This window comes from Arthrobacter sp. Hb9-2, assembly GCF_059091165.1.
The window spans coordinates 1-49058 of the sequence record NZ_JBNHGJ010000035.1 but is presented as its reverse complement, the minus strand read 5'-3'; the positions used below and the strand labels follow the sequence as shown (position 1 = coordinate 49058).

Here is a 49058-nt window from a genome sequence, read left to right as displayed (position 1 = left end):
GGCAGCGGGACCGGCCGCGGAAGGCGACGGCGCGGCTGAACCGGGCACGGCACGGGTAGCCGCCACGGACGGGTTCGGGGAAGCGGAAGGCAGGGAGCCGGCGTCGGGCGTTCCGGTGCTGCCGGCACCGCAGCCACCCAAGGCCAAGGCGAGCAGAAGCCCGGCCGCCGAGGAGGCAAAAAGACCCCCGCGGCGGCCGGAATTCATATTAATCACAGTGGTGATCAGCAGTCGGTGCTTAGGCTGCTGCTGCGGTGCTGCGGCGGCGTACAACGTAGGCGCCGCCAGCGAGGGCGACCAGGGCCAGGCCGCTGCCGATGGCGAGGGCTCCGGTGTCGGTGCCGGTTTCCTGCGCAATGCCGGTGTCAGCGCCGCCCGCTGGCATCTTCATTTGCCCGGCTGTCAAAGTTCCGCACAGGGCGGGGGAGGTGGCAGCCAGCGGAAGGGTCGGTGCGAGGTCGCTCTTTGCGGCTTGGCCGGCTGCGCTGAGGGTGGCGGGGTCAAGACCGTGAACCACTACCACTGCGGTGCCTGCTGCCAGGGCCGCCTTGGTCTCGGCGTTCAGCTCGAAGGTGCGGTCAACGGTGTATGCGGCACCCTGGCCGCCCACTTTAAGATCAAGGCCTGCTGCGGGGCTGGTGTCGCCGCTGGTGGAGAGGGTAGTGACGATGCCGCCGTAGGACGGGGCGCCTTCAGTGGTGGAAATAACCTGGTCGCCGTCCTTATCGGCGGAAGGGGCCGGGCAGACGCCCTGTGCCCCGCCATGGATGTGCTGGACGTGCGGGTACGGGGCGTCCATGAAGGTGGCCGGCATTCCCGAAACGTTCAGGACAACATGGGCCTGGTTGCCAGTGACATCAACAGTGATGGTGCCCGAACCGGCGCTGCCGTTGAGCTGGTTCAGGGTGGACTGGTAGTGGTCAGCCCCATCATGGGCCATGGCGGGGGCACCGGAGAGGGCAAGGGCGCCCAAAGCGAGGGTGGGAACAGCCATAAAGCGGAGTGTCTTGTTCATCGGAAAGCAGTCTCCTCATACAAGTAACGTTGTCGCCCCAGGTGAGGGACAAGAGTGCTTCGAAGCTGTTCCTGTTTCGGATGGGAAAGGAGTGAATTGGACCACATCATGCCCACGGAGCGTCGGCCTGTAGGATGGTCTGAAGGTGCGCCGGGAAGTCTGGTCGGCATAATTTTGTCGACCCGAATTTGAGGACGCTTCATGAGTAAAACGCCCCCACCCAACCCCATCCGGTCCACGATCTTCGGACGGGGCAGCTATGCCGAATCCCTGCGAATCGGTGAGATCCTGCGCAAGGAAACGGTGGGCGGGGCGCTGCTGGTGGCCGCTGCGCTCGTCGCACTGGTCTGGGCGAATTCGCCCGCATCGGACAGCTACTTCGCCCTCCGGGACTACAAGGTGGGCTACGAACCCTGGCACCTTGACCTGAGCCTCGGAGCCTGGGCGGCGGACGGGCTGCTGGCGATCTTCTTCTTCCTGGTGGGCCTCGAGCTCAAGCGGGAGTTCGTGGCGGGGGATCTCCGGCAAATCAGCAAATCGATCGTCCCGGTGGCCGCTGCAGCGGGCGGCGTGGTGGTCCCGGCGCTGATCTACGCCGCCATCAACCTCACCAGCCCGGAGACGCTGCGCGGCTGGGCCATCCCCACAGCCACGGACATCGCCTTCGCAGTGGCGGTCCTGGCCATCATCGGCTCGCACCTGCCCAGCGCGCTGCGGATCTTCCTGCTGACCCTGGCCGTCGTCGATGACCTCATCGCCATCAGCATCATCGCGTTCTTCTACACCAGCGACCTGCACGTCATGCCATTGCTCCTGGCCCTCATCCCGCTGGCTATGTACACGTTCCTGGCGCAGAAGTACCGCTTCTTCTTTGGCCGGAAAGCATCGGCGGCCTGGGTCATCCTGCTGCCGCTCGGCGTCGTCACGTGGGCCCTTGTCCATTCCTCCGGCATTCACGCCACAGTAGCCGGCGTGCTGCTGGGCTTCGCCGTTCCCGTGCTCCGTTCCCGGGCAGCCGGCGGCCCGGAAGCAGGACCAGGCCTGGCCGAGATCTTCGAGCACCGGTTCCGGCCCATCTCGGCAGGTGTGGCTGTTCCCATCTTCGCCTTCTTCTCCGCCGGTGTGGCTGTTGGCGGCTGGGAAGGGCTGGGTTCAGCGCTCGCGGATCCGGTGGCGCTGGGCATTATCGTGGCGCTGGTGCTGGGGAAGCCCATCGGCATCATGGGCACCACCTGGCTCCTGACGAAAACCAGCAGGGCAGAGCTGGATACATCGTTCAAATGGATCGACGTCTTCGGGGTTGCACTCCTGGCCGGTATCGGTTTCACGGTGTCCCTGCTGGTGGCCGAGCTTAGCTTCGGGCAGGGGAGCCTGCATGATGACCACGCCAAGGTAGGCATTCTCGCCGCTTCCCTGCTGGCAGCCCTGCTTGCAACGGCCGTATTGAAGACCAGGAACCGCCAGTACCGTGCAGCTGAAGCTGCCGAAAAAGTGGACGCCGACCACGACGGCATCCCGGACGTGTACCAGGAAAGGCCTTAGGGCCGGCCGGCCACCCGGTGGAGTTTTTGTCCACGTATGCGGACTTTAGGGCTCCTGAAGCCTGCGTACGTGGACAAAAACTCCGAATTCTGGCGGGTGCGCTTTAGCGGCGCACGGACCTGCGGCGGCCCACAACGGCTTCGGCCGTGCCCACCAGGAGTACGGAGGCAATGACGGCCACGATGAAGCCCAGGAAGTTCAGCTCGAAGATGTCCCCGGTGCCCAGAAGGGAAGCGACCACTCCGCCGATCACCGAGCCCACCAGGCCCAGCAGGAGGGTTGCCAGCAGGCCCAGGTTTTGCTTGCCCGGCTTGATGAGGCGGGCCAATGCTCCGATAATCAACCCTGCAACGATGAATCCGATCATGAAGTGCTCCTTCGTGGTGGTAGCGGGCAGGTGGCGCCCCGACTGCCGCGGTGGTGCCGCATTGGCTTCATTCTATGCATGGTTGGCATGCCGGCTTTTCCTGCGCCAGTCCGCAGTTCTCAGCGGACATTCCCTGCCCGTTCAGGCGCTGGCCAGAGGCTTGGCCTGTTGCTCCACGTGCCGGATCTCCAGCGCCTCCGGATCCAGCAGCTTCCGCGCCCCGGTCCTCGCGTCCAGGATCCAGAACAGTTCCAGGGCGGGTACGACGTCGGTCACCCGCCCCCGGTGGAAGAGCTTGCCGTTGTGCCACGCTTCGATCTGGTCGCCGATGCGAAGCTGGGCCGTCATTACTTTTGGTGCCTCCATGATGCGGTGCCTCCTGCTGTTGTATCCCCGTAGGAACAGCTTGCCGTGGCGAGGTTGCTGAATTGTTTCAACAGGGTGTTTTTTCTGTATCAGCAGCAGGGACCGCGACGCCGCGTGTCTTGTTAGGGGCACTACGACGGCGGGCTGACGCACGCCGGAATCAGGCAGCCGCCTCGCGCCGGGCTGCTTCCACTGCCTCTTCGATGCCGCCTGTCCAGGGTTCACCGTGGCCGGGCAGGACCAGCGAAGCGCCGGTCCGCGCCAGCTGCGTAAGGGTGTCCAGGTTCTGCCGGCTGTCCATGGTCGCGGCTCCCGCCACGATACGCGGACCCGTCCTTCCCGAATAGGGATCAAGCGTCACCAGGGCGTCGCCGCTGAACAGCACATCCCGGTCCCGCAGGTAAAGGCCGCAGTGCCCGGCGGTGTGGCCGGGCGAGAACACCACCTCAGGCGACCCCGGCACCGGCAGTGTGCCGGACCCGGCAGGGAACAGGGCTAATTCGTCAACGCCCTTCACCCGCAAGGCGCCCGCCCTGGTCATGCTGGCCAGGACGGGCAGGCCGCCGGGATGCGCCAGCGCAAAGACGAAACGGGACTTCTCGTGCTGGTACCGGTAGGGGTGGCGGGCGATGAAGGAATCGCCGCCGTGCACCCACACCGGCACCTTGAACTCCGAGTGCAGCCGGTGCGCCAGGCCCAGGTGGTCGAAGTGCGCGTGGGTGAGCACCACCGCCTTGATGTCGCCCACGGCATGCCCAAGTCCCCGCGCCGATTCCTCCAGCGTCTTCCACATGGCCGGCAGCCCGGAGTCCACCAGGGTCAGCCCGTCAGGGCTCTCCACCAGGTAGAAATTGACGAAGGCCTCGGAGACGCGGTGGATGCCGTCCGCCACGGTGGTGAAGGACGCCTTGCCCGAGGTAGCTTGCGTCATTTCCGCCCCGCCGCCCGCCGCAGCGCCCGCACCGCGGCAACGCCACCCAGGCCGGCAAGCACCCACGGCCCGCCCACCAAAATCGGATCGATCCACTGGTGATTTACGTCCGCCCGCTGCTTCCCGAGCCGGGAGCTCAGGCCGTGCCGGGAAAACTCGCTGAGGACTCCCGTCTCGGTAACAGGGTTGTCCGGGCGCGCGGTGGCCAGCGAGGCGAGGTGGTGCTCCCACGCGTCCACCCGGTCAGCGGCGATCAGCAGCAGCCAGTGCGCGGCCCTGCCCTCGCTGAACCTGGCGTAGGCGTATTTCCGGATGGCTCCCGAGACTCCGGCAGGAGGGGTCGAAGTTCCAAAAACCGGGGTCACGAAGGCGTGTTCTATGGACCGTTCCCGAGGCCATTTCTCGGGCTGGCGTTCGGGGAAGTCCCAGTGCGCACCGGTTTCGATTCCGGGCTGTTCACGGGGGAATGAGGGCCGGTCGGCCGGGTCGAGGTCCACACCCCATCCCGGGATGCGGGCCCGAAGGTCCTCCGCGGACTCCTTCAGGCCAGGTTTGCCGGCGGTGTAAGGCGTTGGTATCTCAGCCACGGTGCTCTTCCTTTCAGGCCGGGGTGGAAACGATGAGGGGCTTGATGCAGTCATCGAGCTTCGCGGAGAAGATGTGGTACCCCTCGGCAATATGCTCCAGCGGGACCCGGTGGGTGACGATGTCGCTCGGCTTCAAGTACCCGTTCCGGATGTGCTCGAACAGCCTCGGCCACTGCCGTTTGACCGGGCACTGGTTCATCCGCAGCGTCAGGCCCTTGTTCACGGCGTCGCCGAACTTCACCGCGCTGAAAATCGGACCGTACGCGCCCACCACTGACACCGTTCCGCCCTTGCGGACAGCGTCGATTGCCCAGTTGAGCGCCACGGGCGAGCCGCCCTGCAGTTTCAGCTTGGCGGCGGTCACGTGCTGGAGGAAGTTGCCGTCCGCCTCGGCCCCCACCGCGTCAATCACGACGTCGGCGCCCAGGTAGTCAGTCGCTTTCTTCAGGTGCACCACAATGTCGTCGTACTCCACAAAGTTGTACGTTTCGGCGTGCGCGAAGGTGCGCGCCTTCTCCAGCCGGTACTCCAGGTGGTCGATCACGATCACCCTCCCGGCGCCCATCAGCCAGGCGGACTTGGCGGCGAACAGGCCCACCGGGCCGGCACCGAACACCACCACGGTGTCGCCTTCCACGATGTCACCGAGTTGGGCCCCGAAGTAGCCGGTGGGAAGGGCGTCAGTGAGCAGGACGGCGTCCTCCTCGTCCATCCAGTCAGGTATCTTTGCGGGTCCCACGTCGGCGAACGGCACTCGCACAAACTCCGCCTGGCCGCCGTCGTAACCTCCGCAGGTGTGCGAGTAGCCGTAGATGCCGCCCACCGCCGTCGCGTTCGGGTTCACGTTGTGGCAGTTCGAGAACAGGCCGCGGGAGCAGAAGTAGCAGGACCCGCAGTACACGTTGAAGGGAACCATCACGCGGTCCCCGACGGCCAGGTTCTGCACCGAGGGGCCAACCTCGTGCACCACTCCTACGAACTCGTGCCCGAACGTCATTCCCACCCGGGTATCGGGCATCATGCCGTGGTAGAGGTGCAGGTCGGAGCCGCAGATGGCCCCGGTGGTCACCCGCACAATTGCATCGTTGGGGTGCTCGATCTTCGGAATGTCTTTTTCTTCGACCCGGATTTTGTACGGGCCCCGGTAAACCATTGCTCGCATGTGTGCCGCCTCGGTTGTGGGCTGGCAGTGCGGTTCCGTCTCGTCCAGGAACCACCCCGCTGCTTGAGGCGCACCGCGTGCCCTACGTTTCCACTTAGGGCGGGAGCTGGTCAAGGGTCGCTTCGCCGGGCGCCCGGCGCAGCGACACTGCAGGATGCTTAGGCCGTCCGACGGCGGGTAGGGGACAGGGTGAAAGGTGCACCGGCGAAAGGGGGAGCGGAAAAGTGTCACGGGAAACCCGAACGCCGCCGGCGAACGCGGCCGGAGTGCCGGCGAGAGCGCCTGCCTTCCTCTTCGGCATGGGGATCGGCGGCTTCGTGGACGGCATCGTCCTGCACCAGTTGCTGCAATGGCACCATATGCTCAGCCACACCGAAAGCGGCGATACCAAGACCGTTGCGGGCTTGGAATTGAATACCTTGGCGGACGGCTTGTTCCACAGCGCCATGTGGGTGCTGGTGGTGGCCGCGGCGGCCCTAACCATCCGCGCCCGCCGGCAGGGGCGGCTGTCCGGCCGCTGGAGTTTCCACACCGGCCTGGTCCTGTGCGGGTGGGGAATCTTCAATATCGTCGAGGGCCTGGTCAATCACCAGCTCCTGCAGATCCACCATGTCCGTGACGACCTGGGCGGCCCGCTGGCGTGGGACCTGGGTTTCCTGGCGGTCAGCGTGGTCCTGGCCGTGACGGGCTGGCTTCTGTTTCGGGGTAGCCCAACGTCTGGTCAAAGCGCCGCAGTTAACGCAGGATAGTAAGCATGCTGATTAACTCGGCTGCCGCAGCGTATCGGCGTGACAGCATCCGGCGCAGCCCCATGGCCCGGAAGTAACCGGGCCGGCCGGGCCGGACGGCAACAGCACACACCACGAGGAGAGAACTACATATGTACCTGCATACTGAACTTCTTATCAACGAAATTGCTGCCGATGAGCCTGATCCGGCGGCAGCGAACGCCCTGCAGGAGGGCCTGGGCGGCCAGTTCGGTGAAATGCGCACCATGATGCAGTACCTGTTCCAAAGCATCAACTTCCGGGGAGACCCGGCTTCCAAGCCTTACAAGGACCTGCTTCAGGGCGTTGGCACCGAGGAGATCAGCCACGTCGAGCTCATTGGAACCACCATCTCCCAGCTCCTGGACGGCTCCCCGCGGTACCAAGGCAAGAAAACAGACCCCGTTGACGAGCCCGGCGCCAAAGGTGCCACGCCACTCAAGATTGCCTTGGACACCAGCAATATCCACCATTACCTGGTAGGGGCCCAAGGTGCGCTGCCCGTGGACGCCGCCGGCAACCCGTGGAGCGGATCCTATGTCTACAACAGCGGGAACCTCGTCCTTGACCTGCTCTATAACCTGATGCTCGAGTCCACCGGCCGCCTGCAAAAATGCCGCATCTACGAAATGACGGAAAACAAGACGGCCCGCTCCACGATTGCCTACCTGATTGTTCGGGACCAGGCGCACGAGAACGCTTTTGCCAAGGCGCTCGAGAGTCTCGGCGTGAACTGGGGCAAGGTTCTGCCCATCCCCAAAACCAACGCTGAGCAGTTCCCTGAAGTGAAGAAGCTGCTCGACCTTGGACTGCAGAGCATCCAATACACCTTCAGTGCCGACAACCTCAGCGAGGCAGGGAAGCTGTATCGGGGCGCATCGCCGTCGAACGATGGCACCGAACTCAGCACCGAAGTCATGCCCACCGGCGTCCCCAAGACGATGTCCCCGGAGCGCAAGGAAGAGTTCGCGCCGGGCCTGGACCCGGAGCTGCTCGCACTCATCCAGGCCACGGCAGAAATAGAACTGAAGGACGCAGACAACCCCACAGAGGCAAGGGCCTAGCCGGAGCCAGCAAGAAGCCCCTGCCGGCAGGTCCATGATGTGACCGGGCGGCAGGGGCTTCCTTGTGCCTACTTGTTGGGGTCCGGGTCCTTGACGTCGCGCGGGCCGATATCGGCAGCGCCGAGGATGTCGGCGGCGGGGCTGTCGGCAGGCGCGTGCTCCCTGACGCTCAGCTCCGGGTGGTGCAGGTCCAGGGCGGGACGTTCCGAACGGATCCGGGGCAGGGAGGTGAAGTTGTGCCGCGGCGGCGGGCAGGACGTGGCCCACTCCAGCGAGGCACCAAAGCCCCAGGGATCGTCCACGGTCACCTTCTTGCCGGTCCGCCAGGTGATGTAGACGTTCCAGAGGAACGGGATCATCGAGGCGGCCAGCAGGTAGGAGCCGATGGTGGAGAACTGGTTCATCCAGGTGAATTCATCTTCCGGCATATAGTCGGCGTAGCGGCGGGGCATGCCCTCCACACCAAGCCAGTGCTGGATGAGGAAGGTGCCGTGGAAGCCCAGGAAGAGCATCCAGAAGTGGATCTTGCCCAGGCGTTCGTTGAGCATGGTTCCGGTGAACTTGGGCCACCAGAAGTAGAAGCCGGCGAACATCGCGAACACCACCGTGCCGAACACCACGTAGTGGAAATGCGCCACCACGAAGTAGGTGTCGGAGACGTGGAAGTCCAGCGGCGGGGACGCCAGGATGATGCCGGTGAGGCCGCCGAAGAGGAACGTAATCAGGAAGCCCAGGCTCCACAGCATGGGCGTCTCAAAGGTTAGCGAGCCGCCCCACAGAGTACCGATCCAGTTGAAGAACTTCACGCCTGTGGGAACCGCGATGAGCATGGTCATAAACGCGAAGAACGGCAGCAGCACCGCACCGGTGACGTACATGTGGTGGGCCCACACCGTCACGGACAGGGCAGCAATCGCAATGGTGGCGTACACGATGCCCTTGTACCCGAACAGGGGTTTCCGGCTGAAGACCGGGAAGATCTCCGAGACGATGCCGAAGAACGGCAGCGCGATGATGTACACCTCGGGGTGGCCAAAGAACCAGAACAGGTGCTGCCAGAGGATGGCGCCGCCATTGGCCGGATCGTAGATATGGGCGCCGAACTTCCGGTCCGCCCCCAAGGCGAACAGCGCCGCGGCAAGCGGCGGGAAGGCCATCAGCACCAGGATGGAGGTGACCAGGGCGTTCCACGTGAAGATTGGCATGCGCCACATAGTGAGGCCGGGGGCACGCATGCAGATGATGGTGGTGATGAAGTTGACGGCACCCAGGATGGTGCCGAAGCCGGACAGCGCCAGGCCGAACACCCAGAGGTCGCCGCCGAGGCCGGGCGTGAAGGTGGTGTTGGACAGCGGGGTGTAGGCGAACCAGCCGAAGGACGCTGCGCCTTGCGGCGTGATGAAGCCGGACACTGCGATGGTGGAGCCGAAGAGGAAGAACCAGAAGGCCAACGCGTTCAGCCGCGGGAACGCGACGTCGGGAGCGCCGATCTGCAGCGGCATGATCACATTAGTGAAGCCGGCGAAGAGCGGGGTGGCGAACATCAGCAGCATCATGGTGCCGTGCATCGTGAACAGCTGGTTGTACTGCTCCTTGGTTTGCAGGATCTGCATGCCTGGTTCGTACAGTTCGGCGCGGATGAGAATTGCCATCACGCCGGCAAGCAAGAAGAAAACAAACGAGGAAATCAGGTACAGGTACCCGATGGTTTTGTGGTCCGTGGACGTGATCCAGCTGACCACGATGCTGCCCTTGGGGCGTTTGGCCACCGAAGGTGCGGCGGTCGCCGACGTGACGCCCATGTTCTGGCCGGTGGTGGTCATTACGGTTCCGTCCTTTGTTGTGCCTGTTCCAGGGCTGGGCGTTCCGGATTCCGGTCGTACTCATCGCCGCGGATGCCGGTATTGCCCCTGGCGCGGAGGTCGGCAATGTGGCTGTTGTACTCCTGCTCGGTCACGACACGGACCTTGAAGAGCATCTCGGAATGGTATTCACCGCAGAGCTCAGCGCATTTGCCGGTGAACTCTCCGGTGCGGTTGGGAATGATGTCGATGAACCTGTTGTACTGGTTTTCACCGGGGTACATATCGCGTTTCTGCATGAACTCCACCACCCAGAAGGAATGCTGGACATCGCGGGAGTTCAGCTGCAGTTCCACCTTTTTACCCACCGGCAGGTACAGGGTGGGCAGCCGGTCGGGCGTGCCCCAGTTGCCGTCCAGGTGGGCCTGAACGCCCGGATCTTCGTGGACGTCCTCCTTGACGTAGTTGAAGTCCCACGCCCACTGCTTGCCGCGGACATCGATCACCACGTCCGGGTCCTCGAACCGGTCGTCCATGGCGCGCTGCTCGCGGTCGGTAAAGACGAACAGGACCCCGACGATCATGAGCGGTACAGAGAGGTAAAAGACCTCAAGGGGGAGGTTGTAGCTCATCTGCCGCGGGAACCCGACCGTATCCTTCTTGCGGCGGTAGGCGATGATGCACCACAGGATGAGCCCCCAGGTGATCACTCCGACAACCATTGCGGCGATCCACGAATTCACCCACAGGTCAGTGACCAGGGGGGTGTGGTCGGTAGTGTCCCGTTCGCCGGGCAACCAGCCTCGCTGAACCTCCGCAGAACAGGAGGTCAACGCCAGCAGGGCCGGAATCGTCAGTAAAGCGGCAGCCCGCCGCCATCTAAAAGTGTTTCTTCCAGTGCTGCCCACAGCGCGGTTCCCTCCGGAAAATACCCAGAGGCCCAGCTGCATGAGCCCAATTGCCCATGGCACATGGCCAGCGGGTTTGTGCCCACCCTAGCGCGGGAAAGTAGCGGATGGAAGAGGTCCGAACCGTGCGGATTTTTCCCCGGCGGCCGCCGGAACCAGGGCAAGCCGTAGGAGGCCGACGGCGGCAGGGGAGTACCGCCGTCGGGCGCCACATCAGGCCGCGTCGCTGATGATTTCCCTGGCCGCCATGGCCAGCAGGTCACGCTGGAGGGCGGGCAGCGAGATCAGTCCCTCCACGTAGGCCTGGACCTCGTATTCGCCGGCAGTGCCGCTCATGCCGAAGTACCGCAGCCAGAGCTCGGCAACGGTGATGTCGGCGTCCTTCAGCATGCGGTTGAGCTGGCTGCGTTCCTCCGGCTCGTGCGGCTCGAATCCCATGACTGTCCCCTTGGCGTCGTTGGGGGCGGCGCTTCCGGCCGCGCGTCAGGCGACGTCCGGGTAGCTGGCGAGGATGTAGTCTGCGGCGGCGGGACCGGTCATGTACAACCGGCAGTCGTTCACGTCAACACCGCAACGCCGCATGCCGGCGCGGAAGGCCTGGTCCGATTTGGCCCGGAAGCCGTGCAGCGATGCCCAGCTGACGTAGAGGCCGTACAGGCAGTCAGGTCCCAAGGGGTGTTCGGCTGAAGGATCGGTGACGGTGGCTTCATCAAGGAACTGCTGAAAATGTGAGGACGGCATGGTGGCCCCAATCCGGTTCTGCAACCTGTGCCGCCGGGCGGCTCCAGCAGCGACTTCCGGCGGCCCTGCAGTAAGGACCGGGAAGGACGGGAGTAACGCCCGTCATACTTCAGAATCTACCCGCGGCAGCAGGGGAAGTATAGCCCGCCCGCCGCCATCTCGAGCCGAATCAGCAGGCTCGGGGAAGCGCCAGCACGCCGCCGTAACAAAAGACAAGTCTTCCCAACAATTCATAAGGGTGCTTATTATGTTCTTCTTTCGACGGCATGCAGCGACCGTCAGCGAACCTTCCCGAATGGGCTGCGGCCGGCGGGAGACAGCTGAAAGGCTCCCATGCACCTGACCCGGTCCGAGTACTCAAACCCCAACCATGTGCTGGTCCACGTGAGCGACCCTCACTATGTGGAAGAGGGGTTGCTGTACGGCGAGCTGGATCCGCAAACGGGGCTGGTGGAAGTCCTTGATGCCATCGAAGCCAGCGGGCTCAAACCGGAAGCCATCATCTTCTCCGGCGACCTGGCGGACAAGGGCAGCCTGGAAGCCTACCGGCGGCTGCGGACCACCTGCCAGGCGTACGCCGAACGCTTGGGCGCGCAACTCATCTGGGCCATGGGCAACCACGACGAACGCATGAACTTCCAAAAAATGCTTCTCGACGAGGAGCCGCGGACCCTGCCGGTGGACCGCAGCTACTACCTGGGCAACCTCCGGGTGCTGGTCCTGGACTCCTCCACGCCTGGCTACCACCACGGCGAGATCAGCGAGGAGCAGCTTCGCTGGCTGGCCGGGGAACTGGAGACGCGGGCCGACGACGGGACCCTCCTGGTGATCCACCACCCGCCTGTGCCGCCGGTCCAGGAACTCGCGGTGCTTTCGGAGCTGCGGAACCAGGAGAGCCTGGCCCGGGTGCTGGAAGGCAGCGACGTCATCGGAATCCTCTCCGGCCACACCCATCACAGCGTCTTTTCAACCTTCGCCAGCATCCCGGTATCGGTGGCCTCGTCCACCAGCTACAACCAGGACCTGGCACTGCCCGCAGGCGCCATGCAGGGCATGAACGGCGCCCGGTCGTTCAACCTGGTCCGCATCCACAACCGGACCTTCGTCTCGGCGGTGGTCCCCGTGGGCGAGTACCCCCGGATGAAGTCCTACGTCACCGCCGAGGAAACCCGGCAGCGGCTGCAGGCCGCCAAAATCAACATCCCGTCCGCCACCGAAAACGCGGGAGGCACCCCCTGCGGCCGTCACTAGGCCGCGACTTCGAATGAAAGGACCAGCCATGGACCAGAAACCACCCTCTCCACCCGGCACCCGCCGCCGCAACGTGGCGGTCATCCTGGCCGGAGGAGTCGGCGCCCGCATGGGCCTGGACATCCCCAAACAGTTTGTCCCGATCGCCGGCCGCACCAGCCTCGAGCACACGGTGGAGCTGTTCCAGCACTGCGGGCTGGTGGACGAGATGATCGTCATGATGGCTCCGGGTTACATCCCCCGCGCCGAGGAACTTCTCCTGGGCAGCAACAAGGGCAGCAAACCGGGCGCCAAAGCTGACGCGAAGGCAGCCAGCAAGTTCGGCAAACTCGCCGGCATCCTTCCGGGCGGGGCGGACCGGAGCGAAACGTCCCGCCTGGCGCTGGCGGCCATCGCGGACAAGGACGCCAATGTCATCTTCCACGACGCCGTCCGCCCGCTGCTCGACGGCGACATCATCATTGCCTGCATCCGCGCGCTCGACGTCTACGCCGCCGTCGACACCGCCATCCCCTCAGCGGACACCATCATCGAAGTGGATGATGAGAACTTCATCCGCGCAGTGCCACCGCGGGCCAAACTGCGAAGGGGCCAGACGCCCCAGGCGTTCAGGATGCCCGTGATAGCCGAGGCGTACGAACGGGCCGGCCAGGACCCCGGCTTCTCCGCCACGGACGACTGCTCTGTGGTCCTCAAGTACTGCCCCGACGTCCCCATCTTCGTGGTGGACGGGGACGAGGCGAACATCAAAATCACCCAGCCCATCGACATCCACCTTGCGGACAAACTCTTCCAGCTCAAGCACAAAACCATGCTGCCCGGCGGGAACACGGACGGGCTCCGTGGCTCCACCGTGCTGGTGTTCGGTGCAAGTTCCGGGATCGGCCTGGAGCTTGTTCAGCAGCTCGAGGCTGAAGGCGCCCTGGTGGTGGGGCAGAGCCGCACCGGCAACGGAACCTACGTGGAGGACCGCCGGTGCGTGGCCCAGGCGCTGGCCTCCGCCGCCGCCACCCACGGCCACCTCGACCACGTCATTCTTACAGCGGGCGTCCTCAGTGTGGGGCCGCTCGCCCAGCTCACCGATGAGCAGTTGCACCACGACGTGGACGTGAACCTCACGGCAGCCTTCATCGTGGCCCAGGAGTCGCAAAAGTACCTGGCCGAGAGCAAGGGATCGCTGACGCTTTTCGCCTCCAGTTCCTACACCCGCGGCCGGGCCAACTACACGGTCTACTCAGCCACGAAGGCTGCGATCGTGAACCTCACCCAGGCGCTCGCGGACGAGTGGAGCTCGGACGGCATCCGGGTGAACTGCATCAGTCCCAGCCGTACCGCAACCCCCATGCGGTCCAGGGCGTTCGGGGCGGAGGAGGAAGGGTCCCTGCTGCCCGCGGCGGCTGTGGCCGGGGCCAGCATCCAAGTTCTGGCGTCGGCCATGACCGGGCAGGTTGTGGACGTCCGGCTCCCTTACCTGGACCAGTCCAAGGACTCCGACCTGGTGGCGCAGCCATGAGCCAGGACGTCGAGGTACGCAGCATTACCAGCAATAGCTACAGCCACACCCTTCGTGCGGACAGGGTATCGCTGACCCTCGCCGGCCCGCCCATTCCGGCCGGCGCCACCTTGTCCATCCTGCTGGGGGACAGGCCCATCTGGAGCGTCCCCTCCGGCGAGGGCGCCAGGTGCGTCCCCGGCAGCTGCATCATCGACTGGCCGCCCGCCCTCGCCGGCCGGCTGTCCGGGTGGGCGCGGCTCAGCGTGCTGCAGGACGGAACGCCGTTATGCCCGACGGCGAGAGTCGCCTTTGATGATTCACCCCACCAGTTCTCGCTCGAGGAGCCCGGCACGGGGATGCCGCAGATCATCAACAAGTGGGGGCGGATCGCCCGGAACTTCGAAGGCCGGCGCGCCTACCTGATCGACGAGGCGCTGGATGAGGCCTGCAGGCTGGTGGAGTGGATGCGGGGCCGCGGCCAGGAGCTGTTCGTCACCGGTGGCACCCTCCTTGGGCCCGTACGCGACGGCCGGATGATGCCCGGCGATGACGATGTTGACCTTGCCTACCTGAGCCGGCACGAAAATCCCTCCGACATCGCGCTGGAGGGCTTCGAGCTGGAACGGGCCCTTCGTGCGCAAGGCTACGAAACGGTCAGGCACTCAGCGGGGCACCTGCAGCTGCTGTTCCCCGGCGCGGACGGCACGGACCGGTTCTACCTGGACATCTTCACCTACTTCAATGTGGGCGGCTGGTTCCACGGTACGTTCCATGCCCGCGAACGCACGGAGGCCGTGACCATCTTTCCGCTGCGGAACCTCAGCATCAACGGACGGGAGCTGCCCGCACCGGCCGAGCCGGAGCAGATGCTCGCCGCGATTTACGGGCCCGGCTGGCACACCCCTGATCCTGCGTTCCGTTTCATCACGCCACCGCCGGCCCGCCGCCGTTATGACACGTGGCTGGGCGGCCTGGACTGGGACCGCGAGAACTGGGAGGACCACCACCGGGCGGTGCTGCGGGGTGAGGGCGGGCAGGGTGCCGGCCAGGCGCCGTCGGCCTGGGCGGAGGAGCTGGCCCGCGGGCTGCCGCCGGCCTCACGCATCCTGGAACTGGGCTGCGGCCTCGGCGGCGACGCTCGGCACTTCTCGGAGCAGGGGCACCATGTGGTGGCCGTTGACTACAGCCGGCCGGCAATCGAGTACCTGCGCGGGCAACAGGCTGGCCCCGGGTCCCTGGAGTTCCGCCGGGTCAACCTCAACTCGCTCCGGGAGACCGCCCCGCTGGCCACGCTCCTGAAGGAGGGCCCAGGCCCCCTGCATGTGTACGCGCGGCTGCTGCTCAATTCGCTCGACTGGCAAGGCCGGGAGAACACGCTGGGGCTGGTCCGGCAGCTTTTGCGGAACCAGGGCCCGGCTGCCGCGGCCTTCCTGGAAGTCCAGGTGGGAGAGTCCGGACCGGCCTTCCCGGAGTGCCGCTTCTATGCACCCGTGAATGTTGCCGATCTGAAAGCCAGCCTCGCGGAGCTGGGGCTGGAAACAGAAGACGTCCCACCACAACCAGGGCGCCAGGACGACGGCGCAATACGCACGCAACGAGTGAAAGTGAGGGCCCTGCCATGAATGACCCACTGATTGACGCCATCCACGAGCACGAGCCCCTAAGCGACCCGCTGGAAGAGGTCAACCGGCGGCTGGCCAAAGCCGCAACGGATATCGCCGAACTGCGCGCCGAGGTTATCCGGCTGGACCGGGACCTGGACGAGTCCCGGCGGCTGAACCGGAGGGCTGCCGAGCTGCTGGACCTCGTCTACGAGCACCTGGCCGGCAACCCGGGCCGCCTGCCCGCGGACGCCCCTGCCCTCCAGGGGGAGGGAGCGGGCAGATGAGCGGAATCGAAATTATCGGCGCCTTCGAGAGCACGTATCTTCCCCGGCACGACAGGGACATCTTCGAATCCACTGCCCACGATGTCCAGTGGAAGCAGGACCTGCAACTGCTGACCGAATGCGGGGTGAGCCGGCTGCGGTACCCCGTCCGCTGGCACCGGGTGGAAGCCGAGGAAGGGGTCTTCAACTGGCAGGACACGGACAAGGTGCTGCATTACCTCCGGGACAACGGCTTCCGGCCCATCGTGGACCTGGTGCACCACACCAGCTATCCCCACTGGATGGAGGGCGGCTTCGCGGACCCCCGCTTCCGCACCGCCTACCTTCGGTACACCGAGAAGTTTGCCCGGCGGTACCCGTGGGTGCAGGAGTACACGCTCTTCAACGAGCCTTTCTCCACCCTGTTCCTCACCGGACACGAGGCCATTTGGCCGCCCTACCACGAGGGCCTGGACAACTTCGTACGCCAGATCCTCAACGTGCTGCCGGCAGTGGCGGAGGCGAGCCGTGCCTACGCAGACCTGCTGCCCGGTGCCAAGCACGTATGGGTGGACACCTGTGAGCACCACACCGGGGAAGGGGCCGCCGGCAGCGCTTACGCCACCATGGCCAACGAGCGCCGGTTCCTGGTGCTGGACAGCTTCCTCGGCAAGTACGACGGCAAGGGCTACGACCCGAACGGCCCCATGGCGGAACTGCTTCGCGGCGCCGGGGGAGAGAAGCTGCAGGAACTGGAGCCGGGACGGATCGACGTGCTGGGCCTGGACTATTACGCCCACTGCCAGTGGCACTTCGATGACAAGGGCGGGTCCACCCACACCCCGCATCCCCTGCCCCTGGCGCAGCAGATCTACCTGTACTGGGACCGCTACCGGTTCCCTTGCCTGCTCACCGAAACCAACATCCGCGGTTTCACATCTGACCGGGCCACCTGGTTCAAGTACGTTTTGGAGCAGTGCGAACGTGCCCGGCACATGGGGGTTCCGTTGGACGGCCTGTGCTGGTTTCCGGTGATTGACTCCACGGACTGGGCTTCGCTTCTGTTCCGCAACGACGGGCACATCGACCCCGTGGGGGTGTACTGGCTGGACGACGAGCTGGCGCGGCAGCCGTCAGTTATGTCCGAGTCCTATGCGAAAGCCGCAGCCGGCACGCCGTCCAAAGAGTTGCCGGCCTTCACGCTTGGCGAACCCGTGGCCACCTGGCTGCGCGGATACGAATCGCAAATGTCCCACTGGAATTGGAGTGAAGCCCCTGACGCGGATCAGGGAAACAACCTGCCCAACACACAGGCCCGGATGGAATTGAGGATAGTCAATGCAGAGTGAACTGATCGTTTTGTCGCATCTCCGCTGGGACTGGGTATGGCAGCGCCCCCAGCACCTCGTTTCCCGACTGGGCTCCCGCTGTTCCACCTGGTACGTGGAGGAACCGCTCACGCCGTCGCCCGGATTCACCGGGCCGAACCGGCTGAACCACACGCAGGTGGACGGGCTGAACCGGGCCTGGCTGGAGATCCCGGAGCAGGGCCACCACGTGGGATTTTTCGACGACGTCCTCCCGGACTACATCAAGCAGCTGCCCGAACTGGTGGGTCCGCCCACGGGGGAGCGGGTGGTGTGGCTGTACACCCCGCTGGCCCTGGAACTTGCCCTCGCCCTGCAGCCCACCACGCTGGTGTATGACGTGATGGACGATCTCGCCGCCTTCAAGGACGCCCCGCCCGAGCTGGTGGTGAGGCAGCGGCAGGCACTCCGCCGGGCCGACGTCGTCTTTGCCGGTGGCCGCTCCCTGCACCGGTCCATGGTGCGGCAGGGCCGCGCTGACACCCTGCTCTTCCCCAGCGGCGTGGAGCCGGAGCACTACCGGACCCCGACGGCGGAGCCCCGGGTTCCGGGGCAGCGTCCCGTGGCCGGATACGTGGGAGTGCTGGACGAACGGTTGGACCTGGGCCTTATCGCCGACCTCGCCAGCGCGTTGCCGGAGTGGGACATCAGGATGTACGGGCCGGTGGCCAAGATCGATCCGGCCAGCCTGCCCCAGGCGCCGAACATCAGCTACGAGGGGTATACCTGCTACGCGGACCTTCCGGCAGCGATGGAGGGCCTGGATGTTGCCCTGATGCCGTTCGCCCTGAACGAGGCAACCCGTTCCATCAGCCCCACCAAAACGCTCGAATACCTCGCCGCCGGCCTTCCCGTGGTGTCCACCCGGGTGCCGGACGTGGTGGCTGACTTCCCGGGCGTGGTGCACCTGCGCGACGACGGCGCGGGCTTTGCTTCGCTCTGCCGGAACCTCGGCCAGCGCGATCCTTCGCGCGCCCCCAAGCCGAAGACCCGGGAGCTGCTGAAGAAGTACCACTGGGATGCGATCGCAGCCCGGATGGCCGAGTCCGTCTTCGCTTCGGGCCTGCAGGTGCCGGAACCGTCCGACGCCGAGGCCACTGCCTAGCGCAGAGTTTTTGTCCAGATACGCAGACTTCCGAACCCTGGAACCCTGCACATCTGGACAAAAAATCTGCCAGTTACGGAAGGAAAGTGGAATGACGCACATACGGGCCATGATTGACGCCCACCCCAAAGGGCTGGATGAATTCAACAAAGCCAAACTGGCTGAATGCATCGGTGCCTGCTTCGAATGCGCCCAGACCTGCACTGCCTGCGCCGACGCCTGCCTCAGCGAGGACATGGTGGCGGAACTGGTCGCCTGCATCGGGACGGACCTGGACTGCGCCGACATCTGCACAACAACGGGAAATGTGCTGTCCCGCCACGCCGCTTACAACGGCAACGTCACCCGGGCGCTGCTGGAAGCCTGCCGCGCTGCCTGCCGGGCCTGCGCGGAGGAGTGCGATAAGCACGCCGACATGCACGACCACTGCCAGGTCTGCGCGGAGGCGTGCCGGCGCTGCGAACAGGCATGCGCCGACCTCCTGACCTCACTGGACGAAGGAGCCGAACAACAATGAACGAAGTACCCCTGCACAAGGAACTGCCGCTGCCTGACTACGACCACCTGCCGGCGGGAACCCTCCCGTCACGCATCTCAGGCCTGGACGAGGCGCAAGTGGTGCAGTTGATCACGTACGAGGAGGCCCACGGGAACCGCCTGCCCATCATGCAGATCCTCGAAAAGAGGCTGCATGACCTGCAGGGCGGGACCGTTCCCCGCGGCCGGCAGGCGCCCAGCACGCCGGAAGTGAACACCGGCCAGCCGGACACCCCGCAGACCGCGAACGTGCCGGGTCCGCCCATTAACCCGCCGTCGCAGGGCGATCCCACCAACCCTGCCCAGCCCCGGTGAGCCGTGGAGCAGTATCACGGGTTCGAGGGCCATGACGGCCCGGGTCACGAGGGCCCTGGCCTGCACGCCGCGGAGAACCAGGGCGTGATAGACGCCGGCAGGGACCACGACGACGGCGCTGACCTTCGCGCCTTCGTCGTGTCCCGCCGGGCTGAGCTTGAGGGTCAGCTGGCGGAGTGGGTGCGCGTGCCCGGTGTATTGGGGGCGCCGGAGCACACCAAGGATCTGCTCCGCTCGGCGAACTGGCTGGCGGCGGCCTTCAGGGACGTGGGCTTCCCGGTGGTGGAGGTGCTGCCCACCGGGGAGTCGCACGCCGTGTACGCGGAATGGTGCGAAGCGCCCGGTGCCCCCACCGTCCTGGTGTACAGCCACCACGATGTACGGGTGGCCAAGCCCGGGCAGTGGGACCAGACCGCGCCCTTCGAGCCGGTGGTGCGGGACGGCCGGCTGTTCGGGCGGGGCAGCTCGGATGCGAAGGGCCAGGTGATGGCCCACCTGTGGTCACTCCGGGCACACCTCGCCCAACAGTCCAAACGCTCTTTCACTTCCGGGGCCCAAAACCCCAACGCTCCATCACCTTTTGGCGCCAAAACCCAAACGCTCTCTCACCCTGAACCGCAGGGCCCCCCACGCACCGCACCCGCGGTCAACCTGAAGTACCTCGTCGAAGGGGAGGAGGAGGGCGGGTCACCGCATCTGGCCCAGCTGCTGGAGGAGCAGGCGGACCGGCTGCAGGCGGACCTGGTGCTGTTCTCGGACACCCTTCTCTTCCGCGAGGATCATCCGGCCCTGTGCATGAGCCTGCGCGGGATGCTCAGCGCACACCTGGAGCTCACCGGGCCGGATGTAGACGTTCACAGCGGCGCCGTGTCCGGTGCCGCCCCCAATCCGGCCTTTGAACTGAGCAGGTTGCTCGCCGGTCTCCATGACGGGGATGGCCGGATCGCCATCCCCGGATTCTACGACGACGTAGCCGCGGTGCCGGAGGACTTTCGGGAAGCGCTCGCACGCCTGCCCTTCACCGAAGAGGACTGGGTGGCGCGCTCGGAGTCGGGAAGTATCACGGGCGAAGCCGGGTACACGGTTCCGGAGCGGCTGTGGCTCCGCCCGGCGGTGGAGGTCACGGCGCTGGTTGCCGGCGATCCTGCCGGGCTTTCCAGCGCCGCCGTTCCGTCGGTGGCGTCCGTGGACCTGAGCTTCCGGACGGTGGCCGGCCAGCGGGTGGAAAAGGTGGCCGGGCAGCTCCGGCAATGGGTTCGGGACACGGTGGGGGAGAACTACGGCCGCACGCTCAGGGTAGATCTCGAGACGGCCCAGGAACCGTACTGGACCCCGGACCACCCTGCTGTTTCCGCCCTGGAACGGGCCATGGCCAAGGGCTTCCGCTCAGCCGCTGTGGGCAGGATGGGCAACGCCGGCGGAGGGCCTGCCGAGCTGCTCAGCCGGTCGCTGGACGCGCCGGTCCTGTTCTTCGGGACGGGCCTGGTGGAGGACCACTGGCACGACAGTGACGAAAGCGCCAACCTCGAAGTCCTTGTCAACGGCGCCGTCACGATTGCATGCTTCTGGGACGAACTGGCCCGGATGGAATGACAAAGGACGACGACGATGGACGGCTCAGGCGATAACGGCAGCGGCACCGGACGGGACACAAACGGCAGTCCAGCTGTCCGGACTTTCGGTATCGAGGAGGAGTTGCTCCTCGTGGATCCGGGTACCGGGGAGGCCGTGCCGATGGCCGGCGCACTCTGGGACCTGTACGTTCGTCCGATGGACTCCGCTTCCGGTCCCGTCCTGACCGCCGAGTTCCAACAGGAGATGATCGAGGTTGTCACGCCCCCGCATTCCACTATGGCTGCACTGGAGGCGGACATCATTCGGGGGCGGGCCATTGCTGAGAGGGCGGCGAGGGACGTGGGAGTCCGGGTTGCAGCCCTGGGAACATCCCCGCTGCCCTCCGATCCCCATCCGGTGCAGCTCCGCCGTTTCGTGGCCATGACAGAGGAATATGGGTTAACGGCCAGGGAGCAGCTCACCTGTGGCTGCCATATTCACGTCTTCGTGGAGTCGGACGAGGAAGGCGTGGCAGTGCTGGACCGGATGCGGATCTGGCTGCCGGTACTCATCGCCCTGAGCGCCAACTCCCCGTTTTGGCACGGGCAGGATACCGGCTACGCCAGCTACCGCTCCCAAGTGTGGAGCCGGTGGCCAACGGCCGGGCCGCTGGAAATCCTGGGTTCACCGGATGCCTACCATCAACTGGTGTACGACATGGTGAGCACCGGTGTGGCACTGGACGAGGGGATGATCTACTTCGATGCCCGGCTTTCCCGCCACTATCCCACGGTGGAGATCCGGATCGCGGATGTGTGCCTGCGGCCGCAGAACACGGTGCTGCTGGCCGGCATCGCCCGCGGATTAGTAGAGACCGCTGCCCGGGAGTGGCGGAAGGGCATCGACCCGGTCGGCGTGCCGGCGTCGCTCCTTCGGCTGGCAGGGTGGAAGGCCAGCCGGTGGGGACTGCGCGGGGAACTGCTGGACCCGGTGACCAGCCGCCCGGGGCCGGCGCTCGCCGTCGTCAATGCCCTGCTGAACCATATCCGGGAGGCGCTGGAGGACATCGGGGACCTGGACCGGGTGGAGGAATTGATGGACGATCTGCTCTACGCCGGCACGGGCGCCGTCCGCCAGTTGGAGGTGATCCACCGCACCGGGGATTTGGAGGACGTGGTGGCCGATGCCGCCAACTGCACGGTGTGGGTGGAGGCGGACTAGGAACAGTCGGCGCTGCCTAGGAGTTGGCTTTGTCCGTCTGGTGCGGGAGTACGACGTCGTCGGCGGCGCGGGCCGCGGAGGGGAACAGGAGGAGCAAGAGGCCCAGGCCCGCTGCCGCGCCGATGAACTGCGCGATGACGAACGGCGGCACGGAGCCCGGTGCGATGCCGGCGAACGTGTCGCTGAAGATCCGCCCGACCGTCACTGCGGGATTCGCGAACGAGGTGGAGGATGTGAACCAGTACGCTGCGCCGATGTAGGCGCCCACCGCCGGCGCGGCAAGCACGCCCCGTTTGGTGGCGGCGAGCGCAAAGATCAGCAGGATCAGCCCGGCGGTGGCAATGACTTCACCGAGCAGGTGCCCACCGGTTGCCCGGTCCTTGCCGGAGATGGAGGTGCCGACGTCGTACATCGCGTTCGCCACCACGCTTCCGCTGATGGCGCCCAGCGTCTGTACGACGACGTAGGTGCCGAGCTCGGGCAGGGTCAGTCCGGTACCGCTGCGCCGACCGAGGATCCAGTCCACAAGCGAGACCACAGGGTTGAGGTGCGCGCCGCTGACAGGCCCGAACACGAGGATGAGGACGGTCAACCCCAGCACTGTGGCGGTGCTGTTCTGAAGCAGCTGGAGCCCGATGTCGTTGGGGGAGAGCTGCTGCGCCGCGATGCCCGAGCCCACCACGATCATCACGAGGAGGCTGGTGCCAAGAAGCTCTGCGACGGCACGGCGCCACAGCGGTGGCTGGTTCGTAGTCATGGCACCAAGCTTGACGCAGGAAAGTGACTCAGTCAAAATTGAGTCAATGAAAACTGAGCCAGAAGATGGGTTCCAAGCGCGGCTCGCAAAACACGCGGCCCTTGCAGATCCTGCACGCCTGCGCATCGTGGACCTGCTGACCCTCGGGGACTTCTCACCCACGGAGCTTCAAGCTGAACTGAACATGCCGTCGAACCTACTGTCCCACCACCTGCGTGCCTTGGAAGGAGCCGGGCTGGCAACCCGCCACCGCTCGGAGGCCGACAAGCGCCGAAGCTACATCAGGCTGGCTGCCGGGGCGTTGGAAGGACTTGCACCCGGGGTGGAACATGCAGCCAGCCGCGTTGTGTTTGTCTGCACGCGGAACAGCGCCCGGTCCCAGCTGGCTGCCGCCCTCTGGCGCGGGGCCAGTGAAATCCCCTCAACCTCGGCAGGAACACATCCCGGTGACCGCATCGCGCAGGGAGCCATTGAGGTGGCCCGCCGCCATGGCGTGGACCTTCCGGAGGTTCCGCCCCGGAAGCTTGGCAGGGTGGCCAGCGGCGACTTCGTGGTCACCGTCTGCGACAACGCCCACGAGGAGGTCACCAGCCTCGGGGGCATCCACTGGTCCGTGCCCGATCCCCTCCGGATCAACACCGAGGAAGCCTTCGAAATCGCCTTCACTGACATCTCCAACCGGGTCAACGATCTCGCGCCCCGGATGCACGCCGCCTAGCTCGAACCTCAACCAGACCATTCATCCAACTTTCAGGAGAAAAACAATGAGTCCCGAAACCGCCAAGAAGCCTTCCGTCCTGTTCGTCTGCGTCCACAACGCCGGCCGTTCCCAGATGGCCGCCGCCTTCCTCACCACGCTCGGCAAGGGCGAGATCGAGGTCCGTTCCGCCGGGTCCCAGCCTGCCGACAAGATCAACCCCGCCGCGGTGGAGGCCATGGCAGAGCTGGGCATCGACATGTCCGCCGAAGTTCCGAAGGTCCTCACCACCGAGGCCGTGAAGGAATCCGACGTCGTCATCACCATGGGCTGCGGCGACGAATGCCCCTACTTCCCCGGCAAGCGTTACGAGGACTGGGTCCTGGAAGACCCGGCCGGCAAGGGCGTCGAATCCGTCCGTCCCATCCGCGACCAGATCAAGACCCGCATCGAGGGCCTGATCGAGTCCCTCATTCCGGCTGCCACGTAACGCCAGCCCCTTGAACGCGGCATCAAAGGCGCAGGGCAGTTAGGTACATAGGGGTTAATGTTCAGTTCACCAGTTAGGTATAGGAAATCCGCACATTCCTTGAAAATGGGGTATAGGGGATCGATTGCTTGTTCTTTCGCTTCTGGTTTACGCTTTGGCATAGCTGGCATATAGCCGTCGTTGTTTCTGGGTCAACGCTTGCTTTACCCAGCCGGATAATTTAAATCCCCAGTAGAAATAGCGAGGCCGGCTGATGTTCTGGCGTAAGTGTGCAGCGATTGCATCATCCCTTCTGCTCGGGTTCGCAATCATTACTCCCACAACGGCAAACGCCGCCGTATCGACGATCCTGCCCACCATGGACACCTACGTCCAGGCGGACAAGCCGACTACCAACTTTGGCGCCAGCGTCCGTATTTCTACAGAGGGCCGTGCGAAAATCTGGCGGAACTCGCTCCTGCGGTTCAATGTTCAGGTTCCCGCCGGCGAGCATATTGTGTCGGCTAAACTGCGGGTTCATTCGGAGACATCCACAAACTCCACTGAATTTGTGGATGTTTTTACTACATCCGGCGGCTGGACCGAGGGTGGAGTTACCTGGAATAACGCACCAGCACGGGTAACGTGGCTGGGGAAGACCGGCGGATTTGCTGCCGGCTCTTGGGTTGAATGGGATGTTACGAAGGGCGTGGGCGCAAAAGGCGGCGAGCAGAACTTCAAGCTGGAAAGCAACGCCCAGAAGTGGATCGGTTTTAAGTCGAAGGAATCTTCCAATTCCGCCCTGCGCCCACGGCTGGTAGTGACCACAGCGCCTGACACAGCAACCTCAACCGAGGCTGCGGTGGTTCGTGGTTGGGGCACGCCTGTTACTGGCGATGAGTTCAATTACACGGGTGCGCCGGACGCCACGAAGTGGACTGTCTACAACAGCCCCGGGCATGCGGGCAACGGTATCCGGAGTCCCCAACAGGTTACCGTGGACGGTTCCAAAATGGTTATGACTGGAACTCCGGAGGGCACCACCGCGGGCATTAGCGCTAAGTTTGCGAACCAGAAGTATGGGCGGTGGGAAGTCCGTGCGGCCGGATCCGGTGACAATGAATACCACCTGGTGTCCATCCTGTGGCCGGACAGCGAGAACTGGCCGTGTGATGGTGAAGTTGACTACGCAGAGACGACTGGTGACTGGAACGTCATCAAGTTCTTCCATCACTACTCCTGTGAGAACCGCCAGGTGTCCGCGGAAAAGGTATTGGACGTATCCCAGTTCCACAACTACGCGGTTGACTGGCACTCCGGCGGCATCATTGGTTACGTGGACGGTGTGAAGTGGTTTGAGACCACCAACCCCGCGCACCAGCCTCCCGGTCCGATGCACCAGACGCTGCAACTGGACTGGTTCCCGGACAACACTGCCAACGGCGCCGGCGAGATGCGGGTGGATTGGGTCCGTGTGTATGCGGCGGCCGGAACGCCCTAGTCAGGGCGCACCATATTGACACGGTCCACACCTGAGCGCACCCTGATAGCGCTAGTTGCCCGTGTTGGCCGGCATTCTGCAGCTTCGCAAGCTGGCCGGCCAACTCTCCCGGAGTTGTCTGGGCGCTCCGGATGAAACAGTTCCACCCGCTCCCTGTCAGGAGAACAATATGGCTGGCAATTCAGTCAGAGCCCTTGAAGCGAAGTCGTTCGACGAACCGGATGAAAAACGCCGCCCGCCGAAAACCCAGGTGGATGTTGTCAACATCGGAGACACCACCCTGGGCAGGTTCACTTTCGAGCCGGGCTGGAAGTGGTCCGAGACGGTCAAGACCGTGGTCCACACCGATAGCTGCCAGGTGAATCACGTGGGGATCTGCGCCGCGGGGACGCTGACGGTGGAGATGGTGGACGGCACCCGGACCACAATCAGCCCCGGCAACGCTTACACCATTCCCGCCGGCCACGATGCCTGGGTCGAAGGCGACGAGACATTCGTGGGCTACGAAATCATGAGCGCGGCCACCTTTGCCAAGCCTGCCTGAATCGGGCGGGTGATGCGTCCATCTCCTCGGACGGCTTCCGGGTCATCCGAAGCTCCGGATTCCGGTGCCCGGAGGCGATCCCGGCGCGGTTGGCGCCGCGCCGGGATCGCCTCGCTGATCATCCTGGGGCTGATCCTCGTCTCCACGGTGGTCAACCTGGTCCTGGAGTCGAGGGAGAAATCGGGCATGGCTGCTTACGGTGAACGTATCGCCGTAGGCAGCGGTTCTCTGAACGTGTACCGGAACGGGCAGGAAGAGGGCCAGCCGATTGTCCTGCTCAACGGCCTGGGAACCCCGGCGCCCGGCCTCGACTTCGCTCCTCTGGCCCGGGAACTCAGCGGCTTCGACGTCATCGCCGTTGAGGGGTTTGGGTACGGTTACAGCGACATGGAAGCCCCGCCGCGGACCAACGAGAACATCAGTACCGAACTTCACGAGGTCCTGGCCAAACTGCAGGTCAAACAACCCTACGTTCTGGCAGGGCACTCCATCGCCGGTTTCTACATGCTCGACTACGCGAACCGGTACCCAACGGAAGTGGCCGCCGTCGTCGGAATCGATGCGACCATACCGAAACCGGGGGATCAGGCGGTTCCAGACCCGGAGCCGGGCATCAACTGGGAACGGGCCCTGGCCGTCACCGGATTAGTGCGCGCAGTCGCCGCCGTCGCACCGGGTTTCGTGGACCCGGCAAGCGACGCGTACACGGATGACGAGCTGCACCGGATGCGCCTCATGACCAGCTGGAACTACGGCAATCCGGCAGTAGCCGATGAAACCGCCCGGATAGCGAACAATGCAGCAGCCCTAAGGGGAGTGACCTACCCCAACGATTTGCCCGTGCTGGCCTTCATTGCCGGCGAGGATTCCGATTCGACAGCCGCCAAAACATCCGCTGTGCAGAACCTGCTGAAGAACGTCCGGCGGCATGAGGTGGTCACGCTGGAAGGCAACCATTACTTGCACTGGACCCAGTCCAAGCGGATGGCAGAGGAAATCCAAACCTTCCTCGCCGGCCCGGGATAGCCCGGCTGCGGAAGCCTAGAGCGGTTCGGGCCGCACGCGCACCGCCGCCAGTGAACGCAGAAGCGCGACGGCGGTGATGGCGCCCGCCGCCATCACCGCCGTGCTTCCAAGGGGGAGGCGCCGCCGAAGATTGCGCCCACGAAGGCGCCCGGCAGGGTGACCAGGCCGGTGGTTTTGGTCTGGTCCGTGGAGGGGATCAGGGCTGCGTGCACCGAGTAGCGGGCCTGGGTGAGGGTGGCCTGCGGGGCCGTGGCGCCCAGGGCCAGCCAGCCTTCCACCTGGTCCCACTGCTCACGGACGGCCTCATGGAACCGGCGCCCGGCAAGCACCGCGATGGTCATGCAGTTGCCGATCACTATCCCGCCCACTGCCAGGACGTAGCGGGGCTCGAGTGCCACAGCTCCCGTGCCGAAGACGACGGCGAGGGTCACCACGATGCCAAGGCCCATGGTCGCTGACACCGTTGCGAAGCGCAGCCAGGACCACGTGAGCCGGCGCGTTGCCGTCACCGCCGCCACGGTGAACATCACCAGCAGCGCCACCGCCACCCACAGCGCATCTGCGATGATGCCGCCGAGAACCAGGCTAATGAGCGCCAGCTGGGATGCGCCGCGGAGGATAGCCAGAGCCGGTGCAAGGTACGACGGCGTTTGCGAACCCCGGAGCACCGCGACGGTCAGCAGCATCAGGATGGCCACGGCCGCGAAGGTGGGTGCCAAGGCATCGAGGAAGGCCATCAGCTCAGCCTAGCGCCGGCCTGACCCGCACTTAGCGTCGTGACACAGCGATTGGGTTAGGGCCTGGTCCTGGTAACGAAATCAGAGCAGGCTGGGCTGGCTCGAGAGGATGTAATCCACCGCTGCCGGGCCTTTCAAGGACAATCCCGGCCATTCATGCTTGCCGGTATCGCGGTGTTGCTTTATGTATCCCCGTTGATCCATGGCTGCCCACAAGGACGATGCGGAGCCGGGCTGCTGGCCATTGAGCAAGCACCAACTGACGTACACCCCGTAGATGTCGTCTTCGCGAAGAGACGGTTGCCTCTCGCGGTCTTGAAGGAAGCAATCCGAGAGGAAGCGGGCGTAGTTCGGAACACTCATAAGTGGCTCCTTCGGGTCGTTGTAGCTCTACGAATGCTTTGCGGCACTGGTCGCGCAGCAGTGATTCGGAGCCATATCTGCGAAGGATGGGTCAGTGGTGATAAATGTTTTAACCGCCCGAGCCGGCCCCTCGCTCAGGACGAGCGGGCGTGCAGCTGGTTGTCAGTGGCGTTGCTGAGGGGAGTGAGTACCATGTCGTCGATCTTCGGCACCGCATGCCTTAGGCGGTGCCCGGCCTCATGGGTGACCTGTTCAGCGGCAGCCAGGGTGACGCCGTCGTCCACCAGCAAAGTGGCTGCGCCCTGCAAGCGGTGACCTGACCACCGCAGCTGCAGGCGCGGCACGGCCAGGACGCCCGGCGTGCCCTCGAGGGCCTTTTGCGCCGTATCCACAAGGTCGGGTTCGATCCCGTCCATCAGCCGCCGCCCGACGCTTCGCACCGTCCCCCACAAGAGGACCAGGATGGCCGCGGAAATCAACAGGCCGACGATGGGGTCCGCAAGGGGAAAGCCCAGCATGACGCCCACTGCGCCGAGCACCACGGCCAGGGACGTGAAACCGTCCGTGTGGGCGTGCACGCCGTCGGCCACCAGGGCGGCTGAGCCGATCCGGCGGCCCACCCTGATGCGGTACATGGCCACTGCCTCGTTGCCTGCGAAACCGATCAAGCCGGCGGCGAAAACCCACCACAGATTGCTCAGCGGCTGGGGGTGCAGGAGCCGGTCAACGGACTGCCATGCCGCCACGACGGCGGACAGGGCGACGACGGCGACGATGAACAGCCCGGCAAGGTCCTCTGCCCGGCCAAAGCCATACGTATAGCGGCGGGTGGCCGCGCGGCGGCCCAGAATGAACGCCACCCACAGCGGGACCGCCGTCAGGGCATCCGAAAAATTGTGGATGGTATCGGCCAGCAGCGCCACGGAACCACTGACCAGCACCACCAGGAACTGCAGGACGGTGGTCGCCAGGAGAATGCACAGACTGATCTTCAGGGCACGCACGCCTTCGACGCTGGCTTCCATCGCGTCGTCGATGGAGTCGGCGGCATCGTGGGTATGGGGAACAAACAGTTCCACCAGCCAGCCCTTGAACCCGCCATGGTGATGGTGCCCGTGACTGTGGCCGTGCTCATGGTCATGCTGATGGTCATGACCGTGGCCGTGGTCATGGTCCGTGTGCTGGCGGGCGTGCCCGGGGTTGCTCATGAGGCCGCCTTCCGATCGCGGCGGTGGTGAGCAGGCTCTCCGCCAAGGGCGTGCTCAGCCTGGAAAACAGCGTCCACCACCAACTGCCGGGCATGTTCGTTTGCCAGGCGGTACAGAACCCTGGTGCCGTCCTGCCGCGTTGAGACCATCCGGGCCAGCCGCATTTTGGCCAGGTGCTGCGAGACGGCCGCCGGTGATTTTCCCACGACGTCGGCCAAGGCACCCACAGCCATCTCGCCGTCGCGCAGGGCCAGGATGATGCGCACCCGGGTGGCGTCGGCAAGCATGGCGAAGACCTCGACGGCGAGCTCCACGTACTGGCTGTCGGCGCTCAGCGAACAAACGCTGTTACCTGCATTCATGCGCACATTCTGCCACAGGGGCCGCAGGTGCCTTACCTCGCGGGGTAAGGCACCTGGTTGAGGGAGCGGGCAAGGTGGGCGGCGTTCCGTGCTGCTCCGGCGGTGGTCGAAGCCACCTTTTCGGGGACGCTGTCCAGGTCTTTGTAATCCACCGTTTGCATGGCCTCGCCCACCCAGTACGTGGCCCCCTGGGCGGGGATGGTGAAGCCGACGTCGTTCAGCGCCTGCTGCGTGTCCGCCACAGTCTTGTGGGCGCCGTCTTCGTTGCCCACCACTGCGACAATCGCTACTTTTCCGTACATAATGGGCCGCCCGGCCTCGTCAGTTTCTGCGAGGTCGGCATCGAGGCGTTCGATGACGCGTTGCGTAATGCTGCTCGGGTGCCCCATCCAGATCGGGGTGGCGAGGACCAGGATGTCCGAAGCGAGGATTCTCTCGCGGATCCCAGGCCACGCGTCGCCGTCGCCCATGTCCACCTGAACGCCGGGCATCACGTTGTGATCCACCACCCGCAGCGAGGCGCCTTGCACGCCGTGCCCTGCAAGTTCCTCCAGCACGTGGTGGGCCATCAGTTCGCTGCTGGACGGCGCGGGTGAAGGCGTCAGGGAGCAAATAAGGGCAAGTGCGGTGAGGTCAGCCATCGTTCATCCTTGTCGTTGAGTTTTCCTTGGTACCGGTCAGTGGTTCGGGGCCGACGGCACGGCGGACTGCCGCAGACCGTCCCCTTCTGGACAGGAAAGTGCGACGGCGGTCCGAACCCCAGTTCCGTCCGTTTTCCCTCGAACACGTCTTGCGCGATAGATAGCAAGTGTGCTTAGTATCTAGTTAGTAACCTTACTTACTAATTGATCAGGCTGGGTTTGAAAGTCCAGCTGCCAACCAGTGGAAGCGAGTGACGATGACGGAGAACCAGTGGCCTGAGGCTTCTGCCCGAAGCCATCTCGACCAGTACGGGAACGCAGCACCGACGGATCCTTCCGCAGAGCCGGAAACTTACGTCACCAAGAAGGACGCAGCCAAGGGAGAGACGTCCAAGATCGCCGGGCAGGCGGCCGGTGCGGCCCACAATGTGGCGCAGACTGCCAAATCCGAAGTCGGGAATGTCGCATCCGAGGCCAAGTCCAGCGCAAGGGACCTCCTGCACCAGGCGAAGTCAGGACTGGGCAGCCAGGCCGGCGCGCAGCAGCAGAAGGCCGCCGATGGCATCCGGACCATCTCCAGCCAGTTGCACACCATGGCAGATGCCCCGGAGCAGAAGGGTATTGCCAGTGACCTGATCCGTCAGGCTGCAGAGCGCACGTCCTCGGTAGCTTCCTGGATTGAAGGCAAGGAACCCGGGGCGCTGTTGGACGACGTCCAGTCCTTCGCCCGGCGCAAGCCGGGGACGTTCCTGCTCCTGGCTGCCGGCGCCGGAATCCTTGTGGGCCGGCTCGCGCGTGGCCTGGCCCCGGCCCCGGCCCCGCAAGCAGCAATCCCGCCGATGCCGGCGCAGGCGCCGGCGGCCGCAATGACTGCTCCCGCACCAACCGGTCCGCCGTGGGGCGAGGAGTCGGTCTACCAGGATCGGGTGGCGGCGCCGGCAACCTACGGCGAAACCATCTACGGCGAACCTGCCCGGCCGGCCTATTCGGGCACGGAAGCAGGCGGAGTCCCGCTGCGGGACCTGGATGATCCGTACAGCGAGGTCCGCGGCACGGAACGCCAGCCGTAAGCAGTCAAAGCTAACAGCAAGACACCAGCCCCCACCAAACAAAGGACCCGTGTCATGAAGAAACTGCTCTTCGCTTTGCTCCCCGGCATCATCAGCCGGGTACTGAAGGCCCGAAAGGCCAAGCAACTCCGTGCCGGACAGACCCGTCCGCCGCGGAACCGCTTCTAGATTTGTCCTCAAGCAGCACAAAACAGTAACAAGAAGGAGAAACACATGATCAGCACTGAGAACCTTTCTGCACTGACCACTGCCGGCGGACACGTCGTTGGTTCCGACGGAAGCAAGATCGGATCCATCGGGCAGATTTACGTTGACGACCAGACCTCCGAGCCCACCTGGGTCACGGTGAAGACCGGACTCTTCGGATCCCACGAATCCTTCGCCCCGCTGGACGCCGCTTCGCAGGACGGCAACGACATCGTCGTGGCCCACACCAAGGACAAGGTCAAGGACGCACCCCGCGTCGCCCCGGACGGCCACCTCGAGCCGGAAGAGGAAGACCGCCTTTACACCTACTACGGCCTCAACGGGCACACCGGCAACGGCTTCACGGGCGGCAACGGATTTGCTGCCGGCACCGCAGACGACACGGTGGGCCGCGAAACTGTCGGCCACGACACCTCCGGTCCCACCACCGATGACGCCATGACCCGCTCCGAGGAGCAGCTGCACGTCGGCACCCGCAAGGAAGAGGCGGGCCGGGCACGCCTGCGCAAGTACGTCGTCACCGAAAACGTCACCACCACTGTCCCGGTGCAGCGTGAAGAGGTCCGCCTGGAGCGCGAACCCATCACGGACGCCAACATTGGTGCCGCCCTGGACGGCCCCGCGATCAGCGAGGAAGAGCACGAGGTCATCCTCCACGAGGAGCGCCCCGTCGTCGAAAAGGAAACCGTCCCGGTGGAGCGCGTGCGCCTGGACAAGGAAACCGTGACCAGCGAGCACACCGTCACCGAGGAAGTCCGCAAGGAAAACATCGAGCTCGACGACGACGGCCGCAACCGCCACTAAGGCTCACCACCGGAATCCTCACCGATTCCCCGCGCACGGCCCGTCCTCCATTCCGGAGGGCGGGCCGTGCGTTTGCGTGCCGGGGCAGGCCCGGACAGTCCCGGGGACGCGGATGGTCGCCGGCGGGGGATGGTCAGCCGATAATGGGCCGCTCCTCGGGCATTCGGTAAAGGCGTGGCCGGGCCGAAAGTGCCAGGGCCGACGCCACTGCCACGGTGCCGATGCGTCCGGTGAACATGAGTGCCATGAGGACCCACTCAGCAGCCGGCGGAAGGTTGTACGTGATGCCGGTGCTCATGCCTACCGTGGCGAAGGCGGAGATGGATTCGAAGAGGACCTTTTCCAGGCTGTAGTCGGTGAACATCAGCAGCAGCATGGTGCCGGTGACCACGGCGCCGATGCCCAGCAGGGCCACGGACAGGGCCTGGCGCTGGGAGGAGGAGCTGATGGACCGGTGCGCGATGGTCACCTGGTCGCGGCCGCGGACTTCGTTCCAGATGGCGAAGCCCAGCACCAGGAATGTGGTGATCTTGATGCCGCCGGCGGTGCCGGCGCTGCCGCCGCCGATGAACATCAGGATGTTGGTCACCATAAGTGTTTCCGGGGCGGCAACCCCATAGTCGATGCTGTTGAACCCGGCCGTGCGCGGGAAGACACCGCCGGCAAAGGACCCCAGGATCTTGCCGGTCAGGGAAAGCTGGCCGAGCGTTTCGTTCCTGTTCCATTCGAATGCGGCGAACAGCGCAACACCGGCGGCCAGGAGGAAAACCGTTCCGTAGATGGTCAGGCGCAGGTGGATGGTCCAGTTTTTGGGTTTGATCTCGCCCCGCGTGAGCTGCAGATGGGCACGATGATCCCGGGGTCTTCAGCGAAACCGATGAGGTTGGTGCTGTAGACGGAGAAGCCCGCGTTATTAAAAGCGGAGATCGCGTGGAAGATCCCGTGCCAGAGGGCGGTAGCCAAGTTCTGGTCGTAGGCAATCCAGAACCGGACGGTCAGTGCCAGGGCTGTTAAGGCTTCGAACGTAAGCATGATCCTGGCTACCCGGACCAGCACAGCACGGACGTCACCGAGGTTCAGGGTGTGGGTTTCAGACTGGGCCACGAGCTGGCCGCGCAGCCCGATGCTCTTGCGGACCAGCAGCGCCAGCAGGGTTGCCAGGGTCATGATGCCAAACCCGCCCACCTGGATGAGTCCGAGGATGATGCCCTGTCCCAGCGGGGTCCAGAACGTTGCCGTGTCCACGGTAATGAGGCCGGTGACGCAGACCGCTGACACTGATGTGAACAGCGCCGGCATGAACCCCTCGGACCCGCCGTCGGTCCGGGCAGCGGGAAGCATCAGCAAAGCGGCGCCGATGATAATGACCAGCAGGAAGGCCAGGGGAACTGCCCTGACTGGGTGTGACATCACCCTGCGGATGATGTTTTCCTTGCGTCCTTCCTTGCCGCCCTTCTTGTGGCCCTCCGCCCGGGCGTCCCGAAGCATTTTCTGGACAGCGGCGATGCTGGACGCGTCGGGCACCCGCGTGGGGGATTCCGACGGCGGAACCTCCTTATGGATGCTCATCCCACGTGGATGCCGGGGCGCCGGTCCGGATCCGGCTCGTTTTCGCGGATGATCTCCCGGACCACCGGGGCGGTGTCGCCGCGGCCCAGGAGCAGGTAGCGCATCAGGTGCGCCAGGGGGTTGCCCTCGGACCATTCGAAGTAGGCATGCGGGCGGACGCCGGTGGCGTCCCGCAGGGCCAGGAGGATTGCGGCGATGGCGTTGGGCGCGGCCGGGCTCTGGGCGCGCAGGACCCGGTGGCCGTCCACTTCCACGCCGTGGACTGCCAGGGTGTCGCTGAACTCGGAGGGGTCGGTGATGGCGATTTCGAGGAAGATGACGTCGGCCGTGCCGGGGACGGGGTTGTTCTCCCGCTGCACGGCTTCCTTGTCCGCGTATTCGGCGCCGTCGCACGCCTGGGGCCGGTTGGCGATGAGGTTGATCCGGCCGTCGTACTCCAGGGTGTCGCTGATGAAGCGGCGCGCGTCGTCGTCGAACTCAATCCTGTCCACGCGGAGTTCGGTGGTGCGGCTGATGCGGGAGACGAGGGAGACGGCCACGATGCCCAGAATGAAGAACCCGGAGATGGTGATGCCGTCCGGCTTCTCAATCACGTTCGCCGCCAGGGCGTAGAGCATCACCACGGTCAGGGCCGTGAAGCCGATGGACGCGCGGCGCTGCTTTTTGCGGATGGCGGAGATGGTCACTGCGATGGCCCCGGACACCATCATCGCCAGGATACCGGTGGCGTAGGCGCCGGCCTGGGCGTTGACGTCCGCGTTGAAGCCGATGGTGATCAGGATGCTGATGGCGGTGTAGACCAGCACCACCGGGCGGACGGCGCGGGACCAGTCCGGGGCCATGCCGTAGGAGGGCAGGTACCGGGGAACGATGTTGATCAGGCCGGCCATCGCGGAGGCGCCGGCGAACCAGAGGATCAAAATGCTGCTGACGTCGTAGACGGAGCCGAAGCCGTTGCCGAGGCGTTCGTGGGCCAGGTATGCCAGTGCGCGGCCGCTGGCTTCGCCGCCGGCTGCAAATTCCTCGGCGGGGATCAGGACGGTGGTGACGAAGCTGCTGCCCAGCAGGTAGACGCTCATGATGAGCGCCGCCGTCGTCAGGAGCTTGCGCGTGTTTTTGATCCGGCTGGCCAGCTTTTCCTCAGGTGTGGTGCCCTTGGCTGCGACCAGGGGCATCATGCTGACGCCGGTTTCGAAGCCGGACAGGCCCAGGACCAGCAGGGGGAAGGCAACCAGGGCAGGCCCGATGACGCCGCTGAGGCCGCCGCCGGAGGAGAGGAGGGCGTCGGTCCAGGAGGCGAGTGCGCCGGGGGTGGCAAAGACGTGGATGATTCCTTCCCCGATAATGATGGCGTTCATCAGCAGGAAGACCGCCACGAGCGGGATGGCGACGGCGACGGCCTCCGAGAAGCCCAGCAGGAACACCCCGCCCAGGATCAGGAGCAGCACCACGGTGATGGCGACGGCCTGCCCTTCCAGGAAGGGCGGCAGGTAGGGGTTTTCGAGCAGGTGCACCGTGGCGTCTGCCGCTGAGAGCGTGATGGTGATGATCCAGGAGGTGGCAACGAAGCCCAGCAGGATCAGCACGAAGATTTTTCCCCGCCAGAACGGCAGGAGCCGCTCGAGCATCGCCACGGACCCCTGGCCGTGGGGACTTTCCTTGGCCACCCGCCGGTACATGGGCAGCATCCCGAGCAGTGTCAGGGCCACGATGAGCAGCGTCGCGAGCGGTGAGAGTGCGCCGGCGGCGAGGGCGGCGATGCCGGGCAGGTAGGACAGTGTGGAGAAGTAGTCCACGCCGGTCAGGCACATGACCTTCCACCAGCTCTGCTGCGTAGCGTGGGCGTCGGAGGTCTCCGGGCCCACGGGCTGGTTCACCCGGTGCTCCAGCAGCCACCTGACCAGAGGGATGCCGGGTACGGCCTCCCGTTCAGGATTGGGAACGGTGGCGGGGATGGTGAAGTGGGCGGAAGCCGTCAAGGTCGTGTCTTTCTGTACTGCCTGACACGGGTACAACGTCCCGTTTTCAGGCGCGACGCTGTGCTGATAACCACCGGAGCGTAGCACCGGGGAAAGCCCGTCAACGTGGCGTTTCCGCGGATCTTAATGCTTTCTTAACGCCGCCCTGGGGCCCTCCTGCAGGGGGCACCCGTGCCACTGCAACAGGCCTGGCGGGCTACTCCTGGAAGCGGTAACCCAGGCCGGTCTCGGTCAGCAGATGCCGTGGATTCGCCGGGTCGGTTTCGAGCTTCCGCCGCAGCTGCGCGAGGTACACCCGCAGGTAGGCGGTCTCGTGGGCGTAGGCGGGTCCCCACACCTGGGTGAGGATTTCTTCGTGGGTGACCAGGGCGCCGGTGTTCCTGGCCAGCAGTTCCAGGATGTTCCATTCCGTGGGGGTAAGCCGGACTGCCACGCCCCGGCGGGTCACCTGCTTGGTGGCCAGGTTGACGGTGAAGCCGGCGGTCTCGATGACGGGAACGTCCCCGGTGGATCCGCGGCGCAGGGCTGCGCGCAGCCGGGCCATCAGTTCGTCCATCCCGAAGGGCTTGGTCACGTAATCGTCGGCGCCCGCGTCGAGGGCCTGGATCTTGTCATCGGAGCCGTGCCGTGCGGACAGGACCACGATGGGGACTTTGTTCCAGCGCCGGAGCCGCCGGATCACTTCGACGCCGTCCAGGTCCGGAAGGCCCAGGTCCAGGATGATGACGTCCACGGGATGCTGCGCCGCCTGCTCCAGTGCGTTCTGTCCGGTGAATGCGGTGACTGTGGAGTAACCCCTGGCGTTCAGGTTGATCTGCAGGGCGCGGAGGATCTGGACCTCGTCGTCAACGATCAGCACTGCTGCCATGAAGTCCTCTCATCCCGGGTTCGGGTGCTACGCCCGTAGAGAGCGGAAGCCGGACCACCATGGTCAGGCCCCCGCCGGGAGTGGGTTCAGCCAGGAGCACCCCGCCCATGGCTTCGGTAAACCCTTTCGCCACGGCCAGGCCCAGGCCGATCCCCGTCCCGGGCGTGGTGTCATCGGCACGCTGGAAAGGCCGGAACATGGCAAGGACCTTGTCCGGAGCGATGCCCGAGCCGTGATCCACGATGCTGAGCTCACTGGCAGGAACATCCCCAATTCTTGCACTGCCCGCGCCGCCCACCGCGCCGGCAATCACGACGTCGGACTCGGGGGCGTACTTCAGCGCGTTCTCCACGAGGTTCGCGATGACCCGTTCCAGCATCCCCGGATCGCCGTCCACCGGAGGCATGTTGTCCGGCAGCAGCACGCGGAGCCGCTCCGAGTCCGTTCCCCGCAGGGCCTCACCCACCACGTCGGCCCAGTAGACGGGGCGGATCAGGGGCGCCACCGAGTCCGCCGTGATTCGGGACATGTCCAGGAGGTTGCTGACCAGGCGGTCCAACCTGTCGGCGCCATGCTCTATGGTGGCCAGCAGTTCTTCCTGCTCCTCCGGCCCGAAGGTGATGGACCTGTCCCGCAGGCTGCTGGAAGCCAGTTTGATCCCGGCCAGGGGCGTGCGCAGGTCATGGGACACGGCCCGCAGGATGGAGGTCCGCATGGTGTTGCCTTCAGCCAGGCGCAGGTTTTCACGCTGGCTCGCGGAGAGCTCCTCGCGCTGGACCATGGCCAGCAGGTGCGCCCCGAAGGCGGCCAGCAACCGCCGTTCGTCTTGGGAGAGTTCCTTTCCGTTCAGCGTGAGCATCCGGTCCCCGTCCAACTGCTCCACCGTGTCTGCCCCGGCCACGTCCGCCGGGCGGGTTTCGCCGGAGAACTCCTGCAGCTCCCAGCCGACTGTCCTGCCGGGCCCGGACTCCTGCCTGGTCCACAGTCCTGCCCCCGCCGCCTGGAAATGCTCCCGCACCTGGTCCAGGAACGCAGGGATGCTGTTCCCTTCCGCCACGGCCCGGCGGCTCAATTCCCCGAGGACAGCCGCTTCCGCGCCGGCGATGTGCGCCTCCTTGCTGAGCTTGGCGGACCGGTCCACCACCAGCGACACAGCCACTGCCACCAGGACGAAGATCAGCAGCGCCAGGACGTTTTCCGGATCGATCACGGTCAGCGAACCCACCGGCCGGACGCTGTAGTAGTTCACGATAAGACCCGCGACGACGGCGGCTGCCACTGCGGGCCACAACCCCCCGAGCAGCGCCACACCAACGATCCCGGTCAGGTGGACCAGCATGTCGGTGGACAGCTGGTTGTGGGGCAGCAGGTCCAGGCCAAACTGCAGGAGCGGGGGAAGCCCCACCGCGAGGGCGAACGCCGGTATCTCCCGGCGCCGCCCCAGCCTGAGAGGCCGCCGTCGCTGTCGGTCGGCGGAGTTGGGGAGGTGGTTGATGAGGTGGACATCGATATTCCCTGCGTCCTGCGTGACGGCGGCTGCCACCCCGCGGCGGGTGCCGAGAAGCGGCCGGCGTGAGGGCGACCCAAGGACAATCTGGGAGGCGTTGATGCTCCTCGCGAAATCCACCAGCGCCACTCCCGCGTCCTGCCCGCCGACGGAATGGACAAATCCTCCCAGCTCAGCCGTCAGCTTGCGCAGCTGTTCCAGGTCCTTGCCCGATTCCGGGCCGCGGCCATCCTTGCTGGTGCGGACATGGACCACATGCAGTTCTCCGCCCGCGGCGGCAGCGAGCATCCTCGCAGCACGGCGGACCAGTACCTGGTCCTGCGCCCTGCCGCCCACCCCCACGACGATTTTCTCCCGGGTGGGCCAGCCCTCCCTCACACGCGCCGAGTCACGGTAGTCCGCCAGCCCGGCGTCGACCCGTTCAGCCAGCCACAACAACGCAAGCTCCCGCAGGGCGGCAAGCGTGCCGACGCGGAAGATGCCGGCCAGGGCGGCATCGGCCTCCTCCCAGGTGCTGTAGATCTTTCCGTCCGCAAGCCGCTGGCGCAGCAACTCAGGTGAGGCATCCACCAGCTCGATCTGGTTGGCGAGCCGCACCACGGCGTCGGGGACAGTAGTCGACTCCTGGACGCCCGTGATCTCCCGGACGGCATCGGACAAGGACTGCAGGTTCCGGATGTCGAGTGTGGAAATGGCATCAATCCCTGCTTCGAGCAGGTGATCGATCTGCTCCCAGCGGCTTACGCCGTCGGCCATTGCAGCGTAGTCGTCAACCAGCACGACGTCGGGCCGGCGGGCAATCAGCGCCTGGTTATCCACATCGGCCAGCGCACTGTCCGGACGCTGCGGACACAGTTCAAGGCCCTTCAGCAGCCCGGCAGTATCGGCACGTCCTCGCGGGGAGACGGCACCAACAACCACATCAAAGCCCTCGCCGGCCAAGCGCCTGCCTTCTTCCAGCATCGCAAACGTCTTGCCCGCCCCGGGCGCAGCCCCCAGAAGGATGCGCAGATTACCTCGTGCCATGGCTCCATTGTTCCCTCCGCCAGGCCACCCCGGCTCCAGGCCCGGAGTTCATCGGCCGGCAGGGCCCATAACTGGCTCAGGACGCCGGGACAATTCCGGTGACGAGTGTGCCGAGGCGGGCAGCTGCTGTCAGCTCAAGGTCAGTCTCCGTGAATCTCAAGTTGTCGCCGCTGATGACCAGGACCCGCCCTGCGCCGGCTGCCTGCAGCCATACGGCGTCAAGGGGGTTCCTGCTGTCCAGTTGCTGGGAACACATCAGGAGTCCGTCAACATGCAGTTGGACTGTTCCACCATCGGCCACGGTGCAGGTGCAGGTGTTCCCGGCAGGGGCAGCCCGCTGAAGGATGTCGGTGTAGCTGGCGCTGAAAGACATCTGGAATCCGTGGTTGAGCAGGACCGAGACCAGCGCCGACGTCTTCTCCCCGCCCGGTTGGCCGATAACAACATTCGGAACCAGAGTGTAGGCCAGCACGGGAATGTCTGCTCCGGGCCCGGCCCCACTCAGGACCAGCCGTGCACCAATGGAGGTCACCTTTTCCACCACACCAAACTCTTCACGCACAGTCAGCCCGGGTTCCTGGCACTGCAGATGGCAGATAACAGGATCGAAGGTGAGGGACGGTGCACCGGCCAGGCTGCGGCCTTCCGTGATGATCACCGACAGGGACAGGACAGCGCCGGGGCCAAGAGGCAGCAGGCACGCCCCGCAGCGGCTGGCCGCAGCCTTGACCGTCTCGATGTAGTGGGCAGTGTCCGTGCCCTTGAAAGCCTTGAGCCGTCCGTCCCAGGCGACATTGCTGATGATGGGCACGTTCCGCAGTCCAATCCGTGACGCGCCCCAGCGACGGACGGCACGAATGGGCTGTTCACGTCGTGGAGCGGGAGACCTGCCGCCGGGCTGGGCATCACATGGGGGCTAGGATGCCTGGCCCGGCGCACTGACCGGAATGAGTTATGGGGGCCAACTCCCCGGCCAGATAACCACAGCTTGAAGCCGCCGCCTTGCGGAAAACCTAGGACGCTGCGGGCGGGAGGCCCCCAAGGAAATCCCAAGCTGCTGACCGGGGCCAGGGCTGGGACGGGAACTGTGGAGGAGCCAGTCCAGTCAGCGGTTGTCCCGCTGCTTTTCGGCCTCTTTCTGTGCCTCTTCCCGCTGTTTTTCGGCTTCCTTTTGTGCCTCTTCGCGTTGTTCCTCGGCTTCCTTTTGTGCCTCTTCCGCCTGCTCCTGCTGGTCCTCGGTCAGCTGTGGGGCAGTTGCGGGGGTTGTGGGCGGCGTTGCCAGGGTTGCTTCCAAATCGCTCCTGATAGTGCCGATGGCAGCCTCGATCCTGCTTCTGCGCTGCTGCGTCATCCGGCCCTGCCCGGCAGCTGTTGCCACCTCTTGGCTCAGTTTCCCAAGCTCGGCCATCGCTGCGGGAAAGTCCTGCTGCGCGGCCCGTTCTTTCGCCGCGGCCACCCGCGTTTGCAGTTGCGCCGCCACGGCGTCGTCGAGATCCGGTTGACCGGAGCAGGACGTCAGGAGCGACATGCCCAGGGCGGCGGTCGCAACACCGGTCAGCAGTTGTCGCAGGGGAGTGCGGTTCATGGCGTGACGCTTTCTTCCAGTTCCTTGAAGTGCTCGCCCAGCTGCCCGGGGATGGCCGGGCCGGGTGTTTGCACCGGTGTGGGTGCCGGCTGCTGGACGGTGGTCAGCAGCACGGCCAGGAGGATCACGACGACGGCGGCCACCGCAGCCAGGACCCACAGCCGGCGGTTTCCCAGGCGTCCCGGTTTTTCCCAGGGGCGCTGCCGTGCCGGCGCCGGCTGGGCGGAAGACGGCGGCGCCGGCGCCGGCTGGGCGGCCGCCGCCTGTGCGGAAGCCGGTGAGCGCGATGGCATGTGCGGGGCCGGCTGCCATGACGTCACGTTGGTTGCCTGGTTCTCTGGCAGGGCCGGGAGCCGGGCGCCCTGCCTGGCGGCCGGGCTGCTGGACCGGGGCATCCCGGCAGCCCCCGCAGCCAGGACTTTGGTGGCCGGGTGGGGTGCTGCCAGGGCGGTTTCCGCCTCATGCGCTTCGCCGGCCGGCAGGGACCAGGCGACGGCGGCGGTGCCCAGCGTGGCTGCAACACTCGCCGCGTCGGGCCGGTCCTGCGGGTTCCGGGCTGTCATGCCGGCAAGCACCGATAACCACTGCGGGCCCAGCGACGCAGGAAGGTGGGGGCCACGGGAGAGCCGGGCCACGGCGGCTTCCAGCGGCGGTCCGGGAAATGCCACCGTCCCGGTGAGAGCCTCCAGCAGCACCAGGCCCAGGGAGTAGATGTCCGCCGGGGGTCCCACCGTGTCGCCGCTGGCCTGTTCCGGACTCAAGTAGGCCGCTGTGCCCGGAACCATATTGGTTGCGGTGACCCGGGCGCCGTCGAGCATTCGCGCGATGCCGAAATCAGCGAGCTTGGGCCGCAGCGGTGCTCCTGCCGCGTAGCGGGTGAGGAGGATGTTGGCCGGCTTCACATCGCGGTGCACCACGCCACGGTGGTGGATGTACTGCAGGGCCTCAGCCAGTTCAGCTCCCAGCCGCGCCGCTTCGGCACCTGCCAGCGGTCCGCTTGCAAGATGCCGGTGTAGATCGGTTCCGGAAACAAGCTCCATCACCAGGAAAGGCACCTCCCGCCGGCCGCGCAGCAACGTCCCCGTGTCGAACAGCGTCACCAGGCCGTGGTGGTTCAGTTGCGCCAGCATCCGGGCCTCTGATTGCTGCCTGGCCAGTTCATCAGCGCCGCTGACGTCATCGCGGAAGATCTTCAGCGCCACGTCCCGATCCAGGACCAAGTCTGTTCCCCGGTAGACGCTTCCCATGCCGCCATGGCCCAGCACTTCGCCCACCCTGTAGCGCTCGCGCAGGATGGTTCCGGCCAAACCGGTGTCCGTCTCTTCGGTCATGTCCGGGCTTTTCGTTTCACCCAGCCCCACGCCGCAGTGGCAACGAACAGCACCAGGCCGATAAGCGCAAGCCACAGCAGGCCTTCGATGATGAAGCCCAGGATCGACAGAACAAGCCAAATGACAAGCAGTGTGATTATTAGTCCCATTCCCGAATACTAGCCGGAAAGGAACGAGCCGGTCCGGTCTAGGAGTTACTGTCCGAAACCGCTGAACTGACGGCCGTGGGGCTGTCGTATTCCTTGTCGGGGATGGCTTCCAGGGCCTGGATCACGTTGTTGTCAGCACCGGAGTCCTTTGCGCTGGACAGCAAGGCTTCACGGCTTGCGGGATAGTCCACGCCACCGAGGAACTTTTGAATCTGGATCGGGTTCGGAGTTTCGGCCATGGTGCCAGTTTCCTTTCTGATCGGTTTTTTATGCCCTCGGCTCGTTCTTATGGGAAAGGGCCGCGAGGACTTCATCGTAGGCTGCACGTTTTGATAGGAAAAGGGTGATTACGGCCGCGCGGAATCTTCCGTCAGCCAAGCAAGCGCTTCATCCTTGGAAGTAAAAAACCGGGTGGGGTGGGCCGGATGGTGCCGTGCCATGTAGAAGCCCGCTATGGCTTCGTCTACGGCCGAGGTTCCGAGGATTGCTGCCCGGGTGAGTGGCCAGGAGGAGGCGAAGGCTTCCTGTGCACGCCGGTCAATCCATGTCATGCCGGTCATTTCAACCAGCAGCGGAAGCGTCCGCCCTGCACTGAGGGTGGTGGCACGTTGCATGAGTGCTTTCGCATCGCTTTCCCTGACCACGGCACCGGGGGCCCACTTCAGGCACAGGATCTGCCCGGAAAGCTCGATGGTGCCGATGATCTCCACGTGCCCTTGATCTTCCACGGCCTCTCCTAAAGACCCGTTTTCGCCTGACGGCCAATGCAGCCGCAGCAACCCATTTTGGTGCGGTGCGGTGAACGAATCCATGGCTCTACTGTGCTGGTAATTGTGGAAAAGCGCTAACCATGGCCCGGCGGACACATCCACAGACATCGTTCCCGCACCGTTAACCTTCCTGCCACCCCGCCCTCCTACTGTTCCCGGGAACCGGAATCAACAAGAGGGAACGCAATGTGCACCGAAGATAGGGAATCAACCACAGCCAGCCGCAGCAAGAACCTGGCCGACGCCGAGCTGGAGACCATGGGATTGAGGCGCCGGCGGATCCTGCAATCTGCAGGCATTCTGGCTGCAGGCACGGCAGCCTCAGCGGCCATTGCAGGGCCCGCCGCGGCCAATCCTAGCGGTAACGATCCACAGCTGGAATGGCTCGTGGGGGACCACCACGTTCACACCCAGTACAGCCACGATGCCAAGTACCTGATCAAGCAGCTGCTCGACGCAGCGGAATCATATGGTGTGGACTGGCTGGCGCTGACGGAGCACAGCAACTTCGGCCACGCCAACAACGGCGGCGCAGCAAACTCGAACAAAGAGATCCGGGCGCAGCGTGCTGCGCGTTCGGACCTGCTGATCTTTCAGGGTCTCGAGTGGTACATTCCGGGTGCCGAGCACGCCTCCGTGCTGGTGGCTCCGGGACCCAACGAGGTGAACCTGTTGAGGACTTTCGAACTTGTCTGGGACGGCAAGCTGAACCAATGGGAGAAGCCAGCCCCGGGAACCGCGCAGGTGGAAACGTTCGAACGGAAAGCAGTGGAAGCCATCGCCTGGCTGGCGGAACAGCGCCGCTCCGGCTACATTGACGACGTCGTGGCCCTGGCCAACCACCCCATGCGCCTGGGCATCGACTCGCCGCACGAGCTGCGCGCTTGGCGTGATGCCGCACGTGAGGTGATGATCGGCATGGAAGGTGCGCCAGGAGCGCAGGGCTCCGGGGTCAGCCAGTTCGCCAGGGCGGGGGACCAGCGCGGCGAGTACACCAACAACCCCACCCAGTACAGCTTCCCGGGATACCCCGCGGACGCCTTCCGTCCCTACGGCGGCTTCGACTGGGCCACGGCCACCGTCGGCGGTGTGTGGGACTCCATGCTGGCCGAGGGACTTCCGTTCTGGATCACCGCGAACTCGGACAACCACCTCGCGGTCAAGGACACCTGGAAGACCGGCCCCTACCCGGCCGAGGAGCCCTACCTGAGCCTGCCCAATGAATTCGACCGCTGGTCCGTCACCGGCAAGCGGCCGGATCCGTACGAAACGGGCGAAAAGCAGGGCGGCAGCGATTACTGGCCCGGGCAGTTCAGCCGCCTGCACACGGGCGTCACCGAGCGTTCCTACAAGGGCGTGCTGGACGCCATGCGGCAGGGACGGATGTGGGTGGACCACGGACACCTGCTGCAGGGCCTGGAGGTGCGGGTGCGTGAGGCGCACGGCAACGGCAACGGACGCAACGGTGTCACGTTGGGTTCGCGGCTCAGCATAAGGCGCGGCGCCGACGTCGAAATCTCCATCACCATTACGACGACGGACTACCGCAACTTCGCGGGCGTCCTCCCCCAACTGGCCCACGTGGATGTCATTGGCGGTCCTGTTACCGGCCCAGTGGCAGACCGCGAAACCCTGCGAGCTCCGGAAACCACCGTCTGGAAGCAGATTGACGTGTCCGGCCGTACCGGCACGTTCACCATTAGCCACTTGCTCAAGGACGTGCAGGAATCCTGCTACTTCCGCCTTCGCGGCAGCGACGGCAACCGGCATGGTGCGGGCTACTACGGAACTGACGTGGATCCGGCAGGTCCCCTCCGCCACGGCAACAACCTCGGCGATGCCGATCCGTGGGCAGACACGTGGTTTTACGCCAACCCGGTTTTCATCGACGTGGCCTGAGCACCGCGGCTAACAGGTGGTCTCGCCCTCGCCCTTTTGGGCGAGCCGCTGGCGCTGCCATTGATGCACGTCCGGCAGCCAATCCAACGGGGCCGATGGACCCACCCGCGGGTCGTTGGGAACGCCGCCGTCGTGCAGGCACTGCACATACGCTCGATCCTGGGCGATGCGTTCTCGTAGTTGCCCGGCTCGGCCCACTGAGCCGTGGCCGGGGATGACGGCCGTAACGGCATCGGCCACGCTCTCGAACAGCAGCAACGCGGCGAGGTAGTCGTCGACTGTATTCTCCGCCTCCATGTCGAGGAACGGCATCAGGATGTCAGAAAGCATGTCGCCGGCGACGAGGACGCCGCGATCTTCGATCAACAGCGCTGCATTGCCTGGGGCATGGGCCTGATGCTCGATGATCCGGATTCCGGGGCCATCCCATGGAATCTGCGCAGCTTCGGGGGGCAGACCGGTAATAAGACCAAGCAGGTCCATCGGGATCTCCTCGGCGTACTCCGGAGGGAGCCCCTCGGCTATGCGGTCCTTCCAGTCCGCGTTTGCAGCACATCCTGGATAGAGGCCGCGCACCGGGCTGTTCCGTAACGGGGCGCGTCGCCGTAGTTCGCGTGCACGGTAAGACCTGGCGGTTGAGGTTGCAATCGCCGGGGATTTGATCGCTCTTGGCAGCATTCTGTGCTCGCGTGGTGTCCCCTTCCGGGTGGGTGCTAATCACCGGTTCCTGCCGGTCGCGGTCCGGGCTGGCCGTCGGCCTCGGAGACGCCGTCCCCTAGGCTTAGGACGAGAAGCACCTGAGCAGGGCCTTTTGCCTGGTGCAGTTTGTCGAAATCAGCTTTTTGGGGGAAGTTATGCGGGTAAGGCTGGGACTCATTGGAATTGCTGCTGCCATAGCGCTGGCTGGCTGCGCTAGCGGGGCAACCGCCCCGCCCAACGTCACGCCGCCAGCGGCGGCCGAGGTTGAACGCCCCACAACCGTGGGCGGGTACGAGGGTTGGTGGAACGCAACCCCCTTGTCCGGTGACGCCTCAGGGCTCCCTGAGGAGACCGTGGCGGTAAACACCAGGACCGGGGAAGTTGTCGATGCTTTCACCCGCTCGTTGAACGACGCGGGCAAAGTCACCAGCGTCGCTGATGTTGACTACACCGTTGTTCCCGACCCCGCCTGGCCCGCGGACTCTGTGGTCATCATTGAGACAGCATCAGGTGAGGTCATAGAAAGCTTCCCGGTGAACCAGAACGGGGAGCCCATCTACGGCGCCACCGGCAACTCAAACCGGGAGAGGCCCCACGGGGCCAATCCTTAAGGCCGGCGGTAACCGCAGTAGCTGGATCGCTGCGGTCTAAAGGCCCGGCTTGTTGATGGGCTTGTCCAACGCGAGGCTTATGGTCTGTCCGGGTACTAATTCGACAGTTGGCAGGTCAACAAACTCGTACCAGGTTCCGCCTGTGCCGGTGGTCGGGCGGTTGGCTGCTCGCAGGTCGGTGATGCTGAATCGGAACGAGATTTGGCGCTCTGTGTCGCCGGGGGCTGTGGTGTACGTGAGTGGAATCCCTTCAGCATCGGCAGTGAACGTGCCCTGCGCACCCTCGATCTTGAGTTCGCCGGGTATCAACCGCACTTTGCGTCCTGCAGGGATTGGCTCGTTGGCCTCGAGTGACGGGTTGTAAAGCAGGATCTGTTCGGTAGTGGAGCGGAATTTGTATCCGAGGCTGTCGAAAGAGTCACCGTCCACCGTGGTGTAGTAGATGGCCTGGCCGAACGAGTTGGTGACTGTTGTTCCCTTGCCTGATCGGCTGTCCACGGGGTTTTTCTGGAGCTGGATAACGTGTTCGGCCTGGATGAAGTAGGTGCCGCCTTTTTCGTAGGTGAAGGGGACCTTGTTGGCTTCGGCTAATTGCTCCGGGGTTAGGTTGAACCGGTACGTAATGCCACTCAGGGTGTCACCGGTTTCTATCTTGTAACTGGTTGGGATGCCGTTCGCGTCAACTGTGGCAACGCCCTTTGCCCCAATTATCGGTTCAGCGGGAATCAACCGGAGTTTTGTGCCCGGACTCATGGGTGAATTTCGCTGGAGTCCGTTGAATTCGGCGACCTTTGCCTCTGAGAGGTTGTAGGCGGCAGCCACGCTGGCGAGGGTGTCGCCGGAGACCGTGGTGTAGTAATCCACGTTGCCGAACGAGTCGGCCACCGCTTCCCCGCGCAGGGAAGGCTTTCCATTGCTGGCCGTTGTCACTTCCGGTGCGGCGGTGGCCGAGGGTGCTGGGACTGGAGGCTCAGTTTGCGTGCATCCGGCCAGCCCCATCGCTAGCAGTGCAATGGAGGCAGCTGCCCACCGGGCCAGCCCTCCGTGCTTCCGAGCAACTGCAGTACCTTCGTTTTCCATACATCCCCCAAAAAAGCCCGGTGCAACCGGGAGCAAAGTCCTTCAGACCAATCCTGAGCATAAGACCTGACGCATCGAAAGTGGATTTCCGAGCCGCCAAGGTCCAGGGGAGGGGTGCATGGGCAGGAACGTACGACGGCGGCGCTCGCCTCCTGCGGGAGGTGATGGCGCGTTGGGGAAAGGCTGCGGGAGGTGATGGGGCGTTCCGGAAAAACGTGCGGGAGGTGGTGGCGCGTTTGGGAAAAGGGTGCGGGAGGTGGTGGCGCGTTTGGGAAAAGGGTGCGGGAGGTGGTGGCGCGTTGGGGGAAAGGGTGCGGGAGGTGGTGGCGCGTTGGGGGAAAGGCTGCGGGAGGTGGTGGCGCGTTGGGGGAAAGGCTGCGGGAGGTGATGGGGCGTTCCGGAAAAACGTGCGGGAGGTGATGACGCGTTGGGGGAAAGGGTGCGGGAGGTGGTGGCGCGTCGCAGGGGAGGGGTACCACGCTTGACGGTCAGGAACGCTTCCGCATATCCTGAACGAACGGTCGGTAAATAATTCGGCACGTCCCGAAGGTCTTTGCATAGGAGCAACCATGGCAGCGCAGAACTTGCAGTCAGTGCCAGCTGAGCTATCCCCGGAGGAGTTCTCGGCGGAAGAAGCGGCAGGCAAGGCCAACTTTGACCGGGTCATGGCCGAGGATTCCCGCATCGAGCCAAAAGACTGGATGCCGGCGCCGTACCGCAAGACGCTGCTGCGCCAGATCTCCCAGCACGCGCACTCCGAGATCATCGGCATGCAGCCGGAGGCCAACTGGATTTCCCGCGCCCCCAGCCTGAAGCGCAAGGCCATTCTCATGGCCAAGGTCCAGGACGAGGCCGGCCACGGGCTGTACCTTTACTCCGCAGCCGAAACCCTTGGCCAAACAAGGGACAAGATGATGGAAGACCTCATCGCCGGCAAGGCAAGGTACTCGAGCATCTTCAACTACCCGGCGCTCACTTGGGCGGACATGGGTGCCATCGGCTGGCTGGTGGACGGCGCCGCCATCTGCAACCAGGTCCCGCTCTGCCGCGCCTCCTACGGCCCCTACGGCCGCGCCATGGTCCGCATTTGCAAGGAGGAGTCCTTCCACCAGCGCCAGGGCTTCGAGATCCTCCTCGAACTCTCCAACGGCACCCCTGAGCAGAAGCAGATGGCCCAGGACGCCGTGAACCGCTGGTACGCCCCGTCCCTGATGATGTTCGGCCCGCCGGACGACGATTCGCCCAACTCCAAGCAGTCCATGGCCTGGAACATCAAGCGCTTCAGCAACGACGAGCTGCGCAGCCGCTTCGTGGGCATGATGGTGGAGCAGGTCAGGGTCCTGGGCCTCACCCTCCCGGATGACCAGATCCGCTACAACGAGGACACCAGGAAGTGGGAACACGGCCCGCTCGATTGGCACGAGTTCCAGGAAGTCCTGGCCGGCCGCGGCCCCTGCAACTCCCAGCGTTTGGAACGCCGCAGGGAAGCGCACGACGACGGCGCCTGGGTCCGCGAGGCAGCTTCCGCTTACGCGGACAAACAGCGGGCAAAAGAGTCAATGAAGACGAAGGAATACGCAGCATGAGCCCCCACGGCAACCCGGAAGTCCCCGCAAGTTCGGCCAGTGAAGTAAT

General features: G+C 65.0%; 51 protein-coding genes and 2 pseudogenes. 23 read left to right on the top strand and 30 right to left on the bottom strand.

The window, feature by feature from the left end; translation table 11 throughout:
* Positions 1 to 216, bottom strand: a pseudogene (locus AC5RV1_RS17465) (class F sortase); the annotation flags it as partial.
* 22 nt (positions 217 to 238) lie between these two features.
* Positions 239 to 1015, bottom strand: a complete 777-nt coding sequence (locus AC5RV1_RS17460) for a hypothetical protein (RefSeq protein ID WP_493995428.1) — start codon at positions 1013 to 1015, stop codon at positions 239 to 241.
* A gap of 201 nt (positions 1016 to 1216) precedes the next feature.
* Between AC5RV1_RS17460 and nhaA the strand changes: the two genes are divergently transcribed.
* Entirely contained in the window at positions 1217 to 2557 is a 1341-nt protein-coding gene (gene nhaA / locus AC5RV1_RS17455) for a Na+/H+ antiporter NhaA (protein WP_493995427.1), read from the top strand.
* Between the two features lie 103 nt (positions 2558 to 2660).
* On the opposite strand, the gene AC5RV1_RS17450 is transcribed toward nhaA, so the two are convergent.
* The 5 genes from AC5RV1_RS17450 to AC5RV1_RS17430 all read right to left on the bottom strand — a co-directional run bounded on the left by AC5RV1_RS17450 (position 2661) and on the right by AC5RV1_RS17430 (position 5970).
* Entirely contained in the window at positions 2661 to 2924 is a 264-nt protein-coding gene (locus AC5RV1_RS17450; RefSeq protein WP_163167433.1) for a GlsB/YeaQ/YmgE family stress response membrane protein, read from the bottom strand.
* Positions 2925 to 3065: 141 nt separating this feature from the next.
* Positions 3066 to 3290 carry a hypothetical protein gene (locus AC5RV1_RS17445; protein ID WP_493947059.1) on the bottom strand — a complete coding sequence of 75 codons (225 nt, stop codon included), beginning with the start codon at positions 3288 to 3290 and terminating at the stop codon, positions 3066 to 3068.
* 160 nt (positions 3291 to 3450) lie between these two features.
* Entirely contained in the window at positions 3451 to 4221 is a 771-nt protein-coding gene (locus tag AC5RV1_RS17440) for an MBL fold metallo-hydrolase (RefSeq protein WP_493995426.1), read from the bottom strand.
* Positions 4218 to 4808: a hypothetical protein gene (locus AC5RV1_RS17435; protein ID WP_493995425.1), complete on the bottom strand. Its 591-nt coding sequence runs from the start codon at positions 4806 to 4808 to the stop codon at positions 4218 to 4220. The genes AC5RV1_RS17440 and AC5RV1_RS17435 overlap by 4 nt, the downstream gene beginning before the upstream one ends.
* Positions 4809 to 4821: 13 nt before the next feature.
* Positions 4822 to 5970: a zinc-dependent alcohol dehydrogenase gene (locus AC5RV1_RS17430; RefSeq protein ID WP_493995424.1), complete on the bottom strand. Its 1149-nt coding sequence runs from the start codon at positions 5968 to 5970 to the stop codon at positions 4822 to 4824.
* A gap of 224 nt (positions 5971 to 6194) precedes the next feature.
* Here AC5RV1_RS17430 and AC5RV1_RS17425 point away from each other — a divergent pair, with 224 nt between their 5' ends.
* Together AC5RV1_RS17425 and AC5RV1_RS17420 are read left to right on the top strand one after the other, a co-directional pair.
* The gene (locus AC5RV1_RS17425; RefSeq protein ID WP_493995423.1) at positions 6195 to 6719 is read left to right on the top strand and encodes a DUF2243 domain-containing protein; all 525 of its coding nucleotides are present in this window, start codon (positions 6195 to 6197) and stop codon (positions 6717 to 6719) included.
* A gap of 131 nt (positions 6720 to 6850) precedes the next feature.
* Positions 6851 to 7801, top strand: a complete 951-nt coding sequence (locus AC5RV1_RS17420; RefSeq protein WP_493947053.1) for a manganese catalase family protein — start codon at positions 6851 to 6853, stop codon at positions 7799 to 7801.
* Between the two features lie 68 nt (positions 7802 to 7869).
* Here AC5RV1_RS17420 and ctaD read toward each other — a convergent pair whose 3' ends face one another.
* From ctaD to AC5RV1_RS17400, 4 genes are all read right to left on the bottom strand, one after another.
* Complete coding sequence (gene ctaD, locus AC5RV1_RS17415) at positions 7870 to 9624, bottom strand: aa3-type cytochrome oxidase subunit I (protein WP_493995422.1); 1755 nt, start codon at positions 9622 to 9624, stop codon at positions 7870 to 7872.
* Positions 9624 to 10511, bottom strand: a complete 888-nt coding sequence (ctaC, locus tag AC5RV1_RS17410) for an aa3-type cytochrome oxidase subunit II (RefSeq protein WP_493995421.1) — start codon at positions 10509 to 10511, stop codon at positions 9624 to 9626. The genes ctaD and ctaC overlap by 1 nt, the downstream gene beginning before the upstream one ends.
* Before the next feature lie 213 nt (positions 10512 to 10724).
* Complete coding sequence (locus AC5RV1_RS17405) at positions 10725 to 10949, bottom strand: hypothetical protein (RefSeq protein WP_493947048.1); 225 nt, start codon at positions 10947 to 10949, stop codon at positions 10725 to 10727.
* Positions 10950 to 10994: 45 nt separating this feature from the next.
* Complete coding sequence (locus AC5RV1_RS17400; protein ID WP_163167417.1) at positions 10995 to 11252, bottom strand: hypothetical protein; 258 nt, start codon at positions 11250 to 11252, stop codon at positions 10995 to 10997.
* A 333-nt stretch (positions 11253 to 11585) separates the two neighbouring features.
* On the opposite strand from AC5RV1_RS17400, the gene AC5RV1_RS17395 reads away from it, so the two are divergent.
* From AC5RV1_RS17395 to AC5RV1_RS17350, 10 genes are all read left to right on the top strand, one after another.
* A complete protein-coding gene (locus AC5RV1_RS17395) occupies positions 11586 to 12503 on the top strand; it encodes a metallophosphoesterase (RefSeq protein WP_493995420.1) in 918 nt (305 codons plus the stop codon).
* 28 nt (positions 12504 to 12531) lie between these two features.
* Positions 12532 to 14016, top strand: a complete 1485-nt coding sequence (locus tag AC5RV1_RS17390) for an SDR family NAD(P)-dependent oxidoreductase (RefSeq protein ID WP_493947045.1) — start codon at positions 12532 to 12534, stop codon at positions 14014 to 14016.
* Positions 14013 to 15620: a class I SAM-dependent methyltransferase gene (locus AC5RV1_RS17385; protein WP_493995419.1), complete on the top strand. Its 1608-nt coding sequence runs from the start codon at positions 14013 to 14015 to the stop codon at positions 15618 to 15620. Before AC5RV1_RS17390 ends, AC5RV1_RS17385 begins: the two co-directional genes overlap by 4 nt.
* Entirely contained in the window at positions 15617 to 15886 is a 270-nt protein-coding gene (locus AC5RV1_RS17380) for a DUF6752 domain-containing protein (RefSeq protein WP_493995418.1), read from the top strand. Before AC5RV1_RS17385 ends, AC5RV1_RS17380 begins: the two co-directional genes overlap by 4 nt.
* Positions 15883 to 17214 (top strand): family 1 glycosylhydrolase, encoded by a 1332-nt coding sequence (locus AC5RV1_RS17375; protein ID WP_493995417.1) that lies wholly within the window; start codon positions 15883 to 15885, stop codon positions 17212 to 17214. Before AC5RV1_RS17380 ends, AC5RV1_RS17375 begins: the two co-directional genes overlap by 4 nt.
* A complete protein-coding gene (locus tag AC5RV1_RS17370) occupies positions 17204 to 18337 on the top strand; it encodes a glycosyltransferase (protein WP_493995416.1) in 1134 nt (377 codons plus the stop codon). The genes AC5RV1_RS17375 and AC5RV1_RS17370 overlap by 11 nt, the downstream gene beginning before the upstream one ends.
* A gap of 91 nt (positions 18338 to 18428) precedes the next feature.
* Positions 18429 to 18854, top strand: a complete 426-nt coding sequence (locus AC5RV1_RS17365) for a four-helix bundle copper-binding protein (RefSeq protein WP_493995415.1) — start codon at positions 18429 to 18431, stop codon at positions 18852 to 18854.
* Positions 18851 to 19189 carry a DUF8129 domain-containing protein gene (locus tag AC5RV1_RS17360; RefSeq protein ID WP_493995414.1) on the top strand — a complete coding sequence of 113 codons (339 nt, stop codon included), beginning with the start codon at positions 18851 to 18853 and terminating at the stop codon, positions 19187 to 19189. The genes AC5RV1_RS17365 and AC5RV1_RS17360 overlap by 4 nt, the downstream gene beginning before the upstream one ends.
* A 3-nt stretch (positions 19190 to 19192) precedes the next feature.
* Positions 19193 to 20782, top strand: coding sequence for a M20/M25/M40 family metallo-hydrolase (locus AC5RV1_RS17355; RefSeq protein WP_493995413.1), 1590 nt, complete (start codon positions 19193 to 19195; stop codon positions 20780 to 20782).
* Between the two features lie 15 nt (positions 20783 to 20797).
* Complete coding sequence (locus tag AC5RV1_RS17350) at positions 20798 to 21964, top strand: carboxylate-amine ligase (protein ID WP_493995412.1); 1167 nt, start codon at positions 20798 to 20800, stop codon at positions 21962 to 21964.
* A gap of 16 nt (positions 21965 to 21980) precedes the next feature.
* On the opposite strand, the gene AC5RV1_RS17345 is transcribed toward AC5RV1_RS17350, so the two are convergent.
* A complete protein-coding gene (locus tag AC5RV1_RS17345) occupies positions 21981 to 22721 on the bottom strand; it encodes an aquaporin (RefSeq protein WP_493995411.1) in 741 nt (246 codons plus the stop codon).
* Positions 22722 to 22767: 46 nt separating this feature from the next.
* On the opposite strand from AC5RV1_RS17345, the gene AC5RV1_RS17340 reads away from it, so the two are divergent.
* The 5 genes from AC5RV1_RS17340 (at position 22768) to AC5RV1_RS17320 (ending at position 26958) form a co-directional block, all read left to right on the top strand.
* On the top strand, positions 22768 to 23439 hold the full coding sequence (locus AC5RV1_RS17340) for an arsenate reductase/protein-tyrosine-phosphatase family protein (protein WP_493995410.1): 672 nt from the start codon (positions 22768 to 22770) through the stop codon (positions 23437 to 23439).
* A 46-nt stretch (positions 23440 to 23485) separates the two neighbouring features.
* A complete protein-coding gene (locus tag AC5RV1_RS17335) occupies positions 23486 to 23908 on the top strand; it encodes an arsenate reductase ArsC (RefSeq protein ID WP_493947031.1) in 423 nt (140 codons plus the stop codon).
* Positions 23909 to 24161: 253 nt separating this feature from the next.
* A complete protein-coding gene (locus AC5RV1_RS17330; protein ID WP_493995409.1) occupies positions 24162 to 25388 on the top strand; it encodes a CBM96 family carbohydrate-binding protein in 1227 nt (408 codons plus the stop codon).
* A 169-nt stretch (positions 25389 to 25557) separates the two neighbouring features.
* Positions 25558 to 25932 carry a cupin domain-containing protein gene (locus AC5RV1_RS17325; RefSeq protein WP_256248020.1) on the top strand — a complete coding sequence of 125 codons (375 nt, stop codon included), beginning with the start codon at positions 25558 to 25560 and terminating at the stop codon, positions 25930 to 25932.
* Between the two features lie 12 nt (positions 25933 to 25944).
* Positions 25945 to 26958 carry an alpha/beta fold hydrolase gene (locus AC5RV1_RS17320; RefSeq protein ID WP_493995408.1) on the top strand — a complete coding sequence of 338 codons (1014 nt, stop codon included), beginning with the start codon at positions 25945 to 25947 and terminating at the stop codon, positions 26956 to 26958.
* A 15-nt stretch (positions 26959 to 26973) separates the two neighbouring features.
* Here the strand turns inward: AC5RV1_RS17320 and AC5RV1_RS17315 are convergent.
* The 5 genes and pseudogenes from AC5RV1_RS17315 to AC5RV1_RS17295 all read right to left on the bottom strand — a co-directional run bounded on the left by AC5RV1_RS17315 (position 26974) and on the right by AC5RV1_RS17295 (position 30269).
* Positions 26974 to 27695 (bottom strand): annotated as a pseudogene (locus AC5RV1_RS17315) (ABC transporter permease).
* A gap of 81 nt (positions 27696 to 27776) precedes the next feature.
* Entirely contained in the window at positions 27777 to 28058 is a 282-nt protein-coding gene (locus tag AC5RV1_RS17310; RefSeq protein ID WP_493995407.1) for a hypothetical protein, read from the bottom strand.
* A gap of 134 nt (positions 28059 to 28192) precedes the next feature.
* Complete coding sequence (locus tag AC5RV1_RS17305; RefSeq protein ID WP_493995406.1) at positions 28193 to 29266, bottom strand: cation diffusion facilitator family transporter; 1074 nt, start codon at positions 29264 to 29266, stop codon at positions 28193 to 28195.
* Positions 29263 to 29628: an ArsR/SmtB family transcription factor gene (locus AC5RV1_RS17300; RefSeq protein ID WP_493995405.1), complete on the bottom strand. Its 366-nt coding sequence runs from the start codon at positions 29626 to 29628 to the stop codon at positions 29263 to 29265. Before AC5RV1_RS17300 ends, AC5RV1_RS17305 begins: the two co-directional genes overlap by 4 nt.
* Before the next feature lie 32 nt (positions 29629 to 29660).
* The gene (locus AC5RV1_RS17295; protein ID WP_493995404.1) at positions 29661 to 30269 is read right to left on the bottom strand and encodes a flavodoxin family protein; all 609 of its coding nucleotides are present in this window, start codon (positions 30267 to 30269) and stop codon (positions 29661 to 29663) included.
* Positions 30270 to 30526: 257 nt separating this feature from the next.
* Here AC5RV1_RS17295 and AC5RV1_RS17290 point away from each other — a divergent pair, with 257 nt between their 5' ends.
* Positions 30527 to 31339, top strand: a complete 813-nt coding sequence (locus tag AC5RV1_RS17290; RefSeq protein ID WP_493995403.1) for a hypothetical protein — start codon at positions 30527 to 30529, stop codon at positions 31337 to 31339.
* Between the two features lie 213 nt (positions 31340 to 31552).
* Positions 31553 to 32350 carry a DUF2382 domain-containing protein gene (locus AC5RV1_RS17285; RefSeq protein WP_493995402.1) on the top strand — a complete coding sequence of 266 codons (798 nt, stop codon included), beginning with the start codon at positions 31553 to 31555 and terminating at the stop codon, positions 32348 to 32350.
* Between the two features lie 133 nt (positions 32351 to 32483).
* Here AC5RV1_RS17285 and AC5RV1_RS17280 read toward each other — a convergent pair whose 3' ends face one another.
* The 11 genes from AC5RV1_RS17280 to AC5RV1_RS17230 form a co-directional block, all read right to left on the bottom strand.
* The gene (locus AC5RV1_RS17280; protein WP_493995429.1) at positions 32484 to 33026 is read right to left on the bottom strand and encodes a potassium transporter TrkG; all 543 of its coding nucleotides are present in this window, start codon (positions 33024 to 33026) and stop codon (positions 32484 to 32486) included.
* A gap of 107 nt (positions 33027 to 33133) precedes the next feature.
* Positions 33134 to 33919, bottom strand: coding sequence for a potassium transporter TrkG (locus tag AC5RV1_RS17275; RefSeq protein ID WP_493995401.1), 786 nt, complete (start codon positions 33917 to 33919; stop codon positions 33134 to 33136).
* The gene (locus AC5RV1_RS17270) at positions 33916 to 35898 is read right to left on the bottom strand and encodes an APC family permease (RefSeq protein WP_493995400.1); all 1983 of its coding nucleotides are present in this window, start codon (positions 35896 to 35898) and stop codon (positions 33916 to 33918) included. The genes AC5RV1_RS17275 and AC5RV1_RS17270 overlap by 4 nt, the downstream gene beginning before the upstream one ends.
* A gap of 196 nt (positions 35899 to 36094) precedes the next feature.
* Positions 36095 to 36766, bottom strand: a complete 672-nt coding sequence (locus tag AC5RV1_RS17265) for a response regulator (protein WP_461187602.1) — start codon at positions 36764 to 36766, stop codon at positions 36095 to 36097.
* The gene (locus AC5RV1_RS17260; RefSeq protein WP_493995399.1) at positions 36744 to 39299 is read right to left on the bottom strand and encodes a DUF4118 domain-containing protein; all 2556 of its coding nucleotides are present in this window, start codon (positions 39297 to 39299) and stop codon (positions 36744 to 36746) included. Before AC5RV1_RS17260 ends, AC5RV1_RS17265 begins: the two co-directional genes overlap by 23 nt.
* A gap of 76 nt (positions 39300 to 39375) precedes the next feature.
* Positions 39376 to 40110 (bottom strand): hypothetical protein, encoded by a 735-nt coding sequence (locus tag AC5RV1_RS17255; RefSeq protein ID WP_493947019.1) that lies wholly within the window; start codon positions 40108 to 40110, stop codon positions 39376 to 39378.
* Positions 40111 to 40404: 294 nt separating this feature from the next.
* Complete coding sequence (locus AC5RV1_RS17250) at positions 40405 to 40884, bottom strand: phage regulatory CII family protein (RefSeq protein ID WP_493995398.1); 480 nt, start codon at positions 40882 to 40884, stop codon at positions 40405 to 40407.
* Positions 40881 to 42215, bottom strand: coding sequence for a serine/threonine-protein kinase (locus AC5RV1_RS17245; protein ID WP_493995397.1), 1335 nt, complete (start codon positions 42213 to 42215; stop codon positions 40881 to 40883). Before AC5RV1_RS17245 ends, AC5RV1_RS17250 begins: the two co-directional genes overlap by 4 nt.
* On the bottom strand, positions 42212 to 42364 hold the full coding sequence (locus AC5RV1_RS17240) for an LPXTG cell wall anchor domain-containing protein (protein ID WP_493947016.1): 153 nt from the start codon (positions 42362 to 42364) through the stop codon (positions 42212 to 42214). Before AC5RV1_RS17240 ends, AC5RV1_RS17245 begins: the two co-directional genes overlap by 4 nt.
* A 38-nt stretch (positions 42365 to 42402) precedes the next feature.
* Positions 42403 to 42603 (bottom strand): DUF2795 domain-containing protein, encoded by a 201-nt coding sequence (locus AC5RV1_RS17235; RefSeq protein ID WP_493947015.1) that lies wholly within the window; start codon positions 42601 to 42603, stop codon positions 42403 to 42405.
* A gap of 108 nt (positions 42604 to 42711) precedes the next feature.
* Positions 42712 to 43092, bottom strand: a complete 381-nt coding sequence (locus tag AC5RV1_RS17230; protein ID WP_493995396.1) for a DUF7793 family protein — start codon at positions 43090 to 43092, stop codon at positions 42712 to 42714.
* 228 nt (positions 43093 to 43320) lie between these two features.
* Between AC5RV1_RS17230 and AC5RV1_RS17225 the strand changes: the two genes are divergently transcribed.
* A complete protein-coding gene (locus tag AC5RV1_RS17225; protein ID WP_493995395.1) occupies positions 43321 to 45033 on the top strand; it encodes a PHP domain-containing protein in 1713 nt (570 codons plus the stop codon).
* A gap of 9 nt (positions 45034 to 45042) precedes the next feature.
* Here the strand turns inward: AC5RV1_RS17225 and AC5RV1_RS17220 are convergent, their stop codons facing one another.
* Positions 45043 to 45516, bottom strand: a complete 474-nt coding sequence (locus tag AC5RV1_RS17220) for an MBL fold metallo-hydrolase (protein ID WP_493995394.1) — start codon at positions 45514 to 45516, stop codon at positions 45043 to 45045.
* Positions 45517 to 45851: 335 nt separating this feature from the next.
* On the opposite strand from AC5RV1_RS17220, the gene AC5RV1_RS17215 reads away from it, so the two are divergent.
* A complete protein-coding gene (locus AC5RV1_RS17215) occupies positions 45852 to 46343 on the top strand; it encodes a hypothetical protein (protein ID WP_493995393.1) in 492 nt (163 codons plus the stop codon).
* A gap of 36 nt (positions 46344 to 46379) precedes the next feature.
* Here the strand turns inward: AC5RV1_RS17215 and AC5RV1_RS17210 are convergent, their stop codons facing one another.
* Positions 46380 to 47273, bottom strand: a complete 894-nt coding sequence (locus tag AC5RV1_RS17210) for a muramidase family protein (protein ID WP_493995392.1) — start codon at positions 47271 to 47273, stop codon at positions 46380 to 46382.
* 719 nt (positions 47274 to 47992) lie between these two features.
* Here AC5RV1_RS17210 and paaA point away from each other — a divergent pair.
* Complete coding sequence (gene paaA / locus AC5RV1_RS17205; protein WP_493995391.1) at positions 47993 to 49009, top strand: 1,2-phenylacetyl-CoA epoxidase subunit PaaA; 1017 nt, start codon at positions 47993 to 47995, stop codon at positions 49007 to 49009.
* The last annotated feature ends 49 nt before the right edge of the window (positions 49010 to 49058 follow it).

Excerpts from the sequence above, each read along its gene's own strand:
- AC5RV1_RS17420 (WP_493947053.1), top strand. The coding sequence starts at position 6,851 with ATGTACCTGCATACTGAACTTCTTATCAACGAAATTGCTGCCGATGAG.
- AC5RV1_RS17335 (WP_493947031.1), top strand. The coding sequence starts at position 23,486 with ATGAGTCCCGAAACCGCCAAGAAGCCTTCCGTCCTGTTCGTCTGCGTC.
- AC5RV1_RS17285 (WP_493995402.1), top strand. The coding sequence starts at position 31,553 with ATGATCAGCACTGAGAACCTTTCTGCACTGACCACTGCCGGCGGACAC.
- AC5RV1_RS17220 (WP_493995394.1), bottom strand. The coding sequence starts at position 45,516 with ATGGACCTGCTTGGTCTTATTACCGGTCTGCCCCCCGAAGCTGCGCAG.
- AC5RV1_RS17405 (WP_493947048.1), bottom strand. The coding sequence starts at position 10,949 with ATGGGATTCGAGCCGCACGAGCCGGAGGAACGCAGCCAGCTCAACCGC.
- AC5RV1_RS17265 (WP_461187602.1), bottom strand. The coding sequence starts at position 36,766 with ATGGCAGCAGTGCTGATCGTTGACGACGAGGTCCAGATCCTCCGCGCC.
- nhaA (WP_493995427.1), top strand. The coding sequence starts at position 1,217 with ATGAGTAAAACGCCCCCACCCAACCCCATCCGGTCCACGATCTTCGGA.
- AC5RV1_RS17375 (WP_493995417.1), top strand. The coding sequence starts at position 15,883 with ATGAGCGGAATCGAAATTATCGGCGCCTTCGAGAGCACGTATCTTCCC.
- AC5RV1_RS17430 (WP_493995424.1), bottom strand. The coding sequence starts at position 5,970 with ATGCGAGCAATGGTTTACCGGGGCCCGTACAAAATCCGGGTCGAAGAA.
- AC5RV1_RS17345 (WP_493995411.1), bottom strand. The coding sequence starts at position 22,721 with ATGACTACGAACCAGCCACCGCTGTGGCGCCGTGCCGTCGCAGAGCTT.
- AC5RV1_RS17460 (WP_493995428.1), bottom strand. The coding sequence starts at position 1,015 with ATGAACAAGACACTCCGCTTTATGGCTGTTCCCACCCTCGCTTTGGGC.
- AC5RV1_RS17260 (WP_493995399.1), bottom strand. The coding sequence starts at position 39,299 with ATGGCACGAGGTAATCTGCGCATCCTTCTGGGGGCTGCGCCCGGGGCG.
- ctaD (WP_493995422.1), bottom strand. The coding sequence starts at position 9,624 with ATGACCACCACCGGCCAGAACATGGGCGTCACGTCGGCGACCGCCGCA.
- AC5RV1_RS17235 (WP_493947015.1), bottom strand. The coding sequence starts at position 42,603 with ATGGCCGAAACTCCGAACCCGATCCAGATTCAAAAGTTCCTCGGTGGC.
- AC5RV1_RS17385 (WP_493995419.1), top strand. The coding sequence starts at position 14,013 with ATGAGCCAGGACGTCGAGGTACGCAGCATTACCAGCAATAGCTACAGC.
- AC5RV1_RS17350 (WP_493995412.1), top strand. The coding sequence starts at position 20,798 with ATGGACGGCTCAGGCGATAACGGCAGCGGCACCGGACGGGACACAAAC.
- AC5RV1_RS17365 (WP_493995415.1), top strand. The coding sequence starts at position 18,429 with ATGACGCACATACGGGCCATGATTGACGCCCACCCCAAAGGGCTGGAT.
- AC5RV1_RS17400 (WP_163167417.1), bottom strand. The coding sequence starts at position 11,252 with ATGCCGTCCTCACATTTTCAGCAGTTCCTTGATGAAGCCACCGTCACC.
- AC5RV1_RS17305 (WP_493995406.1), bottom strand. The coding sequence starts at position 29,266 with ATGAGCAACCCCGGGCACGCCCGCCAGCACACGGACCATGACCACGGC.
- paaA (WP_493995391.1), top strand. The coding sequence starts at position 47,993 with ATGGCAGCGCAGAACTTGCAGTCAGTGCCAGCTGAGCTATCCCCGGAG.
- AC5RV1_RS17340 (WP_493995410.1), top strand. The coding sequence starts at position 22,768 with ATGAAAACTGAGCCAGAAGATGGGTTCCAAGCGCGGCTCGCAAAACAC.
- AC5RV1_RS17360 (WP_493995414.1), top strand. The coding sequence starts at position 18,851 with ATGAACGAAGTACCCCTGCACAAGGAACTGCCGCTGCCTGACTACGAC.
- AC5RV1_RS17440 (WP_493995426.1), bottom strand. The coding sequence starts at position 4,221 with ATGACGCAAGCTACCTCGGGCAAGGCGTCCTTCACCACCGTGGCGGAC.
- AC5RV1_RS17395 (WP_493995420.1), top strand. The coding sequence starts at position 11,586 with ATGCACCTGACCCGGTCCGAGTACTCAAACCCCAACCATGTGCTGGTC.
- AC5RV1_RS17310 (WP_493995407.1), bottom strand. The coding sequence starts at position 28,058 with ATGAGTGTTCCGAACTACGCCCGCTTCCTCTCGGATTGCTTCCTTCAA.
- AC5RV1_RS17245 (WP_493995397.1), bottom strand. The coding sequence starts at position 42,215 with ATGACCGAAGAGACGGACACCGGTTTGGCCGGAACCATCCTGCGCGAG.
- AC5RV1_RS17240 (WP_493947016.1), bottom strand. The coding sequence starts at position 42,364 with ATGGGACTAATAATCACACTGCTTGTCATTTGGCTTGTTCTGTCGATC.
- AC5RV1_RS17225 (WP_493995395.1), top strand. The coding sequence starts at position 43,321 with ATGTGCACCGAAGATAGGGAATCAACCACAGCCAGCCGCAGCAAGAAC.
- AC5RV1_RS17275 (WP_493995401.1), bottom strand. The coding sequence starts at position 33,919 with ATGAGCATCCATAAGGAGGTTCCGCCGTCGGAATCCCCCACGCGGGTG.
- AC5RV1_RS17445 (WP_493947059.1), bottom strand. The coding sequence starts at position 3,290 with ATGGAGGCACCAAAAGTAATGACGGCCCAGCTTCGCATCGGCGACCAG.
- AC5RV1_RS17380 (WP_493995418.1), top strand. The coding sequence starts at position 15,617 with ATGAATGACCCACTGATTGACGCCATCCACGAGCACGAGCCCCTAAGC.
- AC5RV1_RS17295 (WP_493995404.1), bottom strand. The coding sequence starts at position 30,269 with ATGGCTGACCTCACCGCACTTGCCCTTATTTGCTCCCTGACGCCTTCA.
- AC5RV1_RS17320 (WP_493995408.1), top strand. The coding sequence starts at position 25,945 with ATGCGTCCATCTCCTCGGACGGCTTCCGGGTCATCCGAAGCTCCGGAT.
- AC5RV1_RS17250 (WP_493995398.1), bottom strand. The coding sequence starts at position 40,884 with ATGAACCGCACTCCCCTGCGACAACTGCTGACCGGTGTTGCGACCGCC.
- AC5RV1_RS17450 (WP_163167433.1), bottom strand. The coding sequence starts at position 2,924 with ATGATCGGATTCATCGTTGCAGGGTTGATTATCGGAGCATTGGCCCGC.
- AC5RV1_RS17330 (WP_493995409.1), top strand. The coding sequence starts at position 24,162 with ATGTTCTGGCGTAAGTGTGCAGCGATTGCATCATCCCTTCTGCTCGGG.
- AC5RV1_RS17390 (WP_493947045.1), top strand. The coding sequence starts at position 12,532 with ATGGACCAGAAACCACCCTCTCCACCCGGCACCCGCCGCCGCAACGTG.
- AC5RV1_RS17370 (WP_493995416.1), top strand. The coding sequence starts at position 17,204 with ATGCAGAGTGAACTGATCGTTTTGTCGCATCTCCGCTGGGACTGGGTA.
- AC5RV1_RS17300 (WP_493995405.1), bottom strand. The coding sequence starts at position 29,628 with ATGAATGCAGGTAACAGCGTTTGTTCGCTGAGCGCCGACAGCCAGTAC.
- AC5RV1_RS17325 (WP_256248020.1), top strand. The coding sequence starts at position 25,558 with ATGGCTGGCAATTCAGTCAGAGCCCTTGAAGCGAAGTCGTTCGACGAA.
- AC5RV1_RS17290 (WP_493995403.1), top strand. The coding sequence starts at position 30,527 with ATGACGGAGAACCAGTGGCCTGAGGCTTCTGCCCGAAGCCATCTCGAC.